The following is a 57,671-nucleotide window of genomic DNA, read 5'->3' as shown; positions in this document are numbered from 1 at the left end:
AATACAGCAAATTGCAGTCCTGATCATTGCTTATCAAAAATCTCTCCGCGTAAAAGCGTCAGATATAGGAATCCGATTAGGTTCTTGAATAAATCTAAGTATTTGTAGAATGGGCAACGCCCACAAAAACCATGACAAGGTGGGCAATGCCCACCCTACGTGTATTTCAAAAATCAAATAGTAGTCCTATATAATGATTAAGTATTTAACGGACACGATATGAATCCTGAATTCTGCTGTATCAACAACGCTGCAACTGTGATAATAAAACTACAATGTCATCCATAGCTTTCCTGACGACACTTGCCGGCTGTTCAGATTGGTTCACCATAATACTGAAAACTAAAGGCTCATAATTAGGTGCATTAATATATCCAGATAAGGAAACTACACCAGTCATTGTCCCTGTTTTTGCTTGTACAATTCTCTCCGCTAATGTGTTGCGAAAGCGGTTTTTTAAAGTTCCGCTAATACCTGCAACAGGTAAAGAAGCACGAAAAACTTCAGCTTGAGATGATTTACCCATTACCTGCAAAAGTTGCACCAAAGCTTCTGGACTAATTAAATTTTTGCGAGATAATCCAGAACCATCGACTAAAATATAATTTGTTGGCTCAATTCCCAATTCAGTTAAAGTAGTCTTTAAAACTTGTAGCCCTGCATCAGCAGTACGTTGATTTTTTGCTAATGGTTGTTTACTACCTAATATCCTGAGTAAAGCTTCAGCAAATAAATTATTACTATTGACATTTGTCTCTACCATCAAATCAGATAAAGGTGCAGATTCAATTACTGCTATTTCTTGTTCATTCTTACCACCATTACTGCTAGAGGTTTGTTGTACAGAAATTTTTTCTCTTCCTAAACTTTGCCGAAAATGTCTTAAGAAATTTTCAACTGGATCAAAAATAGCTAAAGCCGTTATTTCTGGTTGAGAATTTACAGCTAATTGTCCTTGAATCCTTAATATTTGTCCTTTTAAATCACGGCTTACTTCCACAAAACTTGGTTCATTTTCTGAAGTAGTTACAGTATTATTTTCAATTCTCCACCAATATCCTTCCGTAGGTTCAGCCCAATTAAGTTTCAGTGGCTTACCTATAGTTTGCGGGACAAATTTTAAGACGGAAGCATTCTCATTTAAAATTAAACTATTTACTGGTGCGCCATAATAAGCCTGTACATCTTCCCATTGCCAACTTGAATTTACAACTTCTCCTTGAAAATAACTATCATCAGCAATTAACTGATTTATTTGCCGAATCCCCTGTTGCGATAACTGTTTTGCTAATACTGTTAGTTGAGCATCTTTTAAGCTAGGATCTCCCCTACCAACAACACGCACAATACCTTCACCATCTTGATAAACAGAGGTACGAATGCGAAAATTTGCCCCCAATTTCTGTAATGCAGCTGCTGTTGTGAATAGTTTAGTATTAGAAGCAGGAATAAAGTATTTTTCAGCATCTCGATTGTAAAGAGATTGCCCAGATGATAAGGGTTTTACCAAAATTCCCCAGCGCATACGACTAAATTGAGGGAGATTGATAATAGCATCTACAGATGAGGGTAATTGAGCAGGACAAGTTGATTTTGTAGTATTTGCTTGTGCAACTGAGGTTTGTGCTTGCGCTATTTCTTGAGTAACTCCAACTTGGATACCGAGAAATAGTAAAATCATGCTAATAGAAATTTTTCTGCCAATCATATTCATACCAATTTTAAAAATGATTATGACAGATGGATAGTGCAAAACAATTAGACATCTCCAAAATGCAGATATTATCAATGATTTGGTGCGTTATACTAGATTTAGATTAATATGAAGCTGCATAAAATAGTTAAACGCGGATGCACGCAGATAAACGCGGATAAAGACAGATAAATTAATGGATTTCATCCCATCATCTATCTTGAAAATTTGAGTTTTCCCTATAGAAAAAACTATAGGTTTCAAATTGGGCGAGGTTTATATCCGGCGTTAGTGAAACCAATTATGAATTTAGATGTAGAGACGTTCCATGGAACGTCTCTACAAGGGTTTAGACATCATTGAAAATCATTTTCATAACCCTTAAGAATCTAATTACAACTTGGTTCCACACTCAGAACAGAAATTGTGACTAGGTAGGTTTTCCGTATTACAGTGGCTACAATAAACTGGCTCAACGGCAATTTTCGGTTGTTGCTTAGGCAAACCAATCATTTGCGCGTTACTCTTACCAGGAGCGACCATAGGATAGCAGTTTTCATCTCTGGTAACTTGGACATTGACAATCACTGGCCCGTTATGTGCCAACATTTCGGCAATTTTATCTTGTAACTCGTCTCGGTTACTAATCACCATGCCCTTGATACCATAGGCTTTAGCCAAAAGTTCAATGTCTGGCATCCCTACTTCCATATTTGAGCAAGAATAACGCTCACCATAGAAGGCTTCTTGCCATTGACGCACCATTCCCTGCCAGCCATTATTTAAAATCACAGTCTTGACATTTATGCCATACTGTGCTAAAGTCCCCAATTCCTGTAAACACATTTGGAAACTGGCATCACCGCTGATACAGATAACTTCTTCATCAGGGAACGCTACTTTTACACCCATCGCGGCAGGAACACCAAAACCCATTGTTCCTAAACCAGCACTAGAAATCCAGCGTCTGGGGCCATTCTTGAGGAATTGTGCCGCCCACATTTGATGTTGTCCGACATCTGTGGTGTAGAAAGCGTGGGGTGCTTGACGACCAACTTCGATAATTACCTCTTGGGGGGAAATGCTATCAGGATAATGAGGTACTACCAAAGGGTAATCTTGTTTCCAACGGTTAATTAAGTTTAACCATTCTTGATTTTGGTAAGGAGGAGTTTTATTAGTTGAGTTTTGACATCGACGCAACAAATCTGTTAAAACGTTTTTGACATCACCGACAATAGGAACTTCGGGAACACGGTTTTTACCTACTTCAGCTGGGTCAATATCGATATGAATGACTTTAGCATGGGAAGCAAATTCATCTAACTTACCTGTCACCCGGTCATCAAATCTGGCACCAATACAAATCAGCAAATCACAATCTGTCACCGCAAAGTTAGCGTAAGCAGTACCGTGCATTCCCAACATTCCCAAGGAGAGGGGATGATGTTCATCAAATGCACCGATACCCATTAAGGTTGTAGTGACAGGGATATTAAATAATTCTGCCAGTTGTTTGACTTCTGCGTGGGCATTCGCTGCGATCGCACCTCCACCAACATACAACAACGGACGGCGACTTTCTCGAATCAACTGAATTGCCGCATTAATTTGTCTGGGATTTCCCTTCACAGTGGGACGATATCCAGGTAACTTGACCGAACCTGGTTCTACAGGTACATAGTCAAATTCTTCCAAAGCCACATCTTTAGGAACATCTATCAAAACAGGCCCCGGTCTACCAGTGCTGGCAATGTGAAACGCTTCCGCCACAATCCGCGCCATATCTTTAGGGTCACGCACTACATAAGAATGCTTGACAATGGGCAAAGTAATACCGTAAATATCTGTTTCTTGGAAGGCATCTGTACCAATCGAAGCCCGTGGTACTTGTCCTGTCACCACAATCATGGGAATAGAATCCATGTAGGCTGTAGCGATACCTGTGACTAAATTGGTTGCCCCTGGGCCAGAAGTCCCAAAGCACACTCCCACCTTACCAGTAGCACGGGCGTAGCCGTCAGCTGCATGGGAAGCGCCTTGTTCGTGTCTAACCAAGATATGTTTAATTCTGCCAGTTTCTTCTACTTTATACAGGTCATCATAAATCGGCAGAATTGCCCCACCGGGATAACCAAAAATATACTCAACCCCATGACGGACGAGACTATCTAGCAATGCAAAACCGCCAGATTCACGTTTGGGGGGGACAACTGACGAATTAGAGATAGGAGATTGCTTGTGATTTGCCGATTGTGAGATACTGATTTGAGAAGGGGATTCTCCTGCGGAGACACTTTGTGAACGCACGGTTAACCTCAAAATATAACTAAACTTAAGCCCTAGATTCTGTATTTATAACTTCATTTTAATTGAAAAATTCCAGCAAATGCTTAGATAATTTCCATTTACTAGCATAGACATACAATATCTTTGGGCTATGATTTTACAATTTTTAAATCACATCTTGCAATACCCGCCGGGTATTTTGCCAAGCCCAGACACCGACGGCAGCCACAACCAAGCTCATTCCCAACAGCACAGCTGATAAACCAAAGGCATTAACTAGCTTTGTGGTTATCAACAGAGGTGCGGTGAGAGCAATATTGATAGCATGATTTTGAAAGCCAAATACCTTACCATGCATTTCTGGTGGAGTTTCTTGCTGAATTAAAGTTTGCATTGGCACATTCACGAAGGCCGCACCGACACCCAAGAAAATACAGAGTCCTAGGGCTAGGGGTAGGTTTTCAATAAAAGTGAACAACCCCAAAGACATCGCCATAATCAAAAACCCGATTAAGGGTAAGGGTTTTTGATGTAATTTATGACCAAAGTGACCGAGAATTGCCGCACCTATTACCATCCCGACTCCGGCAGAGGCCACGAAAAAGCTAAAGTCCCTGGCTTCTAAGTGTAACTTTGCTGCCATACCAATCGCTAATTCTATCAGAGCCGCAAACACGCAGTATAAAGTGACAATTTGCAGCATGGCATTCCACACGAGCCGATTTTTTTTGAGATAGCGCAAGCCTTGTAAGAATTCAGTCCAAGGATTAATTTTAACTGTATCTTCGTCAATATGTCTGTGTTCTTGAAAATGAATAGGCATCATAATCAAAGCAGATAGTAGATATAAGATACCTACTACCATTTCTTTACCAAAACCTTTATTCAAGCTTTCCACCCAATCCAACATCGGACTAGCGACAGCATTACCAATAATTAATGCTGCCATCATCGTGCTGCTAAATAAGGCATTGGCAGCCATTAAACCCTCTTTCTTTACCAAAAGAGGAATGGCAGCTTGTTCTGCTGGGGCAAAAAACTGGGTAACGGTGGAAATAGCAAAGGTAAAGAATAACAGAATTGCAAACTCCCGTGGTAGAAAGGGAATCAACAGCATGAATATCCCACGCACCGCATCTGAGCCTACCATAATCAGTTTTTTTGGCACACGGTCAACGATCACACCGCCTGCGGAACCAAATAAAATTGCTGGTACGGTAAATGCCATGTACAAATAAAAACGACCGCTATTGTCTACATCATTAGCAGGTAGGTAGAGCTTCAGTAAGGCAATCATTAAGACAAAGAATACCTTATCTGCCAACTGGGAAATCAATTGCCCAATCCACAGGAGCATAAAATTCCTGTTTTTTAGCAGTGCGCCAAAGCCGTGATTAACAGCAGTAGGTTCAGTAGGAAACATTTACTATATTTAGGAATTTTGACTAGGGTAGATGGATCGGAAGAAGCCGGGAGCCGGGAGTCATGAGAGGAACATTCGTTATTTAACCGTGTTTATTTCCATTGTCACCCTTATTTTCTCTATTTCTCACTCCTGTTTGGTAACGCTAGTGTCCGGACTATTTTTATAAGTACGGCGGGTCAAATCTGAACTAATGCCTCTGGCGAGACTGCTCAAAACTTGGGCGTTACTCCCTTCCCACTAAATGAATACGGATTAAATGAACCGCGTATCGCTAAAGCGAAAGCTCCGCACCAAGGTGGAGAGAATGTTAATCATAGCGTTTTAACAACAAATGCAAAAATTCAGCCGCACTTAAGGATTTTATGGATGGAGAAAACCCCATCGATTGGTCTACCCACTGTCCTTGTACTGTTTGGGGCGATCGCCACATGGATAAGTGTTCAACCGGTGGGTCGGCGTAAAAATTATCTTGTCCACTACCTAAAACAGCAGAACTCCAATGGGTGAAGTAATCATGACTCAGACGATGAATTGGGAAATTCCCCCATAATGGCATCCCCCAGCCATCTATGGCAATAAATGCTTTGACATAACCGCCCAAAAGTTGCCACTTTGTGGCAGCGATAATTGCACCAACTACACCAGCACTAAAGCTAATGAATATAACAGGCGTTTCTAGCCCATTACCCAGACTTTCGTCTGCGGGGCGCTGAAGATGAAGGCGCAAAAACTGTAAAATATGGAATGCGGATAAAGCTAAAATTCCTTCTTCCGGAAAAACCAATATATCTACCAGATTTTGTTGGCTGGATCTGTCATGCTCTAGATTTAACCCTCCTGTAATAAAGCTTGTAGTTAATTCTGGTTCATGGATTCCAGGGCAAATAATTATTTTCATTTCCGGCTAATTGTGACATGGGAGCAATGCAATTTTGTGAGCAGTAGCTATATCCAATTACATATAAGATAGGCGAGCAGGATGCTCACCCCACAAGAGTAATATATTTTATGGTGGGGTGTGGTTTTCTAACCTACTCTAAGTGGGTCGGCCAGGGTGAGCGCATCTCAGTAACTATTAACCATTACAGATTTTATTTATTTGGGTATGTTTGCTAATTTATTATCTTTATGGTGTTAAATTTATTTTAAACACTGTAAGTTGCAGGTTTGTTGCTATCTAATTGCTGTGATATTTGAGTTATCTCAATAATTGTGAAGACAAACCCATTAGAATCGCTAGACTAATTGCATATACAATTAGATACACTGAGTTTAAAAAAATGGATTTTAGTCAATTGTTGACTGATCGAACTGATACCATCATAGATAAATGGGTGACAGCGGTTCGCCAAGATCGGCGGATTGAAAGTGCTGATAATCTATCCTATAGTGCAATTAAAAATCACATTCCATTTGTCTTAAAAGCAATGGTGACAGTACTTTCAACATCTCAGGGTAATGATTTTAAATCCATAGTAACCGCCAGTTGGCAACACGGAGTGATTCGAGCTACACAAGGCTTTGATTCAGCAGAAATTGCTAGAGAATATCATCACTTAAGAACAGTAATATTCGACATAATGCAAGCAGATTTATTGCAGGCAAAGCCAACAGATATTATTCGGGCTATGCGGTTGATTAACACCGTAATTGATGAAGCAATCGCTCGGTGTTTTAATAGTTATGTTGATGAACGATTACGAGAATTAGAGCATCTGCAAAATACTTTAACGTTGCATAATCAGGAACTAACCCGCTTAGTTAATGCTCATCGAGAACACTTCTCGTTACTAACTCATGATTTAAAACAACCCCTAGCCTCAATTATAGGTTACTCTGATTTATTTTTACGTGAACATAAAAAAAACCCTGTAACAAATACTTATCACAATATTGAACATATTGAACGAGTGTTGCGTAATGGCAGACACTTGCTACGTTTAATTAATGATTTACTAGAATTATCGCGATATGAAGCCGGACAAATCAAAATTGAACTTACATCAACGGATGTCTGTGAAATCATTAGTAATGTATGTGAAATGTTGGAACCTTTAGCTGCTGAAAAAAAATTGTCTCTCGTAGTTGATTGTGAACAAAATTATCAAAAAATAATCACAGATGCATTTCAACTACAACAAGTTATTACAAACCTTGTGAGTAATGCAATTCGCTATACAGAGTCGGGAAGTATTCATATTATTTCTCATGTATTAGATAATCAAAAGTGGGAGTTTGCCGTTTCTGATACAGGTATTGGCATTACACCAGAAGACCAAAAGCATATTTTTGAACCTTATTTTCGTTGTAATAATCAAAAGTCCCATCTTCCTGATAGTACTGGTTTAGGTTTGGCAATAGTTTCGCGGTCGGTAAAACTATTACAAGGCGAAATTAAGCTAGTTTCTCAACCAGAGATAGGTTCTACTTTTACTGTAATTCTGCCTTTGCAACTGGAAATGAAAGAAAGTTGATTTCGCTCAAAGAGACAAAAGATATTTTTGCAGCTTTGAGTAAAATCAACAATTTTCACTCTAACAATCCTCGTTTTCTCAATTTAGCTAACGCATCTTCAGCAGCGTCTTTTTCGGCATCTTTTTTATTGCGTCCTTTACCTGTTCCATACTCTTTTCCATCTACTATTACTTTAGCTACGAATTCTGGTGCGTGAGATGGTCCACCTATTTGTTCTGTCACATATTTGGGGGGATTTGCGCCAATTTCTCGTTGTACCCATTCCTGAAAGCGATTTTTTGAGTCTACATTTGAGCGAGATACTACAATTTTTTCTGAGACGGAATCAAACAGTGGTTCTACAATAGCGCGAACCACTTCAATATTGGAATTGTTATCCAGATAGTAAGCACCAAGAACTGCTTCAAATGTGCTACTTAATAAGTTAGGATTTTGATATCCTCCGTCTCGAATTGCACCTTGTCCTAAACGCATTCTGAAGTCTAAACCTACTTCAATTGCAAATTTTGCTAATTGCTTTTCATCAACTAATGCAGAACGACGACGAGTTAATTCATCTTCTTCTTTTTCTGGGTGACGTTTATAGAGATATTCACCACTTAAGAAGTTGAGGATAGCATCACCAAAAAATTCTAAACGCTCGTTTTGTTCGGCTTCTCCTGGATGTTCGTTGACATAAGAACGGTGGGTAAGTGCTTGACGGAGAAGTTTTTCGTTACTGAATATGAGAAGTTTGTGCATTTTGATTTTTTGTAGTGAATTAATTTTATATAAACATGAAAATACCACATATTGCGTTTTTTGGTAAAATCCAGTTGATTAAACTAGGTTTTAAAAGTTAAATAAAGCAACTAATTCATTTAACTCAACTAAAAACAATTGCTGATTTTGCCTTTGGATTTACAACAACATGAACAAAGTGACTAAAATTATTAAATTTATTACCTTCAGGTGTAGAGATAGGAGAAAGACCCTGATATTTAGGGAATAACTGATGAGGATATTAAGAAATATATCATCTTTGCCGATCAATTGCTATTTTTAGAGCTTTACGAAATTCTTCATCAGCAAAAGGCATTTGTAAAACTACAAATTTTTCCGTCTTTTCTTGATCTTGAAATATGTAACGTTCAGGAGTACCATCATAAACCATAATTATTAAAGGTATGAAACATAAGCCCTGATCGTTTTGAATGTATTTTACCACATCTTCACATTCGATTTCTGAGTAAAGTTTAGCTATAATAATGAGAACAATATTGGCAGACTCTCTAGTTAATAGTTCTACTCCTTCCTGAGCATTTTTAGCTTCTATCACTTCTAAAAAACTACTTTTACTAATTATCTTAGTTTTTATTATTCTTCTAATAACAGTTGAACTTGTAATAATCAAAACTTTTCTTCTATCCATATTTTAAAGATGTATTTTTGAGATTAAATCATGAACAAAAAGATTTCCAATCTCTATAAACCTTAGAGGTTGTTTGAGAAGTCTAAAAATTTACTGAAAAACCTCTCTCCAAACCTCTCTCCTACGAGGAGAGAGGCTTTAAAACCCCCCTTCCCTACAAGGGAATGGGGGTTAGGTTTTTGGGGTTGATTGGTTTCATGCAATACTTTTCAAACATCCTCTTAGTAAACTTGATTAATAGTGCGTCACGGCTTTGCCTAACGCACCCTACAAATACTTAGATTTTTTCAAAATTGATATACTATGACAACTAATATATTCATCTAAGATATTTCCAATTACCAGCTCCTCGACTTCTTTGAGAAGTCGGGGATCTAAATTTTAGAGAGTATTGATATCAATTCCTTTAGCTTGCAATTTCGCTAATAAGTCTTGATAATTTTGACGTTCTTGTTCCGCACGTTGATATTCCTGTTCTGCACGTTGATGTTCTTGTTCTGCGAGTTGATTTAATTCCAACGATGTGAGAAACTTTCTTCCGTCAGGATAATAAATTTCTAAATTATCTGATGTCAATTCAAACCGTATTCCTAAACATGGACTTACCCAATTATTGATTTCTTCGATTTCTTCCAACCATTCTTGTTCCCGAATAAATCCGGTTAATTCAATTGTATCTGGATTATGAATATAGTATTCTTCTACTCCATGACGTTGATAAAAAAGTAGTTTTTTCGCCATTTCTTTGGTGCGATTTCCTGGAGATAGGATTTCAAAAACTACCTGGGGAATAATATTATTTTCTTCCCATTGTTTGTAAGAACCACGTCTACCTTTCGGTCTACCAATTATGACCATGACATCAGGTGCTTGACGAGTTTTTACATTTCCCTCGACAGGATACCAAAGTAAATCACCTGCTATGAATACATCATTTTTTGCAGCAAATAATATTTCTAAATTTTCTTTAATTTTAACTATCCATTCATAGTGTTCTGTATTATCAGCCATTGGGTTTTCATCACTATCGGGGTAGATGATTTCTGGTTTGGTTTCTGGTGTAAGTTGCTGTACCATAGCTGTAACTCCAATTTTTGTTTGACAGTGGCACTGATAAAATTCTTAATAATTATATATCACTAAACACATATTTTATAGTGGATGTTGAGTTACGATGTGGTTTGGTAATTTATCTGTTAACGTTATAATTTAATTACCGCATCTAACCCAACCTACAAGGTATTCATAACCTATTTGGTATCTTCATAGGAGTCCTAATTTATTCGTAAACAAGAAGATTTATGACTTTTAAATAAATCAAGAATCTGAAGTTTGGAAAATCTATTCATTCAGTGGAAATACTTTACTCAAATCAAGCTGTAAATCAGGGAAGCATGGTAAAGATATTACTTGATTAGGTAAAACAATCCGCTTGTGTGCATATCCAAAATTACCTTGTTGATTTTGACATGGCTCACTGTAATATTCTAAGCAATTATCTAATAAATTAAAAATCCAATAATCAAAAATTCCTGCTTTTGCATAAAGTGGTATTTTCACATTTTGGTCATATTCTATGGTGAAGTATTTAACCTGAATCGTAGTCATATTATCTTGCTCCTTTAGGAGTTGCCGTTATATATATTCTAAAATGTGCCAGAAATTGCTATGCTAAAAATATAATAACTATTAAGGAAACAATGCCTGCGCCTACTATTACCCCGACAATGACTGCTTTTCCCTTGACCGCTGTAGTCGGTCAAGAAGCAATTAAGATAGCTTTGCTGTTGACAGCAGTTGATCCCGTTTTGGGGGGTGTGGTAATTGCAGGTCGTCGTGGTACGGCTAAATCTGTGATGGCGCGTGCTATCCACGCTTTATTACCACCGATTGAAGTTGTTAAAGATTCCCTGAGCAACTGTGACCCCAACTACCCAGAAGAATGGGATGATAAACTTTTAGCTGAAGAAAGACAGGAGATAGAAACGGAAATTATCCCTGCACCTTTTGTGCAGATTCCCTTAGGTGTGACAGAAGACCGGCTTTTAGGTTCTGTGGATGTGGAACAGTCGGTTAAACAAGGTGATACGATTTTTCAACCGGGGTTACTGGCTACCGCAAATCGTGGTGTGCTGTATGTGGATGAAATCAATTTATTAGATGATCAAATTAGTAATCAACTTTTAGCTGTATTATCTGACGGGCGGAACCAAATTGAACGGGAGGGAATTAGTTTTCAACATCCCTGTAAGCCTTTGTTTATTGCGACTTACAACCCGGAAGAAGGGGCGTTAAGGGAGCATTTACTGGATAGAATTGCGATCGCACTGTCAGCAGACGGAGTTCTGGGTTTAGATCAAAGAGTACAAGCAGTTGAACAAGCGATCGCCTATTCCAAGTCTCCCACAGAATTTCTCCAACAATACAGCGAAGACATCGACTCACTCAAAACCCAAATCATCCTCGCACGGGAATGGTTAAAAGAAGTTACCATTACTCAAGAACAAATTACCTACCTCGTCAATGAAGCCATTCGCGGTGGTGTAGAAGGACATCGTGCAGAATTATTTGCGGTACGGGTAGCCAAAGCCGCAGCAGCTTTAGAAGGACGCAATACCGTAACTGCTGATGATTTGCGTCGCGCAGTGGAATTAGTCATAGTTCCTAGAACAACAATAATTCAAACACCCCCACCAGACCAACCACCACCACCTCCCCCACCACCACCAGAAAATCAAGACGAGTCAGAATCAGAAGAAGAACAAGAGGAAGAACAGGAAGAAGAAAAAGAAGAAGAACAAGAACAGCAAGAACCCCCGGACATTCCCGAAGAATTTATCTTTGATCCAGAAGGAGTAATCCTTGACCCAGAAGTGCTTTATTTTACCCAAATGGCACAACGTCAAGGTAAATCTGGGAGTCGCAGCATTATCTTCTCAGACGACCGGGGAAGGTACATCAAGCCAATGATTCCCAAAGGTAAAGCGCGCCGCATCGCCGTAGATGCCACACTCAGAGCCGCTGCACCGTATCAAAAAGCACGACGTGCTAGACAGCCAGATAAAAAAGTAATTGTCGAACAGGGAGATATCCGTTCTAAGCGGTTGGTAAGAAAAGCCGGCGCTTTGGTGGTTTTTGTTGTGGATGCTTCTGGTTCAATGGCTTTAAATAGAATGCAATCTGCTAAAGGTGCGGTAATGCAACTTTTAACAGAAGCCTATCAAAATCGTGATCAAGTATCTTTGATACCCTTCCGAGGAGAACAAGCGGAAGTTTTATTACCTCCTACCCGTTCCATTGCTTTAGCTAAAAATCGTTTAGAAAGATTACCTTGTGGTGGTGGTTCACCCCTCGCACATGGTTTAACTCAAGCCGTGCGTGTGGGTGTAAATGCCCAAATGGGTGGGGATATCGGACAAGTTGTGATTGTGGCAATTACTGATGGTCGTGGTAATATTCCTTTAGCTCGTTCTTTAGGAGAACCCATAGAACCAGGAGAAAAGCCAGATATCAAAACCGAATTATTAGATATTGCAGCCAGAATTCGGGCTTCAGGGATGCAATTGTTGGTAATTGATACTGAGAGTAAATTTGTATCAACAGGCTTTGCGAAGGAATTGGCAAAAACAGCAGGAGGTAAATATTATCATTTACCAAAAGCAACTGATAAAGCGATCGCGGCTATGACTAGAGGAGCTATAGCCGATATAAAATCTAGTAGATAGTCATTAAACCTATCTGTAAATTCTGTTTTAACCCTTAACTAATCAGGGTTATAAGCTAATTTGTAGATAGGTCCATTTATTTTTATCCATTTTCTGGAGAATGTAGTCAATGCAACTTCTAGCTCCAACTGAAGAAATGATGTGGGAAAAAACACCCTCTCCAAACCACATCACTATGTCTGATCAAGAAATAAACGATAAATATGAAAAGGGTGAACAACGAATATTAACTGAAATGAACCGGGAAAAGCTACCAGCTTTCATAGATGCGTTAAAAAAACCTGGTTATATGGATATTCAACCTTTTTATCAACGAAGGAAAAGGTGGGATCAAGGCAAAAAATCCAGACTTATAGAATCTTTTTTGAGTAATATTCCTGTACCACCAATTATTCTGTACGAAAGAGATTTTAATGTTTATGAAGTCATGGATGGTCAACAGAGAATTACTGCTCTTGAAGAATTCTATGACAACCATCTTAAATTGAAGGGATTAGAACTTTGGCCAGAACTAAATGGACGTACTTACAAGGAACTACCAGCAAAAATTAAAGCAGGAATTGATCGTCGTTCCATATCTACTATAGTTTTAATTACAGAGTCAACATCTAGTCCAGAAGATGCACTATTTTTAAAACAGCTTGCTTTTGCTCGTATCAATACTGGAGGAGTAGAACTGAGTCGTCAGGAAATACGAAATTGTTCATTTTATGGCCAGTTTAATCAGTTATTGCTAGAATTAGCAGCTAATCCAATTTTTACGGCTGCTTGGAATATTCCTATTCATGATGATGAAGAACTTCAGGAAAATAACCTTTACAAAAAAATGGAAGATGCAGAATTAGTTCTGCGGTTTTTCGCATTGCGTAACACCGATAAATTTAGTAGGGGTATGCAAGGATTTCTCGACTTATATATGATGAAAAGTCTATCATTTTCTGATGAAGATATAGAATTCCTGAAAAACATTTTTCTTCAAACTATAAATCTGGCTCACCAAATTTATGGAGAGAACTTATTCAAGCCTTTTGATCCTCAGTCTGATACTTGGACAAATGAAGCACGTAAAGCTTATTATGATGCTGTGATGGTTGGTTTTAGCAGACACTTAGCAGATGTAGATATTTTACTCAAACGTAAGCCAAGAGTTATTGAGAAAACTAAAATTTTGTTTAGGGAAGATAAATCAAAGCTATTTACTGGTGGTGGAAAAACTAAGGCTGATATCCAAAATGGAATCAGTTTATTTGATGATATGCTATCTCAAGTCATAGCAGAGTAAAAAGCGATGTTTCAGAATCTGCTCATGGCTGTAAAAGCTAATATTTCTACAATTCGTTCCATTATTAAAACTAACGAGAAAATTCGAGATATTGCTTTTGGAGATGTTTCTTTACATAAAGAAGAAACAAAAATAGTTTTCATGAATATATTTCAAGATACTCCTAAATTAAATGATTGGCGGGTTTATGATCACTGTGCTGTTGTAACTCGTTTATATGCTATTTATGAAACATTTGTTGAAGACTTAATTCGAGATTGGCTAATAATTCTACAAGAGTTATTTCCATCTTATTCTGACCTGGATGAAAGTATTCGCAATACCCACCAAAACGGAGTAGGGAGATTGCTAATTGAACTTAAGAAAAATAGGTATTCCCATTTAACTGTTGAGGAAGTGACGCGAGGATTATTTTATGGAAATACTGGTGAAGGTAAATATGAACTTTTACCAGATGCTTTTTTGTTTCATGAACAAAATTTACGTAAAGATACTCTAAATAAGTTGTTAACAGATGCTGGAGTGCCAAATACATGGTCTTGGATTTTAAAAAATAGATATATAATGCATTTTGTAAAAGAAATCAGAGCAAATGAAAACTCTGTTGAAAATGAACTTGATACATTTATTAGTTACCGTAACGATGCGGCACATGGAACAAATATAGATGATTTTTTAGCTGCTAATGCACTGTTAGAATTATGTGATTTTGTTGAAGCTTTGTGTCAAGCACTGTCTGAGTTAGTTACTTATCAGGTGATTGAAAAGAAAAAGTTAATAGGTCAAATTCAAGAAATTGGTAAAATTACAGAGTGGTATCAAGAACCTAAAGCTGCAATTTTAACTGCGAATGGAAAGGATTTATTATCAATTGGAGATAGTCTGTTTTTAGTAGGTAAATTCTACTGTCAATTAGCTAAAATAGAGAGTATTCAGAGTAATGGTGAATCCATTAATGAAATCGAAACAACTTCAGGAATGGAGTTAGGGTTAAAATTTGATGTTGATGCCAGAAAAGATTTATGCTTATATCAATTGACAAATTGAACTGATATCCAAGATAAATCAAAAGTTAATAACCTGGCAATTACATCAATTATCCCTACAACCAATCCTGATTCAGCACTCAGCACTCAGTACTCCTGACTCCGTTTGTGGCTGTAAGTAGCAGATTAACTCCTGTATTCCCTTATGCAGATACCGGGTTACTGTCATCGGACTAGCACCTATTTTTTTACCAGCATCCTTGCGAGTAAATTCTTTTAAAAATACTAACTCAACAGCCATGCGGGGGTTATCTTCTAACAGATTCATAGCCCCCTGTAATATTTGTCTTTCCTCTTCTTGTTGTTGAAGTACAGCAGTACGGGGGCAGGGGATGATATCACCCAAAGTTAATTGATTATCAATATAATTAACATAAGTAGCGTCTAAACTCAAAGGCATCCGATTTTGAGCCGCTAACTTGCATTCTTGCCACTCTTGTAAAGAAATATGAAGTTTGTTAGCTATTTCAATCTCTTTGGGAGAACGGCCTAAAGATATTGTCAACTCTTTGCGAATTTTTTGCCCTTCATTGTCAAGTTCTTGCCAACGACGGGGAATTTTGACTAGAGTAGAGCGATCGCGCAAAAAATGCAGCATTTCACCGCGAATATAAGGTATAGCAAAGGAACTAAACGCATATCCGTGATTAGGATTAAAGCGTTCAATAGCCCGAATTAAACCAAAATAACCAATTTGTTCTAAATCTTCATAAGGTTCATGACATTGATGTCTAAATTTATAAGCCATCTTCCGCACTAAACCCTGATGTATTTCTACAAGTTGGTTACGCAGTTTAATAGAAGGATGTTGGTGGTATAAGTGTAATAACTCCATACCATCATACTGCACAGAGGACTCACTTGCTGCCATATCAATTCCTTTGTAGTAACCCCTTTCCCCGAAGAATGGAGTTGCGTATACTTGATTTAAAGCTGTCATTATTTTCCTTAGTCAAGGCATAATAAACCATCGTTGTTTTACTGAACTTCATCTGAAGATCATCGCCTCTTTACATAAAATTACTGAGAAAAATCTACTTTTGTCTATTAAAAGTAACTTTTGCTACCAATGCTCAATTTTTACGAAAGATCCTTTTTAAGCCCGTAACAAACCCGATCAATTATTAAGTAAAAATACTGCATTTATTCTCGCTTGATTAGTTAAAATAATGTTTCTAGATTTCCGCCCTAGCTTCCAGCCCAACTATTGGTAAGAATAGAAATATTAGTAGGACATTTCCTCATAAACCTGTATTTACAGTTGTTTAGATATGAGCAATACCAGCAATTTTCGTCAAGCTTTCCGTGAAGCTCAAAATCACACTCTAGTTGGTCCCAATGTCATTGCCAATGCCTTACCCTATGTTGGTGGAGGACTAGTCCTCACCGCATTAGGAACCTATGGCGGTTTGGGAGTCATTCGTTCCCACCCCGAACTATTTTTTCCCACCTTCTTTGGTGCTGTAGTTCTGGAATTCATTCTGTTCTTTGTTGCTCAAAATGTAGCTTCCAAAGGAAAAAATAGCCTTGCCCTACCACTATTAGGCATTTACAGCCTCTTATCTGGATATACCCTAAGTGGCTTGGTGTTCGTTGCTTTAAGAACCCAAGGTGTTGGTCTTCAGGGCATTGGCATAGCTGCCCTAAGTTGTGGAATCACCTTCATTGCCGCCCGTCAAATTGGTTCTAACCTCTCAGAATCAGACGGTATGGCTTTGACTAAAACCATCTCTCTGGGTGTAATAGCCTTGGTGGTTGTGTGCCTCAGCCAATTTGTATTGGCATTATTTGGTGTTTACACACCCACTTGGTTAGAAATCGGTATTTCCGGTTTAGGTGTGTTTATTTTCGCTGGAGCTTCTGTCGTTGATTTCTACATCTTGCCCCGCACCTACCGCGATGATGAATATTTACCCGCAGCTTTGTCGATGTACCTAACCTACATCAACCTATTCATCTTTATCTTGCGGTTACTCATAGCCATTAATGGCCGTGATTAATTGATTATCGGCCAGAGAAAAAACAAAATTTAACTAAAAACTGACCGTGGCTCTTGCAGATGAGCCACGGTTTTTCATCTAGAAGCTGTTCGGTAATTTACACACCCGAATTTGCCCAATTACAGCTAAAATCGAAACTATAAAATAAAATCAAAATCAAAAGCTATCCACTGAAAGCAGCAGCGCTTCTTTCAAAGAAGCTATGCAAAACCTATCGCTAAAATCCAGATAGCTCTCAACTTGAACCGGTACCAATATGGATGTCCTAGAACTTAAACGCGAAATCGAAACGTTGTCTAGCCGCCTGGGTAAAACCCAGGACTATCTTTGACGTACCTGCACTCAAAGCCAAAATTCACGATTTAGAACAAATATCAGCCCAGGCAGAATTTTGGGACGACCAAACCCAGGCACAACAAACACTCCAAGAACTCAACGACCTCAAAGACCACTTAGAACAGTATTATCAGTGGCAAGCCAATCTAGAAGATACCAGGGCAGTTGTTGAGCTATTAGAATTAGAAACTGACGAAGCACTTTTGCAAGAAGCAGAATCTACCATAAACAAGCTTAATCGTGACCTTGACCAGTGGGAATTACAGCAATTACTTTCTGGCCCCTACGATGTTCAAGGTGCAGTTTTAACAATTAACGCAGGTGCAGGTGGTACAGATGCCCAAGACTGGGCTTTTATGCTGATGCGGATGTACACCCGTTGGGCAGAAGATCATGGCTACAAAGTAACTCTAGCCGAAGAATCAGAAGGTGATGAAGCCGGAATTAAATCAGCAACCTTAGAGATTACTGGTCGCTACGCCTATGGTTACTTGCGGTCAGAAATGGGTACTCATCGCTTAGTGCGGATTTCTCCTTTTAACGCCAACGGGAAGCGGCAAACCAGTTTTGCTGGGGTGGAAGTCATGCCACAAATAGACAACACCGTCAAGTTGGAAATTCCAGAGAAAGATTTGGAAATTACCACAACTCGGTCTGGTGGTAAAGGTGGGCAAAACGTCAACAAAGTAGAAACAGCCGTGCGGATAGTTCACTTACCCACGGGTTTGGCTGTGCGTTGTACAGAAGAACGTTCCCAACTGCAAAACAAAGAAAAAGCTCTTGCTCGTCTTAAAGCTAAGTTGTTAGTTATAGCCAGAGAACAACGCGCCCAAGAAATTGCCGAAATTCGCGGTGATATGGTGGAAGCCTCCTGGGGCAACCAAATTCGTAATTATGTGTTTCACCCCTACCAAATGGTCAAAGATTTGCGTACAAATACGGAAACAACAGCAATTACGGATATCATGAACGGCGAAATTGATGCTTTTATCCAAGCCTATTTGCGCCAAGAAAACCAACTGGTAGACAGAAATTCTGGATAATTGGGAAAAATCATTGAGATCATCAACAAGATAACCGATGTTTCTAGAAATTCGGTTATCTAAGCATGAGCAATTATCTCAAATCCAATACCTGTTAAAGTGATAAAAGAGATTATTGTGAAAAAATTATGAGCAAATCTCCCTCAACAGAACCTCAGCCCAGCTACGTCAAACTTGCCATGCGAAACATGGTGAGAAAAGGTGGTACATCCCTCAAACATTTTGCACTGACTGCTGTAGGGCTATTAAGCCTCCTTGTTGGTCTTGCTTACCTAACTCGCTAAGGAAGGAAATTTTGTGCCTCCAAGAGTTGCCTTATATGTAGAAAATTGTTTGGCAGAATCTTCCCCCAACCTACCAGTATCGGAGAATACTCTGGAAACCTGGTTTGATCAATGGTTGGAAATTCTCACTTCTGATCTTCCACCTGCACTCAGTTACGAAATAGGGTTGCGCTTGACCAATGATGCCCAGATTCAGGAATTAAATACCCAATACCGTCAGCAGAATAAACCCACAGATGTTTTAGCCTTTGCTTCCTTAGAGACAGATTTGCCCCAAAGTCAGGAAATGCTTGCTTCTCAACCTTTGTATTTAGGTGATATAGTTGTATCTATAGATACGGCAGAGCGCCAAGCTCAACAGCAGGAACATAGTTTGTCCACAGAGTTAGCTTGGTTAACTGCTCATGGTTTATTGCATCTTTTAGGTTGGGATCATCCTGATGAAGAAAGTTTGATGCAAATGTTGCAACAACAAGTTATCTTACTGAAGGAAGTAAGTATTATCATTGACTTAGAATAATCGGCGTAGCTCAAGTTTTTACTCTTGGTGGCGATTTTTACAATATTATTGTCATAAATTCTTTAAAATTACGTCAAAGTTGAATTGCCCTCTTAAATTAAAATCGAGCAGCAATTTTAGATTTCAAAGCAGGCGATTAGAGATTTTTGGTTTTACGTTCATGTCCGATGAAGATCCGGGTGACGCAAATCCAAAATCCAAAATTCATTGACTACGATTCCCACTTTATAATATTTTGTGTTATGCAGCCCATGTCACAACAAGTTTCGCCACCATCTACACCAAACCGCTTACCAACCCTTGTGTCAAAAGAACGGGAACTTTCCTGGCAGATAGCCTCTAATTTATTTGTTAGTTTTAAGTATGCCTGGGCAGGAATCACCTATAGTTTTCAAACTCAACGGAACTTTCGTATCCATCTCAGTGTATGCGCTTTTGCTATTGGCTTAAGTATTTTCTTACATCTACAAGCTGTAGAAATAGCCATCATTGCTATTACTAGCGGTTTAGTTTTGACGCTGGAGTTATTGAATACAGCTATTGAATCCCTGGTAGACTTAACAGTTAAGCAAACCTACCACGACTTGGCCAAAGTTGCCAAAGACTGTGCTGCTGGTGCTGTTCTGGTATCTGCTTTAGTATCGTTATTGGTAGCTGCTACACTTTTACTCCCTCCTTTAGTAGCTTTAATCATGACCAATTTCTAGATAATTTTTGTACCTCCAGTACAGCACGGCGTAAATCAACTAACCATTAAAAATTCCTAAAAAGCTTGTTTAATCTGCTTTTTAAATTTTTAATTCCGCTCTGATGCTAATGGATAGTTATGGATATTTTTGATTCAAATGAAATTAGGTAAAAATTGTGATTATAGTCATTGATAATTACGATAGCTTTACATATAATTTGGTGCAGTATTTGGGAGAACTAGCAGTAGATTTCCCCATAGCATCTGACTTGAAAGTTTTTCGTAACGATAAAATAACCGTAGATGAAATTCGGGTGTTAAATCCTGATGCAGTGGTAATTTCCCCTGGACCCGGTCGTCCAGAAGATGCAGGAATTTCTTTAGATATAATTACTGAATTGGGATCTAGTTTACCGATTTTAGGTGTTTGTTTAGGACATCAAAGTATCGGTCAGGCGTTCGGTGGTAAAATCGTTTCTGCACCAGAGTTGATGCATGGTAAAACATCCCAGGTATCCCACACTGGAGTTGGAGTTTTTCAAGAATTAGCAAATCCCATTACCGCCACCAGATATCATAGTTTGGTGATTGACCGCGAAACTTGCCCAGAAGTATTAGAAATCACCGCTTGGGTGGAAGATGGAACAATTATGGGAGTACAACACCGGAACTATCCTCACATTCAGGGAGTCCAGTTTCATCCAGAGAGTGTACTGACTTCTTCGGGTAAGCAGTTACTGCGGAATTTTCTGGAACAATTACAGACGAGAGAGTAATTAATGAAACGACGAGAGTTGATGGGCTATGCTGGGGCAGGTTTGGTGACAGCATTAGTGACTAATTTAGATTCCCACCTTCGGGTTAATGCCCAATCTAGTGGTGTATCCGTTCAATGGTTGGGTCACACTTGCTTTCTGTTTACAGGTAGTGGTGTGAAAATTCTCGTCAATCCATTTCGGACTGTGGGCTGTACGGTTGGATATCGTCTGCCAAAAGTTGCAGCAGATTTAGTATTGATTAGCAGCCAACTGTTGGATGAAGGTGCAGTAGAGGGACTACCGGGAAATCCTAAGCTGATTTATGAACCTGGTGTTTATGAGTTTAAAGGTCTTAAGTTCCAAGGAATTTCCATAGACCATGACCGCAAAGGTGGCAAGCAATTTGGAAAAAATACTGTTTGGAAGTGGAACCAAGGGGAAATTAATATTTTACATTTAGGGGGCGCGGCTGCACCTATTTCCATTGAGCAAAAAATCCTCATGGGTCGTCCTGATTTGGCTTTGATTCCCGTGGGAGGTAGTGCTAAAGCTTACAATGCCGAGGAAGCAAAGCAAGCTGTTGGAGTATTAAATCCCCGGCTAGTAATTCCTACTCATTACCGGACAAAAGCTGCTGAGTCCGCTAGTTGTGAGATTACACCGATAGATGATTTTCTCAATTTGATGCCCGGTGTAAATGTGAGAAGAAGTAATGGTGACACTGTAGCGATTAACTCTAAGGCTTTACCGGAAAATACAGAAATCCAGGTTTTGAGTTATAAGTTTTAAGTCGCTATTTTTATGAACCAAATCATTACTCAAGTTGATGCTTTTACTGATACTCCATTTACTGGCAATCCTGCGGCTGTGTGTATTTTAGACATTCCTAAATCTAGTGAATGGATGCAAAAAGTCGCCCAGGAGATGAATTTATCAGAAACGGCTTTTTTAGTGAGACAAGATGATGGTTTTAATTTGCGTTGGTTTACACCGGCTGTAGAAGTTCCCCTGTGTGGTCACGCAACTCTAGCCAGCGCTCATGTACTTTGGTCACAGCAGCATTTATCAGCTGATGATGAGGCGCGGTTTTATACTAAAAGTGGCGTACTAACTGCCAAATTGCAAGGTGATTGGATTGAGTTAGATTTTCCTGTCAATCACTCACAACCTGTAGAAGCACCTCCAGAATTGAGTCAGGTTTTGGGAATACCTTATAAATCTGTTGATCAAAATTCTCTGGGTTATTTGGTGGAAGTGGAAGCTGAGGAGTTAGTGCGAGAAATGCAGCCAAATTTCCAATTAATGAAAACATTACCTGTGGCTGATATGATCGTTACTAGCATAGCCAAATCTGGCTCAGAGTACGATTTTGTTTCTCGCTTTTTTGCACCGGGTTTAGGGATTAACGAAGACCCTGTGACTGGTGCGGCTCATTGTTGTCTTGCTCCTTTTTGGCGTAATAAGTTGGGTAAAGATAAGTTTTTGGCTTATCAGGCTTCTAGTCGGGGTGGAGTAGTAAAGGTCTATTATCCTGGTGAAAACCGCGTTTTTATATCTGGACAAGCAGTAACAGTGATGCGTGGTGAATTAATTACTTTTTGTTAGGTCACAATAAGTCAATAAACCTATATTGATAGTCAAGAAATGTCCACTAAACAGACAAATAGTAGAAATTTCCTTCCACAAGATCATGATCGTCCGCTTGTACGCACAGAGGGAAAGCGAAATTCGCCCCAAACCCCGCGTCTCTTCCTTAAAGCTTGCACTTGGCCGATTGAAACATTACCTGGATTAAGCCAAGGGGAACAATCCCAACTGCAAAATTGTGGCATTACTACCACAGCAGAGCTAGTCAAACAAGGAAAAACCCCAGAAGCCAGAGTAGCTTTGGCTAATAAATTACAAGTACATCTTCAATATGTAAATAAGTGGTTAGCACTGGCAGATTTAGCAAGTCTTCCCAGTGTGGGAATCCAATATTGTGGTTTATTACTCCATGCTGGTGTTGCTTCTGTAACACAGTTAGCACAAACTCCCACTCACAGATTGCACCAACAAATTATGCGCTTGCAAGTAGCAACCTTGCAGCGCCGAGATTTGTGTCCAGCAATTGAGTTAGTACAACAATGGAGTCAGCAAGCGAAGGTAATTGGTAATTCGTAAACAGGGAACAGGGAACAGGGAACAGGGAACAGGGAACAGGGAACAGGGAATTCTTAATTTTCCCCGCGTCACCGCGTCCCCCTCTCTCCGCGTCCTCATCTCCCCGCGTCACCGCGTCTCCCCCTCTCCGCGTCCTCATCTCCCCGCGTCACCGCGTCTCCCCCTCTCCGCGTCCTCATCTCCCCGCGTCACCGCGTCCCCCTCTCTCCGCGTCCTCATCTCTCCGCGTCACCGCGTCATCCTTGCCCCTATTCCTTAACCAGTACACCATTCAAGAAAATATCAGCGAGTCCTTCGGCCATTTTTTGCATTTCTTGGGGGGATGCGTTAGGTTCCAGGAGGGTATGATCAGAAAAACCTGCGATCGCAAACATTCCTAAAAATACCTTAGCCACTAATTTGGCATCTGTCTGACGATAGATACCTTTATCCATGGCCGTTTGAAAGAATGCTTCAGCCACATCCGTCATTTTATCAATGACTTCGGTTTGAATGCGATCGCGCAAATCTGGATGAAACTGCACTTCCATAAAACAAACCCGCATGATCTCCACATTTTTCTGCATATTCCACATTCGCCGACGCATCACTTGGGCTACAGCCTTATAACTGCCCATTTCACTCAATTCTGTGAGTAAATCTGTAAGAATGTCTACCCAGCCACTCGTTGCTACTTCGACCAAAATCGCCTTCTTATTGGAAAAATGCCGAAACAGAGTACCTTCAGCTACACCTGCGGCTTGTGCCAAATCACGGGTGGTTGTACCATCAAATCCCTGAGCAGCAAATAACTTTTGTGCCGCTTGGAGAATGCGGGTGCGCGTCTGCGCTTCTGATGTTGGAGGAGAATTAAAAACTCGCATGGTAGTTATTGCTATATCTCAGGAACATGACTTGTAGCAATTATTGTCTAACGTCAAATACAAAAAGAACAGAAAGCTTAATACAAGATTAACGCTCTGTTTGCTAATTAGACTATTTCTCAAGAAGTGTAACTTTACTTTAATTTTTGCTTATGAATCAGGCAATTTTAAATTTTGGACTTCGGCTTAAGCGCTCAGTCGAACGATTTTGGATTTTGGATTGGTTAATCGCTAGTGCTAACAAATCCCACTCTCAATCATCCAGCCAATTATCCCAACCTCCAGTCTTTCGTCGTCTGTTGGCAACTGCTTTGGCGACAATGATATTGTGTTGGGGATTAATACCAGGAGTCGCTACAGCCTTACAACCCAAGCAAACATCAATTCAACCCTATTTAGATCGAGTAATTAAGCAGTTAACAGAATTTCGTCTCGATAATGGTTTGAAATTTATTGTTTTAGAAAGACATCAAGCACCAGTAGTTTCCTTTCTTACCTATGCTGATGTTGGTGGCATAGATGAACCAGATGGACAAACGGGTGTCGCACACTTTCTAGAGCATTTGGCATTTAAAGGTACAAGACGCATTGGGACTACAGATTATAAAGCCGAAAAACCACTACTAGACCGATTAGAACAATTAGACACCCAAATTAGAACCGCTAAAGCCCAAGGAAAAAAAGACGATTTAGAAAAATTACAAACTGAGTTTAAATCAGTAGAATCTCAAGCCCTCAAACTAGTTAAGCAAAACGAAATGGGGCAAATTGTTGAGCAAGCGGGAGGAGTAGGCTTAAACGCCACCACATCTGGTGAAGCAACCCGTTATTTTTACAGTTTTCCTGCTAATAAGTTGGAATTGTGGATGTCTCTGGAATCAGATCGATTTTTAGAACCTGTGTTTCGGGAATTTTATAAAGAAAAAGATGTAATTTTGGAAGAACGCCGAATGCGAGTAGAGAACTCTCCTATCGGCTTAATGATCGAGAAATTTATCGATACTGCTTTCAAAGTCCATCCCTACAGACGACCGGTAATTGGTTACGACGAAGATATCCGCAATTTAACACCGCAAAATGTCAAGCAGTTTTTTGACAATTACTATGTCCCCAGCAACTTAACGATCGCTATTGTCGGTGATGTTAACCCAACTGAGGTGAAAAAATTAGCACAAGTTTATTTTGGGCGTTATCAAGCTAAACCTAAAGCCCAGCCCCAAATTCCCGCAGAACCAAAGCAAACCGAATCCAGGGAAGTTACCTTACAACTACCTTCTCAACCTTGGTATTTAGAAGGTTATCACCGTCCAGCAGTTACTCATCCTGATAATGCAGTTTATGAAATTATTGGCAGTTTATTGAGTGATGGACGCACTTCACGTTTATATAAGTCCTTGGTAGAAAAACAGCGTTTAGCCCTATCTGCTCAGGGTTCCAGTGGCTTTCCGGGGGATAAATACCCCAATATGATGTTATTTTATGCTCTCACCGCTCCTGGTCACACAGTTGATGAATTGGCGGTGGCTTTAAAGCAGGAAATTGAGAGTTTGAAAACCAAGCCTGTAACGGATATTGAGTTACAGCGGGTTAAGACTCAAGCAAGGGCTGGTTTATTGCGAAGTCTAGATTCCAATATGGGAATGGCGCAGCAGTTGTTGGAATATGAAGTAAAAACTGGTTCTTGGCGAAATTTGTTTAAGCAGTTGGATCAAATTGCGTTGGTGACTCCTGCGGATATTCAGCGGGTAGCACAGGCGACGTTTACGCCGGAAAATCGGACAGTTGGTAAGTTGTTATCGAGGAAGGTGACAGTTGACAGGTGACAGGTGACAGTAAAGAAGGATAGGAAGAAGGTGAATTTTCTTCTTATCCTTTCTTGCTGCTTTCACGAAATTGAGAAAAAGAGAAGAGAGAAATAGAGAAATAGAGAAATTATGTTGAATTTTTTGGTGAAAGGTAAGAAATTGAAATTTTCACTTAGGTTTTCCAAGAGTTGGCGGTTTATTTCGGTGTTGATGATTGCTTTACTGTTAATGTTTAATTTTTCTTGGGCGGCGACAGCAGCAGCAAAGCATTTCACTGATTTACAGTTTGCACCTTTACCGGAAATTCAGTTACCCAAGTATGAAAGGTTTGTACTGAATAACGGTTTGGTAGTGTATTTGATGGAAGATCATGAGCTACCTTTGGTAAGTGGTACGGCGCTTGTGAGGACAGGTAGCCGTTGGGAAGCAGGTGAGAAAACTGGTTTAGCTGATCTTGTGGGTTCGGTAATGAGAACTGGTGGAACTCTCAAGCATTCACCTGATGAGTTAAATGAAATATTGGAACAACGGGCGGCTTCAGTAGAAACCAGTATGAGTGAAGCTGCTGGTAGTGCTAGTTTTGAGAGTTTGAGCGAAGATTTAGAAACGGTGTTGGGGCTATTTGCTGAAGTGTTGCGAGAACCAGCTTTTGCTCAAGAAAAGTTGGATTTTATCAAAACCCAGGTTAAAGGTAATATTGCTCGGCGCAATGATAATCCTAACAGCATTGCCAGTCGGGAAATGCGGAAATTAATCTATGGTGAAAATAGTCCCTATGCTCGTACCGTTGAATTTGCGACTTTGGATAAAATTACCCGTCAGGATTTGCTGAAGTTTTACCAGGAATACTTTTATCCCAATAATATGATTTTAGGGATTGTGGGAGATTTTAACGCCAAAAAAATGCGATCGCTCATTCAAAGTCAATTTGGCGATTGGAAACCCAACTCTAAAATCTCTAAAACCCCATTACCATCAGTGTCACCAGCTAATTTGGGTGGGGTATTTTTTGTGAATCAACCCCAACTCACACAGAGTAATATTCTCGTTGGACATCTAGGTGGAAAATTCGATAGTCCTGACTATGCGGCATTAGATGTAATGAATGGGGTGTTAAATGGATTTGGGGGTAGATTATTTAATGAAGTGCGATCGCGTCAAGGTTTAGCTTACTCTGTATATGGTATGTGGAGTCCCCGCTTCGATTATCCGGGAATGTTTATCGCTGGTGGACAAACTCGCTCCGATGCTACAGTCCAGTTTATCAAAGCCTTGCAAACAGAAATTAAACGTCTGCAAACTCAAACCGTAACAGAAAAAGAATTGCAATTTGCTAAAGAGTCTACACTCAACTCGTTTGTGTTCAATTTTCAAGACCCAGCCCAAACTTTATCACGATTGATGCGCTACGAATATTATGGTTATCCGGCTGATTTTCTATTTCGCTATCAAAAAGCCGTCACCACCACAAAAACAGCGGATATCCAACGAGTAGCCCAAAAATACCTGCAACCAGAAAATTTAGTCACCCTAGTAGTGGGTAATCAAACCGCCATTCAACCACCATTGACGGAGTTAGCTGCTAAGGTGACACCCATAGATGTCACTATTCCCAGTTCTCAAACCCAAGCGCAAAATTAAAACAACCCAATATTTGCTGATGAGATTCCCGACTTCTTTAGAGAAATTGGGAATCTTATTTTTTAGAGCTTTTTTGTAGACAAAATGCCTGAAATTATGTCTCCAAAATTACTCGCCAAAGCTTGAATTTATAGAACAAAATTAGAAAATATAAGAGGAGGATTTTAAAATTGTGGCTTGATTCTATCCATACTAGTATTTCAGGAGGTGATTCAAAAATGGGCATACAAATTTATGACCTATACTTTAGCAGCGAAGCACAGCTTATTCATGACCTAACTTCTGAGGAAATGAAGAATATCAATGGCGGTATCACCTACAGAAGAGGCAGAAACAGAAGAACAAGTACAACAGATAGGAGTGATGTTTCAGCACTACTGCAAGACGTAAATAAGAGTGTGCAGAACTGGAGATTGGAACTCAATCAAACACTCGATAATTTGGGGCAAACAGAATTAGATTTTTAACAAATTAGCTGGATAATTAGCCTCAAATATTCAAAACCCCGACTTCTTTAAGAAATCGGGGATCTTTTTATGTCAGCAGTTTTTCAGAAGTTACAGAATAAAAAACTGTGAATTTATGTATAGACGTAGTATGCAACATTTTTCGATTATTGATGATTTATCAGACATGATATCAGCCACAGGCAAACCAGAACAAAATATAAATAGATTATCTAGTCATATTTCCCAGACATTACATCATGATTAATGTCTGATAAACATAGCTCTAACCCTTGATTTTCGAGATTTATATCAATAAAAATAGAAGCATCGGTTAAGAAAACACCAACTTAACTGCTTACACAAGTTTCACAAACTGAAAACAAGTCTTTTAGGAGGAAATTATGGCAAGTATTAAACTCTCAGAACTACAAGCAACAGGTTCTGAACTATTCCAAGATTCCGAAAGCTTTCTCAACGAGATGAGCGATGTCAATTCCATCTACGGTGGATATTATGACAGCGGCGCGAGCGATATTTCCACATTCACAAAATTGGCTGAAGCCTTCGTTAATGTATATGCAATTGGTCATATCGCTTACTTAGCTAAGTCCTATAGCCACAGCGATGGTTACGGCTACTAATAGCTTTGTAGTTGACTTCACATTACTGGAAACAAGTCTTTTAGGAGGAAATTATGGCAAGTATTAAACTTTCTGAATTGCAAGCAACAGGTTCTGAACTATTCCAAGATTCCGAAAGCTTTCTCAACGAGATGAGCGATGTCAATTCCATCTACGGTGGATATTATGACAGCGGCGCGAGCGATATTTCCACATTCACAAAATTGGCTGAAGCCTTCGTTAATGTATATGGCATTGGTCATATCGCTTACTTAGCTAAGTCTTACAGCGACAGCAAGTACTAATAGCTTTGTTGTTGAATTCACATTACTGGAAACAAGTCTTTTAGGAGGAAATTATGGCAAGTATTAAACTTTCTGAATTGCAAGCAACAGGTTCTGAATTGTTCCAAGATTCCGAAAGCTTTCTCAACGAGATGAGCGATGTCAATTCCATTTACGGTGGATATTATGGCAGCCATGTCAGCGATATTTCCACATTAACAAAATTGGCTGAAGCCTTCGTTAATGTATATGGCATTGGTCATATCGCTTACTTAGCTAAGTCTTACAGCGACAGCAAGTACTAATAGCTTTGTCGTTGAATTCACATTACTGGAAACAAGTCTTTTAGGAGGAAATTATGGCAAGTATTAAACTTTCTGAATTGCAAGCAACTGGTTCTGAATTGTTCCAAGATTCCGAAAGCTTTCTCAACGAGATGAGCGATGTCAATTCCATCTACGGTGGATATTATGGCAGCCATGTCAGCGATATTTCCACATTAACAAAATTGGCTGAAGCCTTCGTTAATGTATATGGCATTGGTCATATCGCTTACTTAGCTAAGTCCTACAGCGACAGCAAGTACTAATAGCTTTGTAGTTTACTACTGAGCTAGACGGCTCTCTTAGGATTAAAGGTAAATATATATAATTTATGTGAATAACATAAGTTTGTTGAATTACCAATAAACCAAGAGAGCCGCTTCAAAACAATCCCATTTTCTAAAATTAAATACATGGCACGAATCATCATTGCTGATCTGCATCCTCTCGATTCAGAAGTGTTTCTTAATGAACTAACTAGTCTGGATTCTCAATCTGTGTTTGGTGGTCAAGATAACTATCGTCCTCAAATTGTAGAAGTTGGTGTTAAGGCTCTTGAGTTTATCTTGGTGATTGCAGCTATCGATGCTATTTCGTTTCTAACAACTTCATTTATAAACAAAGATTAGGACTAATTTAGTCTATTTTCGCTAAAAAACCAGTTCAAATCTGATTTTGTTAAGTTTGAATTTTTCATATGACCAACAAAATTTGGTATACGATTGCGACTGGAATAGCTTCATGGTGTCTTTATGGTTTATTGATACAACAACAGCAATTTATCAATAGTTTCATCATCATTTGATCCTATGCCATTTATCTTAAGCTCTCAAAATGTTTTTAACTATCTAATTTCTCAAGGACTGTGTACTCAGCAAGAACAGTCATTGAGTAAAATTGAGCTAAAATCTGCCAAAAACTTTAACTTATTAGTCAGTTTACCCGATGGTCGTCAACTTCTGGTGAAACAAGAACGTCTCAACCGAGAAGGTAAAACTCGTGGTGAGTTCTTCGACGAATGGCAAGTTCATAATTTTTGCCGGACATTCCCAGAAATTAGTCATCTGCGCTCATATTTATCAGAAGCGATTCATTTTGACGCTGAAAATTCCATCATTGTTTTTAATTATCTCAATGACTACCGTGATCTGAGTGAATTTTATACTCAAGAAAATCTGTTCTCCACTGATATTTCTCGGTCAATTGGAGCGACTTTAGCATCAATTCATCGTTTAACTCTCAATCATCAAGACTATCGGGACTTCTTCCAAAAGACCGAGAATACAACAAATATTACAACTTCTAACCTGTCAGGAGAATTAAATAGAATTACACCAGAAGTATTTGGCATGGTTCCTGCTGATGGGTTGAAATTTTTTACACTCTATCAACGTTACGATAATCTCGGAAAAGCGATCGCAAATTTGAGTGCTGCTTTTACTCCTTGTTGTTTAACTCACAATGATCTCAAGCTGAACAATATTCTGATCTCCTTAAATTGGGAAACCATAATTGACCACCAATCACCCTTGAGTGACAGTATAATTCGCCTCATTGACTGGGAACGCGCTACTTGGGGAGATCCTGCTAGTGATTTAGGAGCAATAATTGCTAGTTACCTACAAATTTGGCTACACAGTATGGTAACTAGTAAAACGATACCGATTGAAGAGTCTTTACGTTTAGCGGCAATTCCCTTACAACTGCTACAACCTTCCCTCACATCTTTGGTAACTGCATATTTGGCTAACTTCCCGGAAATTATAGAGCTTCGTCCTGATTTCTTGCCGCTAGTTGTACAATTCTGCGGGTTTTCCTTAATTAGGTCTATTCAAGCCCAACTGCAACATGAGAGAACTTTTGGTAATTCGGGTATCTGCATTCTCCAAGTGGCCAAGAGTTTATTGTGCCGTCCCCAACCATCTATCATCACCATTTTTGGGATGGAAATATCAGACTTAATTCCCACAAGCTTATCTCCAGCTTAAATCCACCCTAGACCCTAATAGACCCATGCAACTATTAAATTCCCTACACAGTCAACTTTCAGAGTTGCCAGAGCCATTGCAGACATCGCTACAAGATATGGTGAATCAGATTACAATTGAATCCCACCACTGTATCAAGCATCCAGAGTACAAATCCTTAGAATTGCCAGAGTCAGTTGTCTCTCGTTTTGAGCAGTTACCGTTGGAGATGCAGCAACAGCATTTGAAGTTACAACTGCGTAATTTTCTATACAGTGCTTATTATAACGCCGCCTCAAAACCTAACATCGGCTCTGACTCTATAAAAACAAATGATAAATTGGAGCAAAATCTCGAAAATAACAGCTTATTCGGCGTAGATTTAGAATTTTATGATCGGTTGCATACCAGGAACAAAAGCGAAGGCTACTGGAGTCATAACTGGCAGGTAGTCAGGGAAGAAACGGATAGCACATTGGCAGTGCAGAAGAATGGGTTAACATTGCACGTTGATCCCAACTTGCATCTGTTACCAACAAACCAAGAGGTAACTGTTGGCAAGTTTGTATCTATTAGAATGCCTAAGAATGTGGTACAAAACGGATTTTATATGGCAGTAGCTAATGCAGGCTCCCAAAATAATCATGAGATCACACGAGTTTACTTTAATTTAACACCAGAAGGGGCAGCATCAGTTATGGAAAGTTTAACAGACCAACTAAATAAAATCCCGATTTCCTTTTCCTTCAAAGCGCTATATAATCCCTCCGATTATAGACGTTATGACTCAGCCGTGCTTTACTTTAATAAAGGCCAATATGACGTAGTTCACACAGTATTAGAAAGGGTCTATACAGAAAATGAATCCTATTTTTTGGAGCAAGTACCTTTGTTTACTAAGCTATTAGCACCAGGTTTAGCTTGCGCTGAAGAACCAGACCAAAAATTTGGGGAACAAGAAAGTTTTGGTACTCATCGCTGTCAAATTATCGCTAATGGTTTAATTGCTGCTTGGCAGCAAGGTGAGAATACTCCAGAAGGTCGGTTGGCATCCATTATCAAACATTTTTCATTACAGAAAATTCAATTGCAACGTCCTTATCTCAATGCTAAGTCTAAAGATATTTACACTCCATTATGGTAATTAAACTAAATTAAATATGCTTAAAAATAATTTAAGCATATTTAATAACATACCATAATTGTTGACACTAAGTAAAGTTGATAGTTTCAGTTTAAATTCAAGAGGTAATGGTATGATTCAACAAAATTTTGAGCAAAATCAACGGCTAGATAAGATATTTAAACATACACACTTTCAACAGATTATCAAAGCCATTATTCTGGGTAACTATTCTTGGGCTTGTGTTTTATTTCTTCATTTTTCAGGTTATGATCCCCTAGAATACATACCCCATGAAACCTACAGCAACTTATTGAAAGAAAACTGTATTTTGGGTGAAGATAATCATCGTGACACTGATGAAAAAAAAGTCAAACTATCCAATATTAAATTAAGCTGGATTAAATCGAGTAACAGTAAACATAGCTCTAAATGAATTGTAGGTATTGGGCAATTTAAAAAACCAGATTTACAAAGTTTCTGCAATGCCTGATAGTTAATAATCTGCCGAGAATCTCTTATTAATTAGTTAGAGATTCTCGGCTTTATGATTAGTAACGACACTTGAGAAAAAATTTAGCTGTTATATCAAGTTCGGCTAATTATTGTTGAGAAAAACTCGACCCGTTCCCCCTAATGATCAGTATTTAACTCGACATTATATTTATATTAGCTGGCCTCACTTAATATTTCAGGAGAAGATTGAGGATGTATTTCTTCTACTAGCTTGGTTACAATTTCTAATGTTGTAATTTGTTGTTGTACCCAATTTGTAAATAAATCGCCCATAATTTTTAGGCGCGTTTGTTCATTTAACTGTGGTTTAATAATTTCCTCAACCATCAATATATGCGCTCCTTTAGGTGTAATTATCGGCTTGAGAATTTGCGGTGGATTTGCAGCAAAAACGGCAGCGGCAATTTCTGGTCTAAAATCGCTACGTTGCTGGATACCTTGATATCCTCCTGCACGACGAAGTTCTGGATTTGGGATATATTGACGAGCAATTTCTTGGAAAGTTATTTCTCCCTCTTGTAAAGCATAAAATATTTCTAGAGCTAAATCTTCATCATCTAAAATCACTTCATAGGTAGCTGCCCCAGTGTAATCTAGTTGATGAGCATAAAAAAATGGTTCAACTTTATCGGCAAATAAATGATTTGCTAATTTTGCAGATAATAAGTTAGTATGAGCTATTTCTTCAAAGTTATCCAAAGAAAGATGATATTTTTCTAACCATGCCCAGGTTTCCTCTGCTTTAATTAATTTGTTAGCTAATCTCAGGCTATCTGCTGCCTGTTGCAATTCTTCTATCTCGATTTGAATACCTTCTTTGACAGCAGTATCAGCAATAATTTTTCTGGTAGCGATCGCTTCTAGTAAGTTGGGGATTTGACAAGATATTTTGATATGGTAAAGAATATCTTCAGGAGAAACAATTACCAGCTTAGACATAATCTAATTCCTTCAATGATACCAATTTTTGTTTGTGAATTTTAACTTCCGATTTCGGCTAAATGTTGGCTAGGTAGTTGGATCAAGTAGAAATAATTCAAGTTATAGTAATTTGGCATTATTCTCTTAATTTTATATGGTAAACAAAAATTGTTTAGGCATTTCAATAATCCAATATTTACTAGATTTAATTAATTTCTTAGAAAATATCTCTATCTAATGATAGATTGCAAAGGTAATCAAAAATAAACATATATTTTCGACAGAAAACTTTATTTGTGCTAAAGCCACTAAAAAATCTATGATTTTAAGTAATTTAAATGTTAACTGCTAACATTGCTATGTTAACAGTCAACAACACCCACCAATTAAGTGTATTGATCATCTACTTACTGAAGTTAGACTTAATGGCTGATTCTTAAAGCTCTAGCCCATTGTTACGTAGCTTTTTAAACGGATCTAAAATAAAGTCAATAACTCGACGCTGACGAACAATCACTTCAGCTGTTGCTGTTTGACCAGGTGTTAAGAAGATCTGTTTATTACCAGCTTGAATATAAGGTTGTTCTAATGCAATTTCTACCTCATAACTTTCTAGACCATTGGGGCTATTTTCCTGAATTTTTGAGTTAGGTGAAATCCATGTAACGCGCCCTTGGACTACTCCATATTCTTGGAAAGGATAAGCATCAAACTTGATTTTAACTGGCATTCCCACCTTGACAAAACCACTTTGTTGGCTGGCCATTTGTGCTTTCAAGATTAAAGCAGCATTTTTAGGTGCAATTTGAGCTATCATTTGTCCGGGTTGAACAACAGATCCTGGCTTTTTAATGGGTAACTCAAAGATTATGCCATCAATAGGCGATCGCACAACTCGTTGTTGTAACTGCAACTGCAATGATGTAATCTGGCTCTTGGTTTGAGCAATTTCTGATTTAATAGTAGTAACTTGTGTTTGCAAATCCTTAAGCTGTTCCTGGTTTTTCAGTAACGTCAATTTACCTGCCTGAACTAGACTTTGATAGCTACTTTCTTCCTCTTGTAAGCGGAGTTTTGCCTGCTCAATATCTGACCTGGCTTGATTCATAATTGACCCATAGCGACTCAATTCTTCTTGTAAACGCAACCGAGTTTGTTGAATATTAGCTTTTGCTTCTTCCTGCAAACGCTGGCTTTCTTCCGCTATTTTTTCCAATTCTACAACTTTGGTTTGGGGAATTACACCTTGCTGTAAAAGTAGACGATAGCGTGAAACTTCTAAAAAATCTCGACTCAAACGACTTGTGGCTAACCTATGAGCAATTTGGTTAGAATTTATGCTTTGTTTTACCTGATCAACTTGAGCTAATTTTTCCAATTTTTGTAAATTATATGCACTGTTTTTAGCATCTAAATTTTGTCGTGCTTGATTAAGTTGAGCTAATTTTTCTAATTGTTGAGATTGATTTTGCTGTTCTTGGATATTAATCGCCAATAATACTTGATTTTTGAGTAATTCCAATTGTGATTGGCGATTTACTAATCCTTCTAGCTTGGCTTGTGTTTGTTGCAATTCTGTTCGCAAAACATCAGATTCCATTTCCATTAAAACCTGTCCGGCTTTAACGGTTGTTCCTTCTTGAAAATTGACAGCGATGACACTACCAGTGACTGCACTATCTATTTTTTGGGTTGCACCTTTGGGTTCAATTCGTCCACTAGCATTTCCTGTTTCATCAACTTGGGCAAACATTGTCCAGGGTAGGGCTATTGCTGTAAAGCTAATTAGCAAATACAACATTGAGCGTGTCCATGCTTTCGGTAAAGCATCTAATAATTCTTCAGTTCCATAAAACCAGTCCTTTGGTTTGTCTGTTGTCTGTTTTTCATTTTGAATGGTAGAAGATTGAGCCTGTCCGGATATGACAAAGGCTGATGATGAATTGTAAGTTGATTGTGGCATAATCAATTTTGGATTTTGAATTTTGGATTTTAGATTAGTTTAATAATTTCGACTACAGAGAATATCCCAAATTTGGTATGCGGCAAAATTCCCAAATCAGACTAGAGTAAAAATCTTGCACATATAATAGAGACGTTATATGCAACGTCTCTACATTTGATTGAAAGTCAGGTATAAATGGATAATTCATGACTACTTTCCAGGTAATTTACCTGATTTCTCAACCTGTTTGCGATAGTTGTTGTTGGTTGAGATAGAAATAATGACCTCTCTTGGCAATTAATGCTTCGTGAGTACCACTTTCCACTAAAATGCCGCGATCTAAAACTAAAATTAGGTCAGCATGGCGTACTGTGGAAAGGCGATGGGCAATGATCAAACTTGTACGTCCTTGGAGGATTTGTTTGAGGTTATTCTGAATAATTCGCTCAGATTCTGCATCCAGATGACTGGTAGCTTCATCTAATATTAAAAGGCGCGGATTTCCGAGTAAAGCACGGGCTATAGCTAGACGTTGGCGTTGTCCCCCTGATAACATTCCCCCACCTTCACCTATTTGGGTTTCATAACCCATAGCCATGCGTTTAATAAACTCATCTGCACCTGCAAGTTGTGCTGCTTCGATAATTTCTTCTAGCCGCGATTCGGGATGAGCAATACTAATATTTTCCCGAATTGTGCCGCCAAACAAAAAGGTTTCCTGGTCAACAACTCCAATTTGCGATCGCAGTGATTGCAAAGAAATACTAGTCACATCTTGATTGTCAATTAACACTCTACCATCTGTCGGTGGATATAAACCCAAAATCAGTTTAGAAAGAGTAGTTTTTCCTGAGCCACTCCGCCCTACAACTGCTACAGTTTGCTCAGGTAAAATGTCAAAACTTAAATTTTCGAGGATGTTAATCTCGCTTTCGGGATGATAACGGAATGTCACATTATCAAACCGAATCCGCCCGCGTAAACTAGGTATAATATGGCGGGTTTGGGCTGCTAAATCTTCTTCGGGTTCAGCTTCTAAAACATCATTAATTCGCTCTGTGGAAACAATTACTTCTTGTACTTGATTCCAAAGCACTATTAACCTTTGAAAAGGCTGAATAATGTTGCCTAGCAACATATTAAAAGCCACTAATTGCCCAATTGTTAATTGGTTTTGAATGACTAACCAAGCTCCAAACCATAATAATACTGTACTCGCTATGGATTGAATAGTAGAACTAAGAATTTGTAGTTGGTTACTAATTACTTGACCACTAAAGGTTTTTTTTGTCAAATTATTCAGTAATTCTTCCCAACGCCAACGGACTGTTTGTTCAATCGCCATTGAGCGAATAGAAGAAATCCCTGACAGGCTTTGAATCAAGTAACTATTTTCTTTTGTTACTGCCGTAAAAACCTCACGGCTAATGCGACGTAAAAAAGGTGTAGCTACTAGTGCTAATAACACAAAAGGTGGGACAATGGCTAAGGTCATCCAAGCCATAGGCGGACTGTACCAAAACATCAATCCCACATAAATAAACACGGTCAGCAAATCTAAAACAATAGATAGTGCTTCCCCAGTTAAAAAACGCTGAATTTTTTGATTTTCTTGGACACGAGAAACAATATCGCCAACATAACGTGATTCAAAAAATGACAGAGGTAGGCTAAATGTATGTTTAATAAAACCTACCATTAATGCTACACCAATCCGGTTAGCTGTGTGGTCTAGTAAATATTGTCTGAGTCCATTGATGACTACACGGAATAAGCCAAAAATTAGCAAACCAAAACCAACGGTGTTTAAAGTAATGGTGCTACCCTGAACTATTACTCGGTCTAATAATAGTTGAGTAAATAAAGGTGTGACCAGTCCAAAGACTTGAATTAATACCGAAGCCACAAATACTTCTAGGAGTACTTGAGAGTGCGGTTTAACTAAATCAAATAACTGCCAAAAGGTGGTATTAGATTCTGGGGTTTCTTTGAGGGAGTTTGTCGGTTGTAATAACAACGCATAACCTGTCCAACCAGCTTTGAATTCGCCAATAGTTAGGTTGCGTTGACCGATGGCAGGATCAGCTACAATTACCCGTTTTTTGGTAATTTCATAGACGACAATGTAATGTTTACCTTCCCAATGTGCGATCGCAGGTAGAGGTTGTTGTGCTAATTTATCCAAACTGGCTTTCACCGGACGAGTCGCAAAGCCAATACTTTCAGCCGCTGTAGTTAAACTTCCCATTGATGCACCAGCACGGTTAACATTGGCAAGTTCCCGCAAGCGATTAATACTGAAGTTTTTACCCCAATAGCGACTAATCATCACTAAACAAGCTGCACCACAGTCAGAGGCGCTTTGTTGTTCAAAAAATGGGTAACGTTTGCTAACTTTGCGCCACCAATTACCCGCAGTGACTGTAGGACTGGGAAAGTAGGTTTGGCGTTGTTTCGGCTGCGGTTGCGTCTGTGTCGTTGCTTGGGGAAATTGAATTACATTGCGGTTTTTGGCGGGAATTTCCCGCTTTGGTGATTGTGGAATAGGAATCTCTGGACGATCTGGAGTGTCAATTAATTCTGCTAATTGTGGCCAGTGTTTTAGTGCCGCTATCCAGTGATCGTGACGTAAAATGTAAGCGATCGCAGGTTGAGTTGCTTGCCAACTTCCCTGTTGAGAATTGACAAAAATAGTACCTGGTATCAAGACTTGTCCTTGAGAATGCTGGAGTTCTCCTTGACGCACTAGCAAAAGCTTAGTATCTTTGGTAATTTTGGCGTTCAGGGAACCAGTTTCTAGATTTTGCCTTTCAAATAGAGACAGTGCTTTTAACATCTCCTCTACCGATTCATGGCGGGGTAGAGCAGTATTTTTGCACAATAACATCAGTGTATCCCAAAGTTCAGCCTTAATAAGCAAGCGCTCACTTACACTAGCAAACTGCTTAATTACCTCTTGGGAAAGATAACCCACTTTTAAATTAACAGAAGCTCTGGCCACATAGGAACTAAATTCCTGTTCGGGAAATAAAGTCAATTCCCCAAATGATGACCCAGATCCAAGAGAAGTAATTAAATTATTCAAACCATCTAGCAGTCTCACTTTACCCGTCAGCACAAGATAAATTCCCGGTGCTGCTGTTGTAGATTGCCAAAACTGTTTGGCTATTGGTGGTTCGATAATTTCTAATGCTTGAACACAATATTCAAGTTCTTGTTCTGAGAGTGAATCACCCAAACTTTGAGTGATTTGTCCAACCAACTGTAACTGAGAAAACGCAGATGGCATTTCCTTACCTCCAAAACACTAATAGTTATTGGTCTGAATCAAATTAAATGACCAATTGAAACTAGGTTCAGAGCTAGATTGCAAATCGCCAATTGTGATACCAGCATCCTGAGTTTGAACATTTGTAGATTGATGGGAACTTTTGCGTTTAGTCGAAAGTCCCATTTGTTTAAGTAAGCGGTTAATGTGGCGATCGCTAATTTCAATTCCCAATTCATTCGCTAAATGTTTACTTAACCATTGAGCAGTCCAGTAACCAAAAGCATAGCCATATTCACGCGGACTATGACTGACCAATTCCTTCAATCTCTCAATATATTGATGATTAACAGTCTTTGGTCTACCTATCGGTCGCTCATTCCATTTATGTGCCATACCAGCCTCAGCTATACCTATCCAGTACCGCGCCATCTCCTGAGAACAACCGATAATTTCACAGATAAGAGATTGAGATTTACCCATATCTGCTAACAACATAATTTCAATTCGTCGCCGATATTCGGGTTGTATATTAGATTGCAAGTTCTTCAGCAGCGCCTTCCGCTGAAAAGGTGTTAAAAACTTGCTATCGTGTGCATCGTAAATATCAAAAGCGTTGTTTTGACTCGAAGAAAATGACATAATTCTTACCAGTTGCCGTCTATTATTGTGAAATTTTGGCAAGTTTATCCCTGACATCTGTTGCTACAATCCAGATGCAAAATTAATTAGCCAATTGCGGCTAACCAAATATTTATGACATGATTTGCAATTCAGACTCTTGGTTTTTATCCCTAGCTTGCTGAAAATCCAGGCAAATATTTCGCCATCCAAGCCAATTTTGAATTATGAATATTCGACAGTAAAAATCTTGGCTTTGGATAAATTTTCATCAAGCATCCTAATGTAAATCATGTAATTTTGGGTTTTTCCTATCCTCCAAAATTTCTGGAGTAGATAGTTCGTAAGCAGTGGTAAGCATCCTTGAACAATAATATGTAGCAAGATAGCTGTGTTATCTTAAACAGAAGCATTTGGTGACACAGCTAAAACAGTAAAAAGCAAAAAATTTTAGCCTTTTTTAATACCTAACGCAACCACCATCTTATGTTGTCAAGCCCTTTGCCCTTAATTGATATTCACAGTAATACAATTTGGAGCCTACTGGTAGCTCTGATTGTGAGGATGTTATTGAACCTGCAAAGCAGTGTTCAATAACATCCCAATATTTAAGTAAGAGGTAAAACCTGTTTTAATGATTGAAGCCTAAAAGTAGCTAAGATCAGGCAAGGAAGTAATCTATTTCTTACACTAGCTTAAGACTAGTATTTTCTCATCAGCAGATTGTCATAAATCTGAAAATTTTACACAAGAGAACTTAAAAGAAAAAGCTACATTTCCTCACTGTTTATCTTAATCTACTATGATTCATTTCCAAATTTTCCTACATCTGCGCTTGGAGTTTATAAAAAAAATAAAATCTTTATTCAATCTTTATATAAAATTTACATAAAGTTTATTTTTATCCGTAAAAACTAACATAGTTTTTACAAACTATTTACGATTTACAGCAAATTTCAGGTTGCTGGAGTTACAAAATTTAATAAAAAGCAATATAAAAAGAGAGTTTCAACCCTGTTCCCTGCTGCATATAAGATTGCTACAAGCTATAATTTTTACAAAACAAAAATAGAAGCTGTTCACATTTGCCAGCTTCCATTACTCACTATATAAATTGCTAGTTTATACAGTCAACTTAATCCTGTTTGGGAGTAATAGGATTACAAGAGTTGAAAGAGAAGTGTAATAGCTAATAATTTCTACCAGCCATAAACGTGATTTCACAGTAACTTTCTATTTTCCAATCTACTTTTGGCACTAAAGTTTTGAAAACTTCAGCCACACCCAATAAAGCAGAAGAAGTTCTGTAACTATCTCAAGGTTTAACTGGGGGAAGCCACTACCCCAATTTCTGATTGTTCAGAATTCCTAGAAAAAAGAACCACCACTAGTTACTGTTCATCAGTCTTGGTGTAATAGTTATCTAATCCATGAGGAACTGATTGCGGAAACAGTTATTTTTATGTATTTTCATGGTTAGACATAAGCATTGATTTGATTGGTAAAAATGGATTTTTAGCCATTCACCTCTTTTCGGTTGTTACTTCTAATTTATAGGATGTTAGTATTGTATATTTGCCACAATGGCAAATTTTTACATTGATGTATCGTGGAGACATTCCATAGGAACATCTCCACAGTACGGGTTAGTGAGTCTATCCAATCTACAATTCTTTGTGAGCAAGCTATGCGGATTGCTTCTCCCTGTGGCTACCACGTACTTCTGCTTTGTGCTTACCACCAACTTCCAGATAAGCTAAATCTTTAATTTTGCTCAGACAGCTAGGTGCAAGATGACTATCAGATCTTTTCTCTGTCGTTTGTTTGGCAATTTTGAGATTGTCATTGTGTTGTGCAGTTGACCTACCCATGCGGGAGTTTTCTTTGAGGAGTCGGTTATAAGTGCGGTAAGGAATGTAATGCAGAGGATTGTAACCAACAAACCGCAGCATTAAAACACAAGCCCAGGAATACTTACCAGCTAGAATTGCTTCTATTACTTGGTCAAACTGTTCAGGTTGGATTTTCTTATCTAAGTTGCTACTATTGCCAGAAATATCTTGATTCATAGTACGTGTTAGCTTTTTTGAAGGTAGTAAACTAGTCCAGTTTCTTCGAGTTTTGTTGTGTCAAGTGCTGTTTACAAACTGCAATACTAGTCCACCTCACCAACTTTGACGGGTTCACAATAGAAAGAAAAGTCATATTCTCTCCATGCTTGCCTTCACCCAGCAATTGTGGTTTGGTCGATTACTAGCTTTGAAACAGCTGTTGAATTAATTACAGGAATATATTAGTAATGGATTTGTGGCGAATGTTGAAAAAATAGATAACCTTTTCAACAGGCACATCCCGAAAGTTTCCCAGTTCTGAGCGGTTCCCTTAACTTCCAGTTATCGGAGCTATATCTAAAACTTCTCTGTTGTTTTCGCTGCATCTGGATACTATAGAGCCGAGTTTTAGTTTTAGCAATTTTTGCTGTTAAGTAGGTAGTTTTCTGTATGTTGGGCAGAAGCTTGAATATACTAACTTCCAACGCTAACACTCCTTGGGCAGCTTGTTCTGCTCTAGCTATAATCGCCCCAAAAGTTTGAGCGGTTGAATGAGTCTGAGACATCAAAGCTGTGATTTTCTTTCCTTGGGTATGACTGACTTGTGCAATCTTTCCTGTACACACCCACACCATAGCTGTGAGCCAAAAATCTAAGTTACTCAACCACACTAAATACAGAAGGGCTGAAAGTGCCTGAGTCTGAAAGGATGTAGACCTGTTGCCTGTTTTATTAATTGCTATATCACTTCTTTTCCGTATGGCTGATAAAATTACCCTTGCAGAAAGTACTAGACTTTCGTCAATGGCTACCTGACGAGGATGCAAATCATAGTGCTTTTTCCCTAAGTTACCTCGTTGGCTTGATGTTTCGACTGCATTTGACCTGATGATTTTTTTCATTGCGCTGACCTGTGATTGAAAACCTGACTGTTTTTAATCAAGTCTGTTTGCTACTTTGCCGTATTGACCCTGTTTCTCTGTGCAGTTTTGTAGATGTTACCTAGTGGTAGGGGTTGTTGATGAAGACAACCGTCATTGAGTACTTCTCGGCTTTGGCTTTTGTTTACCAGTGAATGAAAGGTAAAAATTTACCTTTTTTTCTAAGTTAGCTGGCTTGGTAGATGCAGTTGTGTCTTTTACAAATTCCACAACCCTTAATTCAATAATTTTTTGCTGGAGATTATTGTATAACTTGCCGCCGAGCATTAGGAGAGCTTTTCAGTAAGGTCTCATAATTTTTAACTTAGCCGAGAAGATAATTCATATTTGAATCTCAATGTCTACATTCGTATTTATACTATTTTTTGTTGCTAATGTCATCTGCCACTTTGGCAGTCCTATAAGTTAAATTTACTTAATGTCTCTAGATATTCACTTATGGATTGTGCAGCTTTGAATTTTGTCCCATATTGATCAAAAAAATGAGGGGTTACACCCCCTATTTTATGAATTTAAAAAAGTTTATTATGCTGGTTTGAGTGGCAAATTATCTTGCTTATTTTTGGTAAAAAAGCTTATATATAAACGACTTTAGATACTTTTTAAACCCACCAAATTCACTTTTTTGATTAAAATTAGCTCTGACTGGTTAGTTATTATATATTGTTATATGTTTTGTCTGAAGATCTAATCTGAAAATCTTTACAACCACACTAAGCTCAGTTATCCGCTAGGAAAATAGGAGTAATAATTGCATAGAAACTAGCCATATAATCCAGACATTAACTGGTTAATACTACTCTTGTATGCTATGATATATTAACCTATTTTGTCACCACAAAATTAAAATAAAAAAAACACCCATCAAGGGGTGTGCTGATAAAAAAGCATAGTAGACTTAACCTAATCTTAAACATATAATTTAGCATTTAAACGCCACTTAGCAGGCAAACAATGCTTTTATATTTTTTCAAAAAAATTACCCGATTTTGGGAATATAATTAACTGATTTCTGTAAAATTACTGTTGCTATTTGGATTGAATTAAATAGAAATAAAAATCGTCAATTGTGATGATTTTATGATGTTTAACTTATTTAAGTTTTATACTTCGGTCTAGCTCAAAAATGTATTACTCTAGGAACTCTCTACTGCTGATGTTTTAGCAGCTATTAACATCTCATCCTCTTTAAATTTGCTCAACCACTAAATCAGGGCTTTATTGACAATATGCGGTTTAAGTATTATCATGTAAATCCGACTCGCCCCAAATTGATACTGTTAATTTCATAGAGTATTTTATGAGTAAGGGGAATTTTCCTAACCCTGTATTTAGTATTCATTTTTCTGTATTTTCTTTAAATAGGTAGTAGCGGTATTTTCTGGGCTAATAATTAAGTGAGCTAAACGTATGGTTTTACACGTTCACTGAGAAGATATTTTGACAACAACCAGATGATCTGGCATTTTTTATGGGGAAGAGATCACATTTGTGATATTTATCACCAGATACGGTGATAGGGACATATTTTAAAACATAAGTCAAACATGAGTTGTGAGGTTGAAAACTTTCGACTCTAACCATTTCTTACTTTTTCTGCGGTTTCCGGAAATAATCGGAAAATAAAATCACAGTCTATAGATATACATCATATTTGGTTATGAATGATGCTTTTTCCAGATAAATCTTCAAATATTATCTATTTATACTTAACCCTGTTCATGTGACGCTCGGATGTTTAAATTTTATAGTAATAAATTTGACTAAATTTAAATTTTGATTTGAAAATATTCACAGTTTTGTAAAAGCGTAAAAATCCCGATATAGCCTAATTTATAGGAAAACTAGGCTTAATCAGTTTAAATCATAAAAGCCGTATCTTTATGATGCTGAGTATCATAAATGTAAATAAATTGCCCATATAGCCATAGCCCGGAGATAAGTACTAGCGCGGAAAGTCCCTGTAGAAGTAATAGCTTCAGGAGTGCGGAACTGTAAACCATTTTCGTAAACTTGCTTAATTACGGCTTCAGTTAAGCGCATTGCTTCATTTTTCATGCCCATTTGTAGCAAAAATGCAGCTAAACCAAAATTGATACCTGTCCAAACTTCCAAAGGATGTGTAGAATTGGGATTTTCTGGTAAACCATTGGGAAGAACACCGTTAGCCGCACCAAATTTGCCATTTTGGAATTTGAGAAAACAAGCATCATATATAGTCGTCAAAGCGGAAATAGCGCGATCGCTGGGGACAATATCTGGTAAACTCAATAAACGAGCGTAGAATTGCCCACACAACTGATCAGCCATAACTACATCAGAACCACTTTCACTATCCAAACGGTAATATTCACCATTCCACAGCTTTTCTTGGTAAATCGGTTTTGATTGATTTAACCAAGTTTGATAAATCGACTTTTGCGTTTTTGTGTCTTGGTGGTCTGCTAAAATATCACTAATAGCGATCGCACTTTCCAAAGCCGCTAACCATAAACCACCACAATAAGCACTCACACCTTGTAAACGCCAATCATCGAAAGTTTGGTCAGGTGCGCCAGAATTTTCTGGTATACTGTCCCCATCTAGATCAAATGTTTTCACATAATCGAGAGTTTGGACAATTGCATCCCAACAATCTGCTAAAAACTGGATATCATTTGCACCGGTAAACAGAAAATCTCGATATACCTGCAAAACAAAATCACAACCTAAATCTTTCCAGAGATTGCAATCTTGATAACTAGTGTAATTGGTTTTTTCCCAAACGTGTTCATTGGGTGCGCCTAAATCGTGGGGTGTCGCACCGGCAACTTTACGAACTGCGAGGGGACTTTCGGATTTGATGGTGAGATAATAACCGATAATTCTAGTTCTATCATCACTTTGGGGAATTGCCCTCGCAAAAGCGCGAATCACCGATTTTTCCAATTCAGGAAATAACATCAACAGTCCAAAAGAACCGTATAACCGCACATCGAGACTTTCATACCAACGGTAATCTAAACATTCTAACACAGCGAATTGGCCGACGGGATCAATTTCTGAGGCGGCACTCCAGAGCGTTCCCCCGCTGGTTAAGTCGTAGAGTTCGTTAAATAACGCCATTTTGAACCAGTCAGGTAAGTCAGAACGGTTGAGAATAGGTTGTTGCCACTTTTGGATGAGCGATCGCCAATTTTGATATTCTTTAAGAGCAGTAGTCGCAATTTGCCAAGCATTATCACCATTACAACCGAAAAAGTCTGTATATCTGCGGTAATAGTTCACTCCCGCTGCAAATTCTGTTACTGGAAAATCCCAACTGAGGACAAAAGGAACTTCCAAATTTTCCCCAGGTTGCAAAGTGAAACGCACCGCAATTGCTGCACCTAATCTTGTATTTTCATCTGCGGGAGTTTCATCTATATAATTAGGTAAAGAACCATTTTCAGAAAAACTTTGCCAAACATCTTCACCATTACCCACAGGATTAAATCGGGAATGATGAAATATTTCCAATTGAGGATTTTTTGCAGTCGCAATACACCAAGTTCCGTCTCCTTCTTGGACAGTTCGATTATCAGCAACTTGACCTAAAACACAACCAGAATATTTATCATCTTCTGCTAAACAATTATAATTACCTTCACTTTTTCCCCAAGCTGGTTGATATTCATAAACTGGGCTACCATCATCTCTAACTCTAACTTCGGGAGATTTCAAAGTATTAGTAAACCAACCCACCATATTTTCCCAAGTTAGCATGATGCTAATAGTAATAGGTGCATTTGTCGGGTTGTGTGCTTTCCACAAGAAAACCGCTACAGGATAACTTGTTTCTTGATAATTATCAGCCCAAATTGGCGAAAATTGCTCACAGGTTAATTGAGTTTTTAAGACATTTTCATAAACAAACCAACTGCGGGGATAAAGTGCGTGATATGTTCCTGAATTCTGTTCCTCAGAAGGTGGATACCATTGCCAAGATTGCAGTGTATGATCTTCTGGAGGTTGGGTAGATAATGCGTAAGCTTGTCCAGATTCAAAGACACTAAATTGACAAGCGGGAACGTTTTGGAAAGTATGTTCTCCCCCGTCAATGTGCCACAGGTTAAAATCTCCTCGTGAAGAACGTCCTATACAACCTGCACCAAAGCCACCGAGAGGCATTCCCTGCCAGGGGCCATCATCAATATTACTAGCATAGCGGACAGTGTAGGGTTTGTCCCAACCTAAGCCAATGGGACGTTTCCAGGTGCAGGGGGGTATTTGTGGGTGGGTTGTCATGGTTTGAGTTTCACGGGTTGACGCTAATGAAGAGTAGCGTGATGTGTGATTTTTCTCAAGTCGGGGGTGAGGAGAGTAACTCACATACTTGTCAACAATAGCTGCAAACTTTAGTAAGTAGCCATCATAAACTGCGTACACTAGGACACATGAAAAAAACTTCTTATTCCCCTCCACGAAACAGCGGGGAGGAGTTAGGGGTGGGGTTATATTTTTAAGTCAGTCAGTAAAGTAATGCTGATAAAAGTCTAAATAGAGTGCGTAACTACAAGTAATGATACAATTAAAAGGTATACAAGCTGCAAACAGTAACAATACAATTCTTTGATGTATACTTTGAACTAGACTTGTTGCTAATTTGTGCAATAAGTCTGACACACACTATTAAATAGGCTATAAGGTTTGTGATTTTGACAAAAATTACCCCTGGAGAACCACTGACTGATACACAGAAAAATGGCTTACAGTTGGTATCCCTATGGGGTGGGGGTAAACGTGATGTTGTCTTAGCTATTGATGTCACGAAAAGTGTGGGTTTAAATGACGAAGGACGTATTCGCTTACGTCAGATAGTTGCAGACAGTCTCAAACCCGGAGATTCTGTTTATGTTGTGACCTTTGGTCAAGATTTAGTTTTTAATGAAATTATAGATGTTAAAAATCCATTAGGAACACCTATAGATTTTAGTCAAAAAAATACAGAAAATATTGATAAAGTATTAGCTAAAATTCCTTTTAATTATGACCCTAACCGCTACGGTACAGATATTCAAAAAGCAGAATTAACTGTTTATCAAGGTATTGCCCAGATTAATCAAAATAGAGTTTCCAAAAATCTACCAATTAAGCCGCAGTCGGTTGTTTGGATTACTGATGCACCGTTATGTACTAAACCAGGAATTACTTGCCAAGTTTGGATAGAAACTCCTGCTAATAGTCCTTTCAGAATTGCGACATCACCGGAAAGTCAGGAAAGACAGAATTGGATTAAGGCTTTACCTTTAAAAGAGCGACCGCTCCCCATTCCAACACAATCTAATAAAGATTATAAACTATCTGTAGTTGATATAAATCCTACAGTTCAAGAATTTTGTACACCAGCACCAGGAGGTCAAAAAACTTGTTTGGTTGATCCTTATTTAATTAAACAGTTATGGCTACCGGCTCTAATTTTATTATTAATAGTTGCCGCAGGTATTTGGAGTATATTCAAATTTGCTAAAGGACAAAAAAAATGGGATGTGCGAATCAAGTTAGAAGATAATGGAGAAGATGAAGAAAAAATATGTAAATTACTAAACAATGAAAAAATTGCAATTGGGGAAGATGATTCTAGTTTTAAACATTCTATCAGCTTTCGAGGTGGAGAATTACAAGCATATTTAGAACGTAAAGGAGAAAAGCTTTATTTAGTGCCAAAGAAAGATGCAAAAATTGAACTTAACAACAAAAAAGTTACATCTCAGACTCTTATCTCAAGTTCTGACTTTACCCTAAATTGTCCAGATTCACGCCAGCGCGATCACGAGATTTATATCAAAATCAAAAAATAGTATCTAGAGAGAAAACCATGACTCAAGCATCTGCAAATGAACCGCAATATAGAGGCATTAACCGCACAATTTGTATCGGTTTAGGTGGCACTGGTAGAGATGTTTTAATGCGAATTAGACGGCTAATTGTTGACCGCTATGGAGACTTAAATAACTTACCAATTGTCAGTTTTGTTCACATTGACACAGATAAAGCAGCAACCCAAGTTACAGGTATTAGAACTGGAAGTACCTATCATGGTGTTGATTTAAGTTTTAAAGAAGCTGAAAAAGTCAGTGCTACCATGTCATCGAAAGATGTCACCATGTTTGTGGACGGACTAGAAAGACGTTCAGAATATAATAGTTACGGACCTTATGAGCATATTGCAAGATGGTTTCCTCCTCAGTTATTGCGGAATATCAAAGCAGTAGAAGAAGGTGCAAAAGGTATCAGACCTGTAGGAAGATTAGCCTTTTTTCACAACTATCAAAAAGTCAAAATAGCAATTGAAACAGCAGAAAGACGCACCAGAGGACACGAAGCTTTATTACTAAAATCAGGGTTACGAATAGAACCGGGATTAAGTATTTTTGTGGTTGGTTCTCTTTGTGGTGGTACAGGAAGCGGGATGTTTTTGGATGTTGCTTATAGCTTAAGAAATCTTTATGGTGAAGAAGGCGCTCGCATTCTTGGCTATTTAGTAATTAGTCCAGAATTATATGGTAGTACAACCAGCATGATTGCTAACACTTATGCTGCCCTTAAAGAACTGAATTATTATAGTTATCCTGGTACAAAATTTGAAGCTTGTTATGATACTCAAAATTTAGTTTATGTACAAGAACAACGTCCACCATTTGAATATGCTTATTTGGTCAGTAATCAAACAATAGGAGAATATTCAATACTTACACAGGGTAAGTTATGTAATGTAATTGCTCATAAAATTTCTTTAGAATTTTCTGGTGAATTAGCAGCATCTGTCAAAGAAATCAGAGATGATTTTCTTTTACACATGATTAATAATGATCAACATCCAAGACCTAATAATCAAAGATATGTAACATTTGGACTATCTGCTATTTATTTTCCTCGTGATACTATTATTCAAATAGCCTTAACAAAAGTCTGTTCAGAATTAGTCAAATTTTGGCTAAATGGTAAAGGTCAAAGTCCTGATCCTGTTAACTTGCTTGAACAGTTTTTAATTCAACATCACTGGCATAATGATTTAGTAAAACGAGATGGATTAACTAATAAATTAGCCGAGTCAGTAGAAGAATCTAATAAGACTTTTAGTAATAGTCTGAAAACTTGGCAAACTAAATTATTAAAGTTAATCTCTGAATGTAAAAATAAGGATGATCGTGTAAATGTACGTCAACAGTTAGGGACAGAATTTTCTAAACAATTCCGCACCGTTCAACCAGGAGAAACAGAAAGTATTCGCGGTTATTGGTTGACGAAATTAATACAATCTGCCCCTAAAATTGCCAAAGAACTTAATACCAATATTGATGATTATTTGATTCAACTACTTACACCCATAGAAGCTAACTTTTCTATTAGAAATACCCGTAATTGGTTAGAAGCATTGCAACATGAATTGCATAAATATCAACGAGATTTGCAAGAATCTATAACTGATTGTGGGGGCATGAAACGCATAGAAGATGTAGAAAGAAAATGGGATAATATTGAGCAAACAATTGAAGAACTGGAAAATAAATTTATGCTGATTGGCAATTTAAAAAATAGCCAATTTCAAGATAAATGTAAAAAAGCTATTCAGGAAGTTTGTAAACTGATCAGGCATAATTTTGATTTAACAGTGTTACAAGAGACAATGAAAATTGTTAATCAGTTACAAAAGCACGTTCAAGAAAGAGAAAAACAAATTGCTGCTTTTAGCAGTTTAGTAGAAGACTTACAAAGTGCTTATGAAAAAGAGGAACGGGAATTAAAACAATTGAATTTTGATGAAATGAGTGGAGAAGCAATTTTTGATATTGAAGATATAGAACTTTGTTATCAAACAATGTTACCAGAAAATGATGTGCGTCCTCAATTAGTGTTAGCAAGTTCAGCACTTACCGAAGAAACTGGTAGAGGAGCATCCTTGGCATTTTTCCTGAATATGGAACGCACTACTCACTCTCAGCTAAAACAAGAAATTGACCTAAAAATTGATAGTTTATTTGCTTTTCGAGGTAGCAATATTGTTACTTCTGTGATTAAACGCTTCATGCAAAAATACTCCTTAGCTGCGCGTTCAACTCGTTTAGCACAGATTATGCAAGAAGCTCAACCACTTTTGCGTTTAAATTTGAATGATCCTTATTTTCTAGATGAGGCTGCTAAAAGTAGTAAATTAGTAGGATATAAAGATACAGATGAATTAGAAGTGAGACATTTTAAAACTTTACTTACTCAAGATTTAGGAGTCTCAAACAATGATTTAAAACCAATACAAGCAGATGATGAAATTTTAATTGTCAATGAGTATGCAGGGTTTCCGTTGAGATTAATTAGCAGTTTAGAAAAAATGCGAAACCCATATATACGAGAACAAAATTCTGGTACATCTTTTTTACATAATGATTCTCGCGCTTCTTTTCCTGATATTATTCCACCAGATGCTAGAAGAATGGAAGAACTGGAGGATATTTTTTATCCTTGTTTAGCATTAGAATTGTTAAAAGAAAATCAGGAGAATCAGGAATTAGAGTTTCAACATTATGATTCTTTCCAAAATAGTTATTATACTGCTACGGTGAGTGCAAATTGGATGCAAGCCTTGGAAGATTTAGCCAATAACTCTAATATGGCTGAGACTTTGAAGAATATTTTAGATGATGTGATCGCTGAAATACAAAATAATCCTAAGTTATGGGGAAATGAATATCTACTAAAACTGCGCCAATTTCCAGACAAACTGAAAAAAATACCCGAAGATAGTCAAAATTTTCCCTATATTCAAAAAGTATATGTACCACCAGACAATATTCAACCTACAGTTAGAGAGGGGGTTATCAATCGTTTTTGGAAGAAGATGGATGCAAAATTTAGAAACCAAAATTCACTTCCAATGAGAGATAATACAGAAACTCAAAAAGCTATTGTTGGTGAAATAGTTGCTAATTCTCCTATAGATAATAACGATGATCAAAATCAAGAAAAATTACGTTCAGAATTAGCACGTTTAAAAGAATTGTTTGATAATAACTTGATTCCTCAAGAATATTATGAGATACAAATGCAAAAAATAGTCGATAAATATATCACCTAATATAGCCTTTTTTCTGGGTAGTTCACATCTACCCACTTTTAACAATTTTTCTGCACTACCCAAGGTAATTTTTATGCCACCAATACCATCTTACTTAATTGTTAGAATTTTTTTTGCTGTTGTTTTGGTTATATTTATAGTTACTATTATTCTTCGCATATCTCTTTACAGGCATTTGATAGTTTTAACTAATAAAGTTCAAAGATTAATCAAGTCAGGAGTAAGGGTAGAACAACCAAAAATTGTCCAAACATTGAAGGATAGATTTGAGCAAGCTTCTAAACAATTAGAACAGGTAAATACAGGAGCATTAATTGATCAAGTTTATAGTCAGGAAAAAATCAAAGGCTTGAATTTTACCTGTGAAAAAATAGATTATTTATGTCGAATTGTGCCAAATTTACTCCTAGCTTTTGGTTTAATGGGTACTTTTTACGGTATCACCATTAATTTATTTACCCTGAGTGAAACTATTAATCAAACTAATGCTAATGATGTTAGTAATTTAGTTACTGAATTAAAAAAACCTCTAGAAGGGATGAGTATTGCTTTTAATACAAGTTTAATAGGAATTGGTTTTAGTTTTATATTAACAATATTCTATGGTTTCTGGAATACTAGTTTTGCAAAATATCAATTAATTAGTTCTTTAGAAGATTATCTAGATAATATTTATCTTCCTCAAGTGCAGGGTGATACCCGTTTAGATAAAATAGTGAATAGAATGGTATCCCAGCAGGATGAATTTTTAACAAATTTTGGCGAAACAGTGCGAGAAGCAGTAGAAAAATCTATGGGTAAGGTAGCACAACAAATTGCTGAGGGAAATAAAGAAACTACAGATTTAGCTAGACAAGTTTATGAAAGATTTGCTGAAGCTGCTGGAACTATAGCTCGTGCTGCTGATGATTTTGAAAATTCCATGTCAGAATTAAATTCAACATCTAAAATATTTAAAGAGTCTGCTGAAACTTTTAATAAAAGTGATTTTCCTTTAAAATTATCATTAGCTACAGTAGATTTGAGTAATACACAGCAAAAATTTTCCGAATCAGCAGCAAGTTTAGCATCTACAACGCAATTAATTCAAAATGCGTTAGTTGAAATTCAAAATTGTAGTTATGCTTTAATTAGTTTAGCAAATGATATAAAGAGTATTAATCAAAGTTCAATTCAAGTATTAGATTTGCATCAAAATAATCAAGAATCTCTCAGTGAAATTATTCCTCAACTCCAACAAGGTGCTAATAGTTTTTCTGAAGCTATTAATAAACTTGATCAGTTAGAAATAAAAGTTAGTGATAAAGCTGATAGTTTAAATAATGTAGGAGTTTCGCTGAATCAATTACTAGAGTTTGTTAAATACAATTCAGAACTTGTTAAATACAACACAGAACAAATGAATTTAGGATTGGATAATTTAGGCGATCGCTTCATTTCTAATTTTTCCCAAAAAATTGATCATAATACTCAAAAATTTCAGACGGTTATCAGCAATATTGAAGGATACGCTAATCAATTTATCATTAAATTTGACACGATTAAATTAGATTTAATGAGCTTATTACAAAATAACAATATTGAATTAACTTCAGAATATAAAAACGTTAGCAATATTATTATTCAAGGTATCAACAAGCAAACGGATATAAATACAAAAGGTTTAGAGATGATCATCAAAAATATTCAAGAATGTAATAAACATTTGGATGATACGAAAAATTCCATTAACCAACTCAGAGAAGTAATGGAAACGCCAGAATCATAGATGCAAACTGAGCAAATTTCTCAATCACATTTGTTTGTAATGTTAATTAATGTAATTTCAATAAATTAAGTTATGGCTCGTCGTTCACGATATACTGAATATAACGAAGATTTAAACGTTTGGCCAGCATTTACTGATTTGATGTCTAATGCGTTTATGATATTAGTCTTATTTTTATTTCTGACTATTATTATATCACAACTCACTAAGAAACCTCCTCAAAACTCAGTTAATTTAGCTGTAAAAGTCAAACAATTAGAGCAGCAAATAAAATATTTAAAAGCCCAAATAAAACCACAAAAACAATTAACAGATACACCACCAATCATCATCATAAAGGATGAAGGTGATTATAGATTTGCTTCTGGTAGCGCAGAAATTCCTCTGAAGATGTCAAATTATATATTGAGACAAATAGTACCGGAAATAGAAAATAGGACTAAACAATATGGTATCAATGTTGTCGAAATAATTGGACATACTGACGGACAACCTAATGGTAATCTAACAAGTAATTTAGATTTGAATTTAGAAAATATAGTTAGTGGTAACTTACCCGTAGGTAAACTACAAGCAGGTTCTAATGCTGATTTAGGACTGATGCGGGCTTTGTCAGTAGTTAAGGTACTGCGAGATACCCAAAAAAAAGAAGGTAAACTATCTGGATTATCATTTCGTGCTTATTCTGCGGCACAGTTAATATTACCAAATGGACAATTTGCAGGGATAGCGCGTAAAGAGGATGTAACCAGGAGACGAATTGAAATTCGCTTTACTCGCTTGGGAGAAGTGCGAGAAGTTAGGTAAAAAATAACATTAATATACTGTAGATATTTAGCAATCTTAAACCCTAACTAACTCCTAGCTTCTGAAATTCTGCTATACTTAAATATGGTTGAATTAATTTGAGGTTAATACAGCAATGACACAGGAATTAATAGACCTCAGAAATAGCATTTTAGAACAGCGTTATGCAGATGCTTTAGCTATTGTAGATGAATTAGAGGGGATGAGTAAAAAGGCAATTTTACGGCAAATTAAGTCTTTTCTAAAAGTACTGCTGATACATTTAATTAAAAATAAAATAGAGAAGCGGTTAACAAATTCTTGGGCTGCATCTATTAGAAATGCCGTTTTAGAAATTCAAGATGTTAATCTTAAAGAAAATAAGAAATCATATTACATTAATTTAGATGAATGGAATGATTATCTTGAACATGAAATAGATATAGCTATTCGAGATGCAAGCGTGGAAGTTTTGAATGGTGTTTATAGCCCTTTTCAACTTGCCGAAATAGTAGATAAAGAACAGATAATTCATCAAGCAAAATTTATCTTGAAGTTGACTTATGATTACTCAATTAAAGAACTAGCAGGAGTGATTGATGATTATTTAACTCAGTTACCCGGTGGTGAAAATTGGAAGTTAGGGAAAAGGTAAGGTTTATATTTGGCTTTGCTTACATTCATAAAGACTTACCAAATCCTCCACCTCCAGGAGTTTCTATCACAAAAACATCCCCAGGTTGCATCTCCACTGTAGCCGTACTATCTAAATACTCTTCAGTTCCATTTTGACGTTTTATCCAATTCCTTCCTACTTTTCCCCCTTCCCCACCATTTAACCCAAAGGGAGAAATTAAACGATGGTTAGAAAGAATATTAGCTGTCATCGGTTCTAGAAATTTAATCCTACGAATTACCCCATTCCCCCCTGAATATTCTCCTTTACCACCACTATCAGCACGCAGACAAAAACTTTCTATTTGTACAGGATAACGGGTTTCTAAAACTTCAGGATCAGTCAAACGGGAGTTAGTCATATGTGTATGAACTCCATCAGTACCATCAAAATTAATCCCCGCCCCAGAACCACCGCAAATAGTTTCATAATATTGATATTGCTCATTTCCAAAAGTAAAATTATTCATCGTTCCTTGAGAAGCAGCCATCACACCCAAAGCACCATATAAAGCATCAACAATAGTTTGCGAAGTCTCTACATTACCAGCTACTACTGCTGCGGGATAAATTGGGTTTAACATACAGCCTTCAGGAATAATAATTTCTAAAGGTTTAAGACATCCAGCATTGAGAGGAATATTATCATCAACTAGAGTACGAAAAACATATAAAACTGCGGCTTGAGTTACGGCTTTGGGAGCATTAAAATTACTATTTAGTTGCCAAGATGTACCAGTAAAATCAATGATAGCACTTCGATTTGTTTTGTTAATAGTGACTTTTACTTGAATTTGGGCATGATTATCCATTTCATAAATAAATGCGCCATCTTTGAGAACATCTATTGCTTTTCTAACTGCTTCTTCTGCATTCTCTTGGACAAATGTCATATAAGCTTGAACTGTCTCAAGCCCGTATTGCAAAACCATTCTATTTAGTTCTTGAACTCCCCTTTCATTCGCTGCAATTTGTGCCTTAAAATCAGCTATATTTTGGTTAGGGTTGCGGGCAGGATATGTATGATTTAAGAGTAATTGCTTTGTTTCTGTTTCTCGAAAATTTCCCTGTTCAACTAAGAGAAAATTATCAAAAAGAATTCCTTCTTCTTCGACTGTGGTACTGTGAGGAGGCATAGAACCGGGAGTAATTCCACCGATATCAGATTGATGTCCGCGAGAAGCAACATAGAAAATAATTTGTGTTTCTTCTCTGTCAAAAACAGGAGTAATTGCTGTTACATCAGGAAGATGTGTTCCGCCATTATAGGGATTATTAGATAAATAAACATTACCTGCTTTTATGGTGTCACCTTTATCATTAATTAAGCTGCGGACACTTTCGCTCATTGAGCCTAAATGTACAGGAATATGGGGAGCATTAGCAACTAATAATCCTGAAGCATCAAAAATAGCACAAGAGAAATCGAGCCTTTCTTTAATATTCACTGATGCTGCGGTATTTTGCAGAACAATCCCCATTTGTTCGGCGTTAAATTGAAAGAGGTTTTTAAAGATTTCTAAACGGACTGGATCTGGTTGAGATATGGTGGACATCTTTTTTACATAAATTAACTTCAAATTAAACTGTAGATTGAGGAGCAAAAACCAACCTATATTTTTGGTTAAATGGTATCTGGATCAATATTTAATTCCCGCAATTTTGCTGCTAAACGTTCTGCTCTTTGAGCTTCTTGTTCTGCTCTTTGAGCTTCTTTTTCTGCGGTTTCTTCAGGTGTAGGTACTAAATTTCCTTCTGGTGTGAAATAACGTAATAAACCTTGATAAAGTCCCAAATATAAGCCTAATTGTTCACTCCATAAACATCCTTTTTCGTTTGCTTTTACAGGTTGATATTTTCCATTTATTAACTGAAAACCTGCAAATTCTAATGTATAGGGATCAAACCAAAAATATTCGGGTGTGCGGAAAGTATCTTGATAAAGTTCTTTTTTTGATTCTCTATCAATCTTAGCTGTTGTTGGTGAAAGAATTTCGACAATTACATGAGGATATTTACCATTTTCTTCCCAAACTACCCAACTTTTACGAGTTTTTCTTTCAGTTCCTAAGACCACAAAAAAATCAGGACCCCGGAAATTTTCTGTTTTTTTCTGATGCGGACTATAATAAATACTCAAATTTCCCGCAGCATAAAAATCAGTTCTATCTTTCCATAACCATTCTAAACATTTGAAAAGTAAAATTATTTGTCGTAGATGTAGTTCTGTTTCCACGGTCGGTTCATCACTATATAAATCACTGGGAGGAAAAATTACATCTGGAAAGATATTTTCTTCCGATGCTATTTCTTGAGTAATAATCATAATATGATACCAAGTAGTTATTTTTTTATTCTAACATTAATTACTGTCATTAATGAATTGATAGAAAATTTTGAATATTTCTAAACTAATTGGCTCTGCTTAAGATATAGTGTACATTTTAATTTTGAATCTTATATTTTGAGTATAACTAAAATGGTAGGTTGGATTGAAGAATGTATCCCGTAGGTATAACCCAACATTTTCGAGAGAAATATTGTTGGGTTGCGCTGTCACTTAACCCAACCTACAATTAAAAAAGACGTTGCAAAATTAAATAATTACGTTCAGTTAATGTTGCTTCCCAGTTAGCTTCAACTACAATTGTGCTGATTTTTTCGACAATAATTGCTGGTTGACTAATTTTATCTCCTGGTTGTAAATCTTCTCGTCGATAAACAGGAGCATCATACCATTGATTAGCAGTAAACATTTTCACTGTTTCAACTGATTTAGGTGCTACATTTTGGGGACGGTTACGAGTAATTAAGGGTTCTTCAGGAGTATCCATTTTTTGAATTATTTCTACTGATGCTGATTCGACAATTAAG

General features: G+C 37.5%; 49 protein-coding genes and 1 pseudogene (1 of these 50 only partly in view). 30 read left to right on the top strand and 20 right to left on the bottom strand.

The window, feature by feature from the left end; genetic code table 11:
* Positions 1-241 precede the first annotated feature (241 nt).
* The 4 genes from dacB to H6G59_RS14455 all read right to left on the bottom strand — a co-directional run bounded on the left by dacB (position 242) and on the right by H6G59_RS14455 (position 6,306).
* Complete coding sequence (gene dacB, locus H6G59_RS14470; protein WP_422602472.1) at positions 242-1,705, bottom strand: D-alanyl-D-alanine carboxypeptidase/D-alanyl-D-alanine endopeptidase; 1,464 nt, start codon at positions 1,703-1,705, stop codon at positions 242-244.
* A 381-nt stretch (positions 1,706-2,086) separates the two neighbouring features.
* Positions 2,087-4,003: a biosynthetic-type acetolactate synthase large subunit gene (ilvB, locus tag H6G59_RS14465; RefSeq protein ID WP_190715517.1), complete on the bottom strand. Its 1,917-nt coding sequence runs from the start codon at positions 4,001-4,003 to the stop codon at positions 2,087-2,089.
* A 145-nt stretch (positions 4,004-4,148) separates the two neighbouring features.
* A complete protein-coding gene (locus tag H6G59_RS14460) occupies positions 4,149-5,405 on the bottom strand; it encodes an MFS transporter (protein ID WP_190715515.1) in 1,257 nt (418 codons plus the stop codon).
* Between the two features lie 310 nt (positions 5,406-5,715).
* On the bottom strand, positions 5,716-6,306 hold the full coding sequence (locus H6G59_RS14455) for a hypothetical protein (RefSeq protein WP_190715513.1): 591 nt from the start codon (positions 6,304-6,306) through the stop codon (positions 5,716-5,718).
* 382 nt (positions 6,307-6,688) lie between these two features.
* Here H6G59_RS14455 and H6G59_RS14450 point away from each other — a divergent pair, with 382 nt between their 5' ends.
* Positions 6,689-7,882, top strand: coding sequence for a sensor histidine kinase (locus H6G59_RS14450; protein ID WP_190715511.1), 1,194 nt, complete (start codon positions 6,689-6,691; stop codon positions 7,880-7,882).
* A gap of 55 nt (positions 7,883-7,937) precedes the next feature.
* Here H6G59_RS14450 and rnc read toward each other — a convergent pair whose 3' ends face one another.
* The 4 genes and pseudogenes from rnc to H6G59_RS14430 form a co-directional block, all read right to left on the bottom strand.
* The gene (rnc, locus tag H6G59_RS14445; protein WP_190715509.1) at positions 7,938-8,624 is read right to left on the bottom strand and encodes a ribonuclease III; all 687 of its coding nucleotides are present in this window, start codon (positions 8,622-8,624) and stop codon (positions 7,938-7,940) included.
* 274 nt (positions 8,625-8,898) lie between these two features.
* A complete protein-coding gene (locus tag H6G59_RS14440) occupies positions 8,899-9,294 on the bottom strand; it encodes a hypothetical protein (RefSeq protein WP_190715507.1) in 396 nt (131 codons plus the stop codon).
* A 381-nt stretch (positions 9,295-9,675) separates the two neighbouring features.
* Positions 9,676-10,371: a Uma2 family endonuclease gene (locus H6G59_RS14435; RefSeq protein ID WP_190715504.1), complete on the bottom strand. Its 696-nt coding sequence runs from the start codon at positions 10,369-10,371 to the stop codon at positions 9,676-9,678.
* Positions 10,372-10,635: 264 nt separating this feature from the next.
* Positions 10,636-10,869 (bottom strand): annotated as a pseudogene (locus H6G59_RS14430) (Uma2 family endonuclease); the annotation flags it as partial.
* Positions 10,870-10,994: 125 nt separating this feature from the next.
* Here H6G59_RS14430 and bchD point away from each other — a divergent pair.
* The 3 genes from bchD to H6G59_RS14415 all read left to right on the top strand — a co-directional run bounded on the left by bchD (position 10,995) and on the right by H6G59_RS14415 (position 15,348).
* Positions 10,995-13,019, top strand: a complete 2,025-nt coding sequence (gene bchD, locus H6G59_RS14425; protein ID WP_190715503.1) for a magnesium chelatase ATPase subunit D — start codon at positions 10,995-10,997, stop codon at positions 13,017-13,019.
* Between the two features lie 109 nt (positions 13,020-13,128).
* Positions 13,129-14,301, top strand: coding sequence for a DUF262 domain-containing protein (locus tag H6G59_RS14420; RefSeq protein ID WP_190715502.1), 1,173 nt, complete (start codon positions 13,129-13,131; stop codon positions 14,299-14,301).
* Positions 14,302-14,325: 24 nt separating this feature from the next.
* On the top strand, positions 14,326-15,348 hold the full coding sequence (locus tag H6G59_RS14415; RefSeq protein WP_242038874.1) for an MAE_28990/MAE_18760 family HEPN-like nuclease: 1,023 nt from the start codon (positions 14,326-14,328) through the stop codon (positions 15,346-15,348).
* Between the two features lie 72 nt (positions 15,349-15,420).
* Here H6G59_RS14415 and H6G59_RS14410 read toward each other — a convergent pair whose 3' ends face one another.
* Positions 15,421-16,218 carry an RNA polymerase sigma factor SigF gene (locus tag H6G59_RS14410; RefSeq protein WP_190715627.1) on the bottom strand — a complete coding sequence of 266 codons (798 nt, stop codon included), beginning with the start codon at positions 16,216-16,218 and terminating at the stop codon, positions 15,421-15,423.
* Positions 16,219-16,618: 400 nt separating this feature from the next.
* On the opposite strand from H6G59_RS14410, the gene H6G59_RS14405 reads away from it, so the two are divergent.
* The 9 genes from H6G59_RS14405 to H6G59_RS14365 all read left to right on the top strand — a co-directional run bounded on the left by H6G59_RS14405 (position 16,619) and on the right by H6G59_RS14365 (position 23,139).
* Positions 16,619-17,347, top strand: coding sequence for a Bax inhibitor-1/YccA family protein (locus H6G59_RS14405; protein WP_190715500.1), 729 nt, complete (start codon positions 16,619-16,621; stop codon positions 17,345-17,347).
* A 256-nt stretch (positions 17,348-17,603) separates the two neighbouring features.
* A protein-coding gene (gene prfB, locus H6G59_RS14400) for a peptide chain release factor 2 (RefSeq protein ID WP_190715499.1) occupies positions 17,604-18,726 on the top strand; the annotation gives its coding sequence in 2 pieces (ribosomal slippage) (positions 17,604-17,675 and positions 17,677-18,726; 1,122 coding nt in all).
* Positions 18,727-18,854: 128 nt separating this feature from the next.
* Entirely contained in the window at positions 18,855-19,010 is a 156-nt protein-coding gene (locus tag H6G59_RS14395; protein WP_016950466.1) for a DUF3285 domain-containing protein, read from the top strand.
* Positions 19,011-19,023: 13 nt separating this feature from the next.
* The gene (gene ybeY, locus H6G59_RS14390) at positions 19,024-19,530 is read left to right on the top strand and encodes an rRNA maturation RNase YbeY (RefSeq protein WP_190715498.1); all 507 of its coding nucleotides are present in this window, start codon (positions 19,024-19,026) and stop codon (positions 19,528-19,530) included.
* 251 nt (positions 19,531-19,781) lie between these two features.
* Positions 19,782-20,237, top strand: coding sequence for a diacylglycerol kinase family protein (locus tag H6G59_RS14385; RefSeq protein ID WP_190715625.1), 456 nt, complete (start codon positions 19,782-19,784; stop codon positions 20,235-20,237).
* Between the two features lie 157 nt (positions 20,238-20,394).
* Positions 20,395-20,994: a glutamine amidotransferase-related protein gene (locus H6G59_RS14380; protein WP_190715497.1), complete on the top strand. Its 600-nt coding sequence runs from the start codon at positions 20,395-20,397 to the stop codon at positions 20,992-20,994.
* Positions 20,995-20,997: 3 nt separating this feature from the next.
* Positions 20,998-21,765 (top strand): MBL fold metallo-hydrolase, encoded by a 768-nt coding sequence (locus tag H6G59_RS14375; protein WP_190715495.1) that lies wholly within the window; start codon positions 20,998-21,000, stop codon positions 21,763-21,765.
* 12 nt (positions 21,766-21,777) lie between these two features.
* Positions 21,778-22,581 carry a PhzF family phenazine biosynthesis protein gene (locus H6G59_RS14370; RefSeq protein WP_190715493.1) on the top strand — a complete coding sequence of 268 codons (804 nt, stop codon included), beginning with the start codon at positions 21,778-21,780 and terminating at the stop codon, positions 22,579-22,581.
* 39 nt (positions 22,582-22,620) lie between these two features.
* The gene (locus tag H6G59_RS14365) at positions 22,621-23,139 is read left to right on the top strand and encodes a DUF4332 domain-containing protein (RefSeq protein WP_190715491.1); all 519 of its coding nucleotides are present in this window, start codon (positions 22,621-22,623) and stop codon (positions 23,137-23,139) included.
* 248 nt (positions 23,140-23,387) lie between these two features.
* Here H6G59_RS14365 and H6G59_RS14360 read toward each other — a convergent pair whose 3' ends face one another.
* Positions 23,388-24,002, bottom strand: coding sequence for a TetR/AcrR family transcriptional regulator (locus H6G59_RS14360; protein WP_190715489.1), 615 nt, complete (start codon positions 24,000-24,002; stop codon positions 23,388-23,390).
* Between the two features lie 152 nt (positions 24,003-24,154).
* Here H6G59_RS14360 and H6G59_RS14355 point away from each other — a divergent pair, with 152 nt between their 5' ends.
* From H6G59_RS14355 to H6G59_RS14305, 12 genes are all read left to right on the top strand, one after another.
* Positions 24,155-25,825 carry a M16 family metallopeptidase gene (locus tag H6G59_RS14355; protein WP_190715487.1) on the top strand — a complete coding sequence of 557 codons (1,671 nt, stop codon included), beginning with the start codon at positions 24,155-24,157 and terminating at the stop codon, positions 25,823-25,825.
* A gap of 111 nt (positions 25,826-25,936) precedes the next feature.
* Positions 25,937-27,448 (top strand): M16 family metallopeptidase, encoded by a 1,512-nt coding sequence (locus H6G59_RS14350; RefSeq protein WP_190715485.1) that lies wholly within the window; start codon positions 25,937-25,939, stop codon positions 27,446-27,448.
* Positions 27,449-27,666: 218 nt separating this feature from the next.
* Positions 27,667-27,915, top strand: a complete 249-nt coding sequence (locus tag H6G59_RS14345) for a hypothetical protein (protein WP_190715483.1) — start codon at positions 27,667-27,669, stop codon at positions 27,913-27,915.
* 115 nt (positions 27,916-28,030) lie between these two features.
* A complete protein-coding gene (locus H6G59_RS27610; protein WP_277924636.1) occupies positions 28,031-28,162 on the top strand; it encodes a hypothetical protein in 132 nt (43 codons plus the stop codon).
* Between the two features lie 136 nt (positions 28,163-28,298).
* The gene (locus H6G59_RS14340) at positions 28,299-28,538 is read left to right on the top strand and encodes a hypothetical protein (RefSeq protein ID WP_190715481.1); all 240 of its coding nucleotides are present in this window, start codon (positions 28,299-28,301) and stop codon (positions 28,536-28,538) included.
* 53 nt (positions 28,539-28,591) lie between these two features.
* On the top strand, positions 28,592-28,822 hold the full coding sequence (locus H6G59_RS14335; RefSeq protein ID WP_190715479.1) for a hypothetical protein: 231 nt from the start codon (positions 28,592-28,594) through the stop codon (positions 28,820-28,822).
* 53 nt (positions 28,823-28,875) lie between these two features.
* Complete coding sequence (locus H6G59_RS14330; protein ID WP_190715477.1) at positions 28,876-29,106, top strand: hypothetical protein; 231 nt, start codon at positions 28,876-28,878, stop codon at positions 29,104-29,106.
* Positions 29,107-29,159: 53 nt separating this feature from the next.
* The gene (locus tag H6G59_RS14325) at positions 29,160-29,390 is read left to right on the top strand and encodes a hypothetical protein (RefSeq protein WP_190715477.1); all 231 of its coding nucleotides are present in this window, start codon (positions 29,160-29,162) and stop codon (positions 29,388-29,390) included.
* A gap of 147 nt (positions 29,391-29,537) precedes the next feature.
* On the top strand, positions 29,538-29,753 hold the full coding sequence (locus tag H6G59_RS14320; protein WP_127051681.1) for a hypothetical protein: 216 nt from the start codon (positions 29,538-29,540) through the stop codon (positions 29,751-29,753).
* Positions 29,754-29,933: 180 nt separating this feature from the next.
* Positions 29,934-31,112 (top strand): phosphotransferase, encoded by a 1,179-nt coding sequence (locus tag H6G59_RS14315; RefSeq protein ID WP_190715475.1) that lies wholly within the window; start codon positions 29,934-29,936, stop codon positions 31,110-31,112.
* A 25-nt stretch (positions 31,113-31,137) separates the two neighbouring features.
* Positions 31,138-32,235 carry a T3SS effector HopA1 family protein gene (locus H6G59_RS14310; RefSeq protein ID WP_190715473.1) on the top strand — a complete coding sequence of 366 codons (1,098 nt, stop codon included), beginning with the start codon at positions 31,138-31,140 and terminating at the stop codon, positions 32,233-32,235.
* A 112-nt stretch (positions 32,236-32,347) separates the two neighbouring features.
* Positions 32,348-32,650: a HetP family heterocyst commitment protein gene (locus H6G59_RS14305; protein ID WP_190715471.1), complete on the top strand. Its 303-nt coding sequence runs from the start codon at positions 32,348-32,350 to the stop codon at positions 32,648-32,650.
* A 233-nt stretch (positions 32,651-32,883) separates the two neighbouring features.
* Here H6G59_RS14305 and H6G59_RS14300 read toward each other — a convergent pair whose 3' ends face one another.
* From H6G59_RS14300 to H6G59_RS14270, 7 genes are all read right to left on the bottom strand, one after another.
* On the bottom strand, positions 32,884-33,669 hold the full coding sequence (locus H6G59_RS14300) for a peptidylprolyl isomerase (RefSeq protein WP_190715469.1): 786 nt from the start codon (positions 33,667-33,669) through the stop codon (positions 32,884-32,886).
* A gap of 418 nt (positions 33,670-34,087) precedes the next feature.
* Positions 34,088-35,614, bottom strand: a complete 1,527-nt coding sequence (locus H6G59_RS14295; RefSeq protein ID WP_190715467.1) for a beta-barrel domain-containing protein — start codon at positions 35,612-35,614, stop codon at positions 34,088-34,090.
* Between the two features lie 220 nt (positions 35,615-35,834).
* A complete protein-coding gene (locus H6G59_RS14290) occupies positions 35,835-38,885 on the bottom strand; it encodes an ABC transporter transmembrane domain-containing protein (protein ID WP_190715465.1) in 3,051 nt (1,016 codons plus the stop codon).
* A gap of 18 nt (positions 38,886-38,903) precedes the next feature.
* The gene (locus H6G59_RS14285; protein WP_190715460.1) at positions 38,904-39,506 is read right to left on the bottom strand and encodes a helix-turn-helix domain-containing protein; all 603 of its coding nucleotides are present in this window, start codon (positions 39,504-39,506) and stop codon (positions 38,904-38,906) included.
* Positions 39,507-41,170: 1,664 nt separating this feature from the next.
* Positions 41,171-41,554 (bottom strand): HetP family heterocyst commitment protein, encoded by a 384-nt coding sequence (locus H6G59_RS14280; RefSeq protein WP_190715458.1) that lies wholly within the window; start codon positions 41,552-41,554, stop codon positions 41,171-41,173.
* A 269-nt stretch (positions 41,555-41,823) separates the two neighbouring features.
* The gene (locus tag H6G59_RS14275; RefSeq protein WP_190715456.1) at positions 41,824-42,438 is read right to left on the bottom strand and encodes a hypothetical protein; all 615 of its coding nucleotides are present in this window, start codon (positions 42,436-42,438) and stop codon (positions 41,824-41,826) included.
* A 1,935-nt stretch (positions 42,439-44,373) separates the two neighbouring features.
* Positions 44,374-46,743 (bottom strand): GH116 family glycosyl hydrolase, encoded by a 2,370-nt coding sequence (locus H6G59_RS14270; RefSeq protein ID WP_190715623.1) that lies wholly within the window; start codon positions 46,741-46,743, stop codon positions 44,374-44,376.
* 404 nt (positions 46,744-47,147) lie between these two features.
* Between H6G59_RS14270 and H6G59_RS14265 the strand changes: the two genes are divergently transcribed.
* The 5 genes from H6G59_RS14265 to H6G59_RS14245 all read left to right on the top strand — a co-directional run bounded on the left by H6G59_RS14265 (position 47,148) and on the right by H6G59_RS14245 (position 54,777).
* On the top strand, positions 47,148-48,296 hold the full coding sequence (locus H6G59_RS14265) for a VWA domain-containing protein (RefSeq protein WP_190715454.1): 1,149 nt from the start codon (positions 47,148-47,150) through the stop codon (positions 48,294-48,296).
* A gap of 17 nt (positions 48,297-48,313) precedes the next feature.
* Positions 48,314-51,568, top strand: a complete 3,255-nt coding sequence (locus H6G59_RS14260; protein ID WP_190715452.1) for a tubulin-like doman-containing protein — start codon at positions 48,314-48,316, stop codon at positions 51,566-51,568.
* A gap of 73 nt (positions 51,569-51,641) precedes the next feature.
* A complete protein-coding gene (locus H6G59_RS14255; protein WP_190715450.1) occupies positions 51,642-53,336 on the top strand; it encodes a YhgE/Pip domain-containing protein in 1,695 nt (564 codons plus the stop codon).
* Positions 53,337-53,408: 72 nt separating this feature from the next.
* Positions 53,409-54,143, top strand: a complete 735-nt coding sequence (locus H6G59_RS14250) for a flagellar motor protein (protein ID WP_190715448.1) — start codon at positions 53,409-53,411, stop codon at positions 54,141-54,143.
* Positions 54,144-54,258: 115 nt separating this feature from the next.
* Entirely contained in the window at positions 54,259-54,777 is a 519-nt protein-coding gene (locus H6G59_RS14245; RefSeq protein WP_190715446.1) for a DUF29 family protein, read from the top strand.
* A gap of 25 nt (positions 54,778-54,802) precedes the next feature.
* On the opposite strand, the gene H6G59_RS14240 is transcribed toward H6G59_RS14245, so the two are convergent.
* From H6G59_RS14240 to H6G59_RS14230, 3 genes are all read right to left on the bottom strand, one after another.
* Complete coding sequence (locus tag H6G59_RS14240; protein WP_190715444.1) at positions 54,803-56,353, bottom strand: hydantoinase B/oxoprolinase family protein; 1,551 nt, start codon at positions 56,351-56,353, stop codon at positions 54,803-54,805.
* Between the two features lie 68 nt (positions 56,354-56,421).
* Positions 56,422-57,123, bottom strand: coding sequence for a Uma2 family endonuclease (locus H6G59_RS14235; protein WP_190715442.1), 702 nt, complete (start codon positions 57,121-57,123; stop codon positions 56,422-56,424).
* 250 nt (positions 57,124-57,373) lie between these two features.
* On the bottom strand, positions 57,374-57,671 hold the 3' end of the coding sequence (locus tag H6G59_RS14230; protein ID WP_190715439.1) for a hydantoinase/oxoprolinase family protein. 1,802 nt of this gene lie beyond the right edge of the window; only the last 298 of its 2,100 coding nucleotides appear in the window; the start codon falls outside the window, past its right edge; its stop codon occupies positions 57,374-57,376.

Origin of the sequence: Anabaena lutea FACHB-196, assembly GCF_014698305.1 — a bacterium.
Classification (GTDB): domain Bacteria; phylum Cyanobacteriota; class Cyanobacteriia; order Cyanobacteriales; family Nostocaceae; genus Anabaena; species Anabaena lutea.
The sequence above is the reverse complement of the archived record's forward strand: the minus strand, read 5'-3'. Positions and strand labels throughout refer to the sequence as shown.

Excerpts from the sequence above, each read along its gene's own strand:
- H6G59_RS14460 (WP_190715515.1), bottom strand. The coding sequence starts at position 5,405 with ATGTTTCCTACTGAACCTACTGCTGTTAATCACGGCTTTGGCGCACTG.
- H6G59_RS14295 (WP_190715467.1), bottom strand. The coding sequence starts at position 35,614 with ATGCCACAATCAACTTACAATTCATCATCAGCCTTTGTCATATCCGGA.
- H6G59_RS14340 (WP_190715481.1), top strand. The coding sequence starts at position 28,299 with ATGGCAAGTATTAAACTCTCAGAACTACAAGCAACAGGTTCTGAACTA.
- H6G59_RS14355 (WP_190715487.1), top strand. The coding sequence starts at position 24,155 with ATGAATCAGGCAATTTTAAATTTTGGACTTCGGCTTAAGCGCTCAGTC.
- H6G59_RS14370 (WP_190715493.1), top strand. The coding sequence starts at position 21,778 with ATGAACCAAATCATTACTCAAGTTGATGCTTTTACTGATACTCCATTT.
- H6G59_RS14420 (WP_190715502.1), top strand. The coding sequence starts at position 13,129 with ATGCAACTTCTAGCTCCAACTGAAGAAATGATGTGGGAAAAAACACCC.
- H6G59_RS14280 (WP_190715458.1), bottom strand. The coding sequence starts at position 41,554 with ATGAATCAAGATATTTCTGGCAATAGTAGCAACTTAGATAAGAAAATC.
- H6G59_RS14350 (WP_190715485.1), top strand. The coding sequence starts at position 25,937 with ATGTTGAATTTTTTGGTGAAAGGTAAGAAATTGAAATTTTCACTTAGG.
- H6G59_RS14275 (WP_190715456.1), bottom strand. The coding sequence starts at position 42,438 with ATGAAAAAAATCATCAGGTCAAATGCAGTCGAAACATCAAGCCAACGA.
- H6G59_RS14395 (WP_016950466.1), top strand. The coding sequence starts at position 18,855 with ATGAGCAAATCTCCCTCAACAGAACCTCAGCCCAGCTACGTCAAACTT.
- H6G59_RS14255 (WP_190715450.1), top strand. The coding sequence starts at position 51,642 with ATGCCACCAATACCATCTTACTTAATTGTTAGAATTTTTTTTGCTGTT.
- rnc (WP_190715509.1), bottom strand. The coding sequence starts at position 8,624 with ATGCACAAACTTCTCATATTCAGTAACGAAAAACTTCTCCGTCAAGCA.
- H6G59_RS27610 (WP_277924636.1), top strand. The coding sequence starts at position 28,031 with ATGTATAGACGTAGTATGCAACATTTTTCGATTATTGATGATTTATCA.
- H6G59_RS14385 (WP_190715625.1), top strand. The coding sequence starts at position 19,782 with ATGTCACAACAAGTTTCGCCACCATCTACACCAAACCGCTTACCAACC.
- H6G59_RS14450 (WP_190715511.1), top strand. The coding sequence starts at position 6,689 with ATGGATTTTAGTCAATTGTTGACTGATCGAACTGATACCATCATAGAT.
- H6G59_RS14290 (WP_190715465.1), bottom strand. The coding sequence starts at position 38,885 with ATGCCATCTGCGTTTTCTCAGTTACAGTTGGTTGGACAAATCACTCAA.
- H6G59_RS14435 (WP_190715504.1), bottom strand. The coding sequence starts at position 10,371 with ATGGTACAGCAACTTACACCAGAAACCAAACCAGAAATCATCTACCCC.
- H6G59_RS14365 (WP_190715491.1), top strand. The coding sequence starts at position 22,621 with ATGTCCACTAAACAGACAAATAGTAGAAATTTCCTTCCACAAGATCAT.
- H6G59_RS14335 (WP_190715479.1), top strand. The coding sequence starts at position 28,592 with ATGGCAAGTATTAAACTTTCTGAATTGCAAGCAACAGGTTCTGAACTA.
- H6G59_RS14320 (WP_127051681.1), top strand. The coding sequence starts at position 29,538 with ATGGCACGAATCATCATTGCTGATCTGCATCCTCTCGATTCAGAAGTG.
- H6G59_RS14330 (WP_190715477.1), top strand. The coding sequence starts at position 28,876 with ATGGCAAGTATTAAACTTTCTGAATTGCAAGCAACAGGTTCTGAATTG.
- H6G59_RS14285 (WP_190715460.1), bottom strand. The coding sequence starts at position 39,506 with ATGTCATTTTCTTCGAGTCAAAACAACGCTTTTGATATTTACGATGCA.
- H6G59_RS14310 (WP_190715473.1), top strand. The coding sequence starts at position 31,138 with ATGCAACTATTAAATTCCCTACACAGTCAACTTTCAGAGTTGCCAGAG.
- H6G59_RS14240 (WP_190715444.1), bottom strand. The coding sequence starts at position 56,353 with ATGTCCACCATATCTCAACCAGATCCAGTCCGTTTAGAAATCTTTAAA.
- H6G59_RS14375 (WP_190715495.1), top strand. The coding sequence starts at position 20,998 with ATGAAACGACGAGAGTTGATGGGCTATGCTGGGGCAGGTTTGGTGACA.
- bchD (WP_190715503.1), top strand. The coding sequence starts at position 10,995 with ATGCCTGCGCCTACTATTACCCCGACAATGACTGCTTTTCCCTTGACC.
- H6G59_RS14440 (WP_190715507.1), bottom strand. The coding sequence starts at position 9,294 with ATGGATAGAAGAAAAGTTTTGATTATTACAAGTTCAACTGTTATTAGA.
- H6G59_RS14250 (WP_190715448.1), top strand. The coding sequence starts at position 53,409 with ATGGCTCGTCGTTCACGATATACTGAATATAACGAAGATTTAAACGTT.
- H6G59_RS14345 (WP_190715483.1), top strand. The coding sequence starts at position 27,667 with ATGGGCATACAAATTTATGACCTATACTTTAGCAGCGAAGCACAGCTT.
- H6G59_RS14455 (WP_190715513.1), bottom strand. The coding sequence starts at position 6,306 with ATGAAAATAATTATTTGCCCTGGAATCCATGAACCAGAATTAACTACA.
- H6G59_RS14410 (WP_190715627.1), bottom strand. The coding sequence starts at position 16,218 with ATGGCAGCAAGTGAGTCCTCTGTGCAGTATGATGGTATGGAGTTATTA.
- H6G59_RS14270 (WP_190715623.1), bottom strand. The coding sequence starts at position 46,743 with ATGACAACCCACCCACAAATACCCCCCTGCACCTGGAAACGTCCCATT.
- H6G59_RS14315 (WP_190715475.1), top strand. The coding sequence starts at position 29,934 with ATGCCATTTATCTTAAGCTCTCAAAATGTTTTTAACTATCTAATTTCT.
- H6G59_RS14300 (WP_190715469.1), bottom strand. The coding sequence starts at position 33,669 with ATGTCTAAGCTGGTAATTGTTTCTCCTGAAGATATTCTTTACCATATC.
- H6G59_RS14235 (WP_190715442.1), bottom strand. The coding sequence starts at position 57,123 with ATGATTATTACTCAAGAAATAGCATCGGAAGAAAATATCTTTCCAGAT.
- H6G59_RS14360 (WP_190715489.1), bottom strand. The coding sequence starts at position 24,002 with ATGCGAGTTTTTAATTCTCCTCCAACATCAGAAGCGCAGACGCGCACC.
- H6G59_RS14305 (WP_190715471.1), top strand. The coding sequence starts at position 32,348 with ATGATTCAACAAAATTTTGAGCAAAATCAACGGCTAGATAAGATATTT.
- H6G59_RS14415 (WP_242038874.1), top strand. The coding sequence starts at position 14,326 with ATGGCTGTAAAAGCTAATATTTCTACAATTCGTTCCATTATTAAAACT.
- H6G59_RS14260 (WP_190715452.1), top strand. The coding sequence starts at position 48,314 with ATGACTCAAGCATCTGCAAATGAACCGCAATATAGAGGCATTAACCGC.
- H6G59_RS14405 (WP_190715500.1), top strand. The coding sequence starts at position 16,619 with ATGAGCAATACCAGCAATTTTCGTCAAGCTTTCCGTGAAGCTCAAAAT.
- H6G59_RS14325 (WP_190715477.1), top strand. The coding sequence starts at position 29,160 with ATGGCAAGTATTAAACTTTCTGAATTGCAAGCAACTGGTTCTGAATTG.
- H6G59_RS14245 (WP_190715446.1), top strand. The coding sequence starts at position 54,259 with ATGACACAGGAATTAATAGACCTCAGAAATAGCATTTTAGAACAGCGT.